Here is a 57,671-nt window from a genome sequence, read left to right on the forward strand (position 1 = left end):
CGAAACGCCGACGCCGTGCAATCCGCCGGACACCTTGTAGGAGTTCTGGTCGAATTTGCCGCCGGCATGAAGCTGCGTCATGATCACCTCGGCCGCCGAGACGCCCTCTTCCCGGTGAATGTCCGTCGGAATGCCACGGCCGTTGTCGGTCACGGTGCAGGAGCCATCGGGATTGAGCGTAACCGTGACGATGTCGGCATGGCCGGCCAGTGCCTCGTCGATCGCGTTGTCGACGACCTCATAGACCATGTGGTGCAGACCGGAGCCATCATCGGTATCGCCGATATACATGCCCGGCCGCTTGCGCACGGCGTCGAGGCCCTTCAACACCTTGATGGAATCGGCACCATATTCGGCGATCGCGCCGGCTTCGGTCTCAGAGATATCGGTCATTCGGCTTCAGGTCTTTCCAGGTTTTCGGACGTCGTGATTCGTTGCGAATCACAGCGCGGATGCCTCGCGGACTATAGGAAATTTGTCCACGGGTTCCAAATCCCGGGCGTCGCGAGCGCGGCCGGGGCGAGGCTTCATCCCCTGTCATTATCAGGAAATGTGGCTTTTTCCAAAATATCTTCCATCGCCTCGATCGCTTCGCCCGAAAGGCCGCGAATCCGCTCGCTCAGGCGGTTGGCAAAGGCGGTGTGGCCGGGCGGCAGACCCGAAGTGTCGAGCACGACCTTCGGATCGGAGAGCCGCGCGATGCTGAAGAGCTCGTCGGCCTCGTCCCAGATCACATTGAAGTAGCCGGCGACGCGCTGCAGGAAATCGAAACTCGGGGCGCCGCGCTTGCCGTGTTCTAGGGCCGAAAGATAGGCCGGCGAAACGCCGATTGCCGCCGCCATCTCCTTCTGCGAGACCCCCTTGCGGCGGCGCAGGTCGCGCATGGCCTCGCCGAAGGGCGTCATGGCGCACGCCCCCTGGTGCGCGCCAGGCGGACATAGAGCGCCCCCTCGCCCCCATGATTTCGTGCCGCCGGCTCGTAGGACGAGATCAGCGGGCGAAACTCGGGAAGGGCGAACCAGAGCGGCACCGCTCGCTTCAACGCGCCGTCGCTGCCGAACGACGTTCCCTTGCCGGTGATGACAAGGACATGGCGCAAGCCGCGCTCGTGCGCCTTCAGGAGAAACTGCAGCAGGAACCCATGCGCCTCGCTCTGGATCATCCCGTGCAGGTCGATACGCGCCTCGAGCGCCAGCCGCCCCTTCGCCAGCTTCCGCTTCACCGGTCTCTCGATCGGATGGTGGCGGTGCTCGGCCTTGCCGCTCAGGGCAAATCCCTGCTCAGGCTTCGCCGATGCGGACAAGCCGGCGTCGGCCGGCTGGGGAGAGGACGGCGCCGGCGGCGGCTCGATCTCGCCGAGCAGGTCCTCGAGGTCCTGCAGCCGCCCCGGCATCGGCTTGGTCGAGCGCGCGACCTTGCCCCACAGGATGCGATCCTCCGGCGACAGCTTTTTCTCCCTAGCCATGGCGATATCTGGCGGCGGCCGCGCGGGGCACGAGGATGAAGAAATCGGCAGCGGCGCGCACCGAGCCGGCAAGTGCGCCGGCCGCCTCGCCGGAGCCGGTGAAGATGTCGCCGCGGGCCGGTCCGACGATCGCCGAGCCGGTATCGAGCGCCAGCATCAGCCGTGCAAGAGGACGGCCGCCATCGAGATGGGTAAGCGTCTCGCTGGCAATGTAGAAGGGAACCCCGAAGGTATGGATGAGACGGTCCACCGCGAGCGACCGGCCCGGCTCGAGCGGCACCTTGGCGGCGGCGACCGGTCCGAGGCTTTCGTCCTCGACCGACGCTTCACGGAAGAAGATGAAAGAACGATTGTGCCACAGGACCTCGTCGACCTTCGCCGGATGGGCCGCGAGCCAGTCGCGAATGCTCGCCATCGAGACGGTCGCCGGGTCGATTTCGCCGCGCTCGATCAACAGTTTGCCGATCGCAGAAAAGCGGTGCCCGGTCTTTGCCGCATAGGTAATGCGGCGGCGCGTTCCGTCCGGATAGATGAGCCGCGCAGCACCCTGGACATGAATAAAGAAGACGTCGACCTTCGAGCGGGCATAGGCGATCTCGAGGCCGCGGCCGGCGAGTAGTCCCTCGTCGATCGCCCGTCGATCGGAATATTCCTCAATCCTGCCATCGCGAAGCCGGCCAAAAACGAAATAAGGATCCATTCCCTCGGGCCGATTCGCGTCATCAATATCGATGAGATCGGCGGGCCGCCGGTAGAAGGGAAAGCGGAACTCCGCGTCTGCGGTGGCGCGAACCTCGACTTCCGGTTCGTAGAAGGCAGTAACGAAGCCTTTCCCTCCGTCGTCGGGACGGATGCGGAACGGCACGAAGCGGTCCTCGAAGAAAGCGCGCGCCGCGGCAGCTCCCGAAAAACCGGCACCGGCCGCCTCGTAGGCGGGCAGCAGGTCGGCGACCGTTACTCCGAGAGAGCCTGTCCTGTACGGCTTGACCGCCGTCACATGATGATGACAGCGGCGAAGCGCATCGATGACGGGAGTCGGGTCGTCCTGCTGCCACCCCGGCAATTCCGAAAAGGACACCGGTTCGAGATCAAAGGCCATTATCGCCCCTTGCGGTCAATTTTCCGATTCGGTGGCGATCAGCTTCCAGTTCGGATCGCGCGAGCGGATGTCGCGCGCAAAGGTCCAGAGGTCATTCACTTCGGCAACCGAATCGGCGTCGCCGTCGATCAGCTTGCCCTGCTTGTCGTAGGTGGCGGAGATGAGCTGGCTGACGATGCGAACGGTGACGTTCTCTTCAGTGTCCTTGAGCTCCGCATGGACGATCTCGGCCTTTTCGATGCCGACGAAGGTCGACTTGACCACCTCTCCCTTGGCCTCCCGTTCGGCGATCGCCGCTTCGAAGCCTTCATACACCTCGCGGGACAGAAGACTTTTCAGTGTCTTGCGGTCGCCGTCGGCGAAGGCCATGACGATCATCTCGTAGGCCATCTTCGCGCCGTTGAGGAATTCGGCGGGCTGGAAGCTCGGGTCTGCGTCGCTGAGCGCCCGCAGTTGCGCGTTCAGCGGCGTGCCGGGCTTGGAAAAACCATCAATGGCGGCGTAACGGGACTCGTCCTCCGCGCTGCTCTCGCGGCGAGGGAGCTGCACGACCTTGCCATTGTCCCTTGCCTCCGGACCCTGCGCCTCGCGCGGCGAATAGGGGTCGAAAGGCGGTCGTTCATTTCCTGTCCTGCGGCCAAGGACGCTGCGCAATTGCAAGAAGATGACCACAGCCGCGATCAGGAAAAAAAACGTGATGAAGTCGAAAGAGCCCATTTCTACCCGGAACCGCTGTTAGAATTTCTCTTGGTGTTCCATATAGTCCGCAAGGATAAACCATTCAAATGGCGATGTCGCACCCATAAACCGGAGACCGGTCAATTGCACTCATCTTCTTGCGAGCACGATCGATGCGGTCGCTGATCATTCCCCTCGTCATCCTCGGCCTGCCGATCGCAGAGATTGCCGGCTTCGTGGTCGTCGGCCGCGAACTCGGCCTGGCGATGACGCTGCTGCTCGTCCTAGTGAGCGGAGTTGCCGGCGTCCTGCTCTTACGCATCCAGGGTCTCGGCACTTTGCGCCGCGTGCAGGAGGCGGCCCGGGCCGGAAAGGACCCGGGCCCGGATCTTCTCGGCGGTGCACTCATCTTCGTTGCAGCAATCCTGCTGATCGTCCCGGGCTTCATCACCGACAGCGCTGGTGTCATTCTCTTCCTGCCGCCGGTCAGGCGCGCCATCTCCTCCTTCCTGCAGACGCGGCTGACGATCCTGACGACCGGAAGCGGCTTCTACTCCGGCGGCCGCGGCAGCGACCGGCCGCGCGGCCCGACGATCATCGACCTCGACACGGACGAGTTCTCCAGAAGGAACGACGACGAAAACGGTCCCTCGCCACCTGGCAACCGGATTTCCGGGTAGGTCAGGGCGATAGTGAATCCGGTCGGCGAAGGGGGCCGTAACGCCTTTCAGTCCGGGGAACCGGTCCCGGCTTCGAGGGTTGTAAGCCCAGGTCCGAAGTGCTAGATGGCCTCACCAATTCGAAGTCCGAGGAAACTCTTATGACGACTGATACCGCATCCAACGGCAATGGCGAGGCCCAGCAGAGCCCGTCGCTCAACATCCTGGCCCAGTACGTCAAGGACCTCTCCTTCGAGAACCCCGGCGCCCCGCGTTCGCTGCAGGCCCGCGATCGCGCGCCCTCGATCAACATCAATGTCAACGTCAATGCCAATCCGCTCGCGGAGAACGATTTCGACGTCGTTCTCTCGCTGAACGCCCAGGCTCAGGACGGCGACAAGGTGCTGTTCAACGTCGAGCTCGCCTATGGCGGCGTTTTCCGCGTATCTGGCTTCCCGCAGGAGCACATGCTGCCGCTGCTCTTCATCGAGTGCCCGCGCCTGCTCTTCCCCTTTGCCCGCCAGATCGTCGCCGACGCGACCCGCAACGGCGGCTTCCCGCCGCTGATGATCGACCCGATCGATTTTGCGCAGATGTTCGCTCAGCGCATGGCGGAGGAGAAAGTCCGCGCCCAGGTTGCCAACAGCAACACGACGACGAACTGACGCATCCTCGAATAAGTGCAAAAAACCCGGCTCAGAAGGCCGGGTTTTTGTTGCGGGCTTTCAGCCGCTGTACTTTACCCAAATCGCCTTCGCACCGATCTTGGAAACGAGCGCCGCATGGGCCGCGATCTCGGCTTCCGTCAGGCGCGGCGTCAGCACCCGCTCCCTTTGCATGACGATGATCGGACCGTCGTCCGCCCGTACGGCAAGACCGTTGATCTCGCTCGTCACCAGCCCCAGCGCCGCCTGGCGGCCGCCAATCATTTCGATATAGACTTCGGCGAGCAGCTCGGAGTCGAGAAGGGCGCCGTGCTTGGCGCGATGCGAGTTGTCGATGCCATAGCGGCGGCACAGCGCATCGAGCGAATTCGGGCCCATCGGGTGCTTGCGCCGTGCCATGGCCAGCGTATCGGTCACCCGATCGTTCGCGATCGGCGGCAGCCCCAAACGGTCGAACTCGGCATTGATGAAGCCGATATCGAAGGTCGCATTGTGTGCGACCCAGCGCGCATCTCCGAAGAAGTCGACAATCTGCTCGACCACGTCGGCAAAGGATGGCTTGTCCTTCAGGAAGTCGTCGGTGATGCCGTGCACGGCGAGCGCATCGGGATGCACCTTGCGGTCGCCCGGATTGATATAGAGATGGATTGTCCGTCCGGTCGGAAACTGGTTCTCGAGCTCGACGCCGCCGATCTCGATCACCCGGTCCTCACGGCTGTCGAGGCCGGTCGTTTCCGTATCGAAAATGATCTCACGCATGAATTTTCCTAAGACGGGCTACTCGGCGAATCAGTTGATCCGTTCGTGCGACCGATTTTAATGTCGTTGCTTTTCCAGTTGAAGATGCTCATGGCCGCGGGTCAGGGGCTGTCCACGGTCAAACGATCGACAATGGCGCGGACCTGCTCCCGGGTAACGTCGAAACTGTCGCTCGTGTCGATGACGTAATCCGCCCGGGCGCGCTTTTCACTGTCGGGCACCTGCCGCGCGAGAATCATCGCGAATTTCTCGGCGGTCATGCCCGGGCGCTTCATGACACGCTCTCGCTGGGTCTCCGCATCGCAGCTGACGACGACGACCCGGTCGAGGCGCTTCTCGGCCTTGGTCTCGAAAAGCAGCGGGATATCGAGAAGCACGAAAGCCGCTCCCGCCGCACTGTGCCTTGCCACGAACGCATCTTCCCTCGCCCGGACAAGCGGGTGAACGATCCGCTCCAGTTCGCCGAGGCGCTCCGGTTGTGCCAGCAACTGCCGGGAAAGCTCCGCCCGATCGACGATGCCGTCCTTGGCGACGCCCGGAAAGGCTGCTTCGACCGGCGCCACCGCTTCCCCGCGATAGAGATCGTGAACCACCTCGTCCGCGTCGTTCACCGGGACGCCGAGCTCCCGGAACATCTGAGCCGCCGTCGTTTTTCCCATGCCGATGGAGCCGGTGAGCCCGACGGTGATCATGCGTGCACGTCCATATCTTCGATAATAATTTGCCGAAGCGTTTCATCGACTTTCGGTTTCCGGCCGAACCATTTCTCGAAACCCGGCACGGCCTGGTGCAGGAGCATGCCAAGGCCGTCGACGATCCGGAAGCCCTGCTCTTCGGCCTGGCGAAGGAGCGGCGTTTTCAACGGCACATAGACGATGTCGGTGACCACCGCGCCGGCTGCGAGCGGCGAGAAATCGATCGACGGCGCCGGCTCGCCGTCCATGCCGAGCGAGGTCGTATTCACGAACAGACCGGCATCGGCCATGACCTCGGAAAGGGCGGCGATCGGATGGGCCTCGACGGCCTCGCCAAACCGGTCAGCCAGTTCCTGGGCCCTGGCGGCCGTGCGGTTCACCACATGGATCGTCCTGACGCCGCGATCGCGGACCGCCTGGATCACGGCGCGGCTGGCGCCGCCGGCGCCGAGAATGACGGCCGTGGAGGTACGATCCCAGCCGCTTGCCCGCTCGTCGAGATTGGCGACGAAACCGCGCCCGTCGGTATTGGTCGCGTAGATTTGTCGGTCTTCGAGCCAGAGGGTATTGGCGGCGCCGAGCTCGGCACTCAGCTCGTCCGGCCGGTCGGAGAGCTCGAAAGCCATCTCCTTGTGGGGGATGGTGACATTGCCGCCGCAGAAGCCAGTGCTGCCCTCCCGCAGATTGCGCATGAAATCAGGGAAGGCCGCCGGGGTCACCTCGTGGGCCCGGTAGCTTCCGGCAATGCCGAACTGTTTCAGCCAATAGCCGTGGATCAGCGGCGAGCGAGAATGCTTGATGGGATAGCCAGTGACGAAGGCGTGATTAAAAAATGTTTCACGTGAATCACGCATCGATCGATCCCAATTCGCGGAGTTTTTCAAGAAGCGGCAGCATCGGCAGACCTAGGATCGTGAAGTAATCGCCGTCGATCTTCTCGAAGAGCTGGATCCCCTCACCTTCGAGCTGATAGGCGCCGACGCTCGAAAGCGCCTTCTCCCCGACCCTTCTCAGATGCCGTTCGGCAAAGGCGCGTTCCAGCGGCCTGACCGTCATACGCGCGGTCGACACATGCCGCCAGAGGACCTCACCGTCACGGACGAGGACGATGGCGCTGTTCAGGCTGTGCGTCCTGCCGGAGAGCGAGAGGAGATGTTCAGTCGCCTCCGCCATATCTTTCGGCTTGTGATAGACGCGGGTGCCAAGCGACATCGTCTGGTCGCTGCCGATCACCAGCGCGCCTGCGAAATGGCGCGACACATCCTTCGCCTTGGCTTCCGCTAGTGTAAGCGCCACCTCGGAAGGCGAGGCACCCGCCTCTTCCAGCGGTCGTTCCAGGGCGCGCTCGTCCACCTGGGCTGCGCGGGCCGCAAATGTCAGCCCGGCGTTTTCCAGGAGAGCGCGCCGAAAGGGGCTGGCAGAGGCGAGCACGAGCGAGGATGTCATCTTCTCAATCCGCAGTTCCGAGATCACGATGGTCGCTGGACCGGTCGCATGCGATCATCATGATCGATTCCGCATGAACCGGAACCGAACGGCGCGACCGAACGGCTGCTGTGCGACCTTCCGGTTCCTGGGCTCCGCTCTATCTGAGCCGGGGGCGAAGGGCAACGATCGCCGCGGCGGTTTCCTCGATCGAACGGCGGGTCACGTCGATCAGCGGCCAGTTGTTGCGGGCGCAGAGCGTGCGGGCATATTTCAGCTCCTCGGAGATCGCCGCCCGATCCGTATAGTCCTCGCCATGAAAGCTCTGGGTCGTACCGAGCAGGCGATGCTGGCGGACCTGGGAGAGCCGGTCGGCGCTGGCGATCAGCCCCACCACCAGCGGCTTCGTCGCCTTGAGCAGGCCCTCCGGCAAGGGCACGCCGGGGACAATCGGAATGTTGGCGGTCTTAATGCCGCGATTGGCGAGATAGATGCTCGTCGGCGTCTTGGAGGTCCGGCTCACGCCGACGAGCACGACATCCGCCTCGTTGAAATCGGCCGGCATCTGCCCGTCGTCGTGATCCATGGTGAAGTTCAGCGCCTCGATCCGGGCGAAATAATCGGCATCCATGACATGCTGTGCGCCCGAACGGCGCCGCGACGGCGAACCGAGATAGGATTGGAACAGCTCGATAATCGGGTCGAGGACGGAGACGCAGGGAACGCCGATCTCGCGGCAGCGCTGGTCGATCATGCCGGCTAGTTCCCGATCGACGATCGTATAAAGCACGATGCCCGGTGCGCCGTCGATCGCATCGAGAACCTGCATCAACTGCTTCCTGTTGCGGATCAGCGGATAGACATGCTCGAGCGCGTGCGAGGACTGGAATTGCGCCGCGGCGGCGCGGCCGGCGGCTATCAGCGTCTCGCCCGTCGAATCGGAGACGAGATGCAGGTGGAAGTAATTTTTTCGGTTCTCCACGCAATTCTCCGGAGGCTGTTGATAGGCCGGGACACCCGCGGCCAAAATCGCGGCCGCCGCTTAGGCCCGTGGAAAAGGGTCGCGTTATTCACATCCGAAGCCCGGACGAAAAACGCCCGGGCGCAGTTGTGGACAAGACTCAAGCCGACGACAAATTGTCACGCGGATCGACTCCTTGTCCACAGGAATCGCAAATCCGAACCCCTGGGCAAGATGCTGACTTTCCTGTCTTTTCTCAACTTTTCCCGATCCGTTGGCAATCCAGCCGAACTTTCTCCAATGATACGCGTGGCGATCGGCGGCGGTTGGATGAACTGAGGATTGATTTTAATCCTTGATAGCCACCGACTCTAAGAAATAGAAACAATTTCAAATAGGTTGATTTTAGATTGGGAAATGGCGAGTGGCCGAGACACGTCGCAAAGTTCTTGAGGTGTTGAACGGGAAATGCCTTACGCCTCCGCCCGTCTGGCTGATGCGCCAGGCCGGTCGCTATCTGCCGGAATACCGGGCGACACGCGCGAAAGCCGGGAGCTTCCTCGATCTCTGTTATTCGCCGGATCTCGCCGTCGAGGTGACGCTGCAACCGATCCGGCGCTATGCCTTCGACGCTGCGATCCTCTTCTCCGATATTCTCGTCATTCCCGACGCGCTGCACCGAAACGTCCGTTTCGAAGAGGGCCATGGACCGCGGATGGATCCGATCGACACCGACGGCATAGCAAGCCTCAAGGCCGATCAGGTTTTGAACCATCTGGCTCCCGTCTTTGAAACCGTCTCTCGGCTCCGGCGGGAATTGCCTCAGGAGACGACGCTGCTCGGCTTCTGCGGGGCCCCGTGGACGGTTGCGACCTATATGATCGCCGGCCGCGGCACGCCGGACCAGGCGCCGGCGCGGCTCTTTGCCTACCGTGATCCGAAGGCCTTCGAGCAGCTTCTGGCGTTCCTTGCCGATATCTCGGCCGACTATCTCGTCGAGCAGATCGATGCCGGCGCCGATGCGGTGCAGGTCTTCGATTCCTGGGCAGGCGTGCTCGGCGAGGACGAGTTCGCCCGCTTTGCCGTGGAGCCGGTGCGGCGGATGATATCATCGGTGCGGGCCCGCCGGCCTTCGGCGAAAATCATCGCCTTTGCAAAGGGTGCGGGCCTGCTGCTCAAGGACTATCGCCGCTTGACCGGGGCGGACGCGATCGGCCTCGACTGGACGGTGCCGCTGTCCTTTGCCGCAGAATTGCAGAGGGACGGACCGGTCCAGGGCAATCTCGATCCGATGCGGGTCGTTGCCGGCGGGTCGGCCATGGAAAACGGCATCGACCGCATTCTCGATGCGCTCGGCAACGGGCCGTTGATCTTCAATCTCGGCCACGGCATCACGCCGGAGGCGGACCCGGAGAACGTCGCGGCCCTGGTGGCGCGCGTTCGTGGGATCAGGGGATGATCGAGCGGCAAACCGATAGCGCGCCCGGAAGGCGGGCGCGGCTACGCGCGATCGCCGCCCTTTTGATCTTCGTCGCGCTGCTGGCGGCGCTCTTCATCGGGCAGCCGGACGATCTGTATCTCTGGATCAAGGCGTTCCACATCATCGCAGTGATCTCCTGGATGGCGGCGCTGCTCTATATGCCGCGGCTCTTCATCTATCACACCGACGCCGTGCCGGGGTCGGCGCAGTCCGAGACCTTCAAGACGATGGAGCGGCGGCTTCTGAAGGTCATCATGAACCCGGCGATGATGATCGCCTGGCTGCTCGGCCTCTATCTCGCCTGGAGCGTCTACGGGTTTAGCGGCGGCTGGCTTCACGCGAAGCTTTTCTGCGTCTTTCTGCTGACGCTGGTGCATATGCATTTTAGCCGGGCGGTCTCCGACTTTGAGCGAGACGTGAATCGAAGGACCGCGCGCTACTGGAGGCTGATGAACGAGGCTCCGACGCTGTTGATGATCGTCATCGTTATCCTCGCCGTCGTGAAACCATTCTGAATTCAAACGATTCGCAGCTGCAATAGTTGCCGCTAAATTGCTGCGCCCCCTTGCGGCGTTCCACGTGAATCGCTATTTTCGCGCATCTCCTTCATCCCCAAGGCCTGTGACGAAGTTTAGAGCCTGCCCCCTTTCCCCTCGCAGCTCCCTTACGAAAATCACGCCTCTCCCATTCCCCTACAAGACATGGACTCTTCATGGCTGAAATGAAGCTTCAAGACCTCAAGAACAAGACGCCGACGGATCTCCTGGCCTTTGCCGAAGAGCTCGAGGTCGAGAACGCCAGCACCATGCGCAAGCAGGAGCTGATGTTCGCCATCCTCAAAAATCTGGCCACGCAAGAAATAGAAATCATCGGGGAAGGCGTTGTCGAGGTCCTTCAGGACGGCTTTGGCTTTCTTAGGTCGGCAAATGCAAATTACCTGCCCGGTCCGGACGACATCTACATTTCGCCGTCGCAGATTCGCCGCTTCTCGTTGAAGACGGGCGATACGGTCGAGGGGCCGATCCGCGGACCGAAGGAAGGCGAGCGCTACTTCGCGCTGCTCAAGGTCAACACGATCAATTTCGACGATCCGGAGAAGATCCGCCATAAGGTCCACTTCGACAACCTGACGCCGCTCTACCCGAATGAGCGCTTCAAGATGGAACTGGAAGTACCGACCTCCAAGGACCTGTCTGCCCGGGTCATCGACTTGGTGGCGCCGCTCGGCAAGGGCCAGCGCGGCCTGATCGTCGCGCCGCCGCGTACCGGTAAGACGGTTCTCCTGCAGAACATCGCCCATTCGATCACCGCCAATCACCCGGAATGCTATCTGATCGTTCTCCTGATCGACGAGCGGCCGGAAGAAGTGACCGACATGCAGCGCTCGGTGAAGGGCGAAGTCGTCTCCTCGACGTTCGACGAACCGGCGACGCGCCACGTGCAGGTGGCCGAGATGGTGATCGAAAAGGCCAAGCGCCTCGTTGAGCACGGCCGCGATGTGGTCATTCTGCTCGATTCGATTACGCGCCTCGGACGTGCCTACAACACCGTCGTTCCGTCATCAGGCAAGGTGCTCACCGGCGGTGTCGACGCCAATGCGCTGCAGCGGCCAAAGCGCTTCTTCGGCGCGGCCCGCAACATCGAGGAAGGCGGCTCGCTGACGATTATCGCGACGGCGCTGATCGACACCGGCAGCCGCATGGACGAAGTCATCTTTGAAGAGTTCAAGGGCACAGGCAACTCGGAAATCGTCCTTGACCGCAAGGTTGCCGACAAGCGTATCTTCCCGGCCATGGATATCCTGAAGTCCGGCACGCGCAAGGAAGACCTGCTGGTGCCGCGCCAGGACCTGCAGAAGATCTTTGTGTTGCGCCGCATTCTCGCGCCGATGGGCACGACCGACGCGATCGAGTTCCTGATCGACAAGCTCAAGCAGACGAAGACCAACGGCGACTTCTTCGATTCGATGAACACCTGATCGGGTCTGCGGCGACTCTTGTGGCAAGGCGGGACTCGCGAGTCCCGCCTTTTTCTATGAGGGGCAGCGAGCCGATCTGACGTTGGCAACCCAAGATGACCTACGGCTTCCGTGCACGGCGGTGATTCACGTGAAACAATGCCGACGTTGCGCCGGACTCCGAGGGCCCACCATACTTGCATTCCGGTGCCCAGACATGCATAAGTCTGCGCCGTTCCCTGTGCCGACAGCTGCGTCTGTTTCGGGCGCAAGGAGAGAGAGTTAGCTCCTCGATACAGACGGAAGACGCCGCCGGCGCACAGGTTTGACCTGTGTGCTCACCAAATCGAACAAGCCGATGCAGCTCACGGACACTATCTACGCGCTCTCCAGCGGCGCCCTGCCCGCCGGGATTGCTGTCATTCGCATCAGCGGACCGGCGACGGCCGGTGCGATCGTGCAGCTTTGCGGCGCTCTGCCAAAACCGCGCTCCGCCTCGCTCCGAACGATTCGGAATCGAAACGGTGAGATGCTCGATAGCGGGCTGTTGATCTATTTTCCCGGACCGTCGTCGTTCACGGGGGAGGATTGCTGCGAGCTGCAGCTCCATGGCGGGCGAGCCGTCGTGCACGCCGTTCTCGAGGCGCTTGCCGAGCTCGAGGGATTGCGGCACGCCGAGGCCGGCGAGTTCTCGCGGCGCGCTTTCCAGAACGCCAAGTTGGACCTGGTCGAGGTCGAGGGATTGGCCGACCTAATTTCAGCCGAAACCGAAATGCAGCGTCGCCTGGCGATCGAACAGGCGAGCGGCGGTCAATCGGCTCTTTACCACGGCTGGGCGCGACGCCTGACCCATGCACGCGCGATGATCGAGGCGGAACTCGACTTTGCCGATGAAGAGGATGTCCCGGGCTCCGTCAGCGACACGATCTGGAGGGATCTCGAGAAGCTTCAGGCAGAGATCGACGCCCATACAGGAAAGGCCGGGCTGGCCGAGATCATTCGCGATGGCCTTAAGATCGTCATTGCCGGCGCGCCGAATGCCGGCAAGTCGAGCCTGCTCAATACCCTCGCGAAGCGGGACATTGCCATCGTGACGGAGATCGCCGGCACGACTCGTGACGTCATCTCGGTCGACCTTTCCTTAGCCGGATTCTCGGTGAAACTATTCGACACGGCCGGGCTGCGGGAGACGGACGAGATCGTCGAGCGTGAAGGCATCCGCCGGGCAAGGGAAGTTATCGGACACGCCGATTTGATCCTCCTGCTATCGGAAAAACCGGACGGCTTTGTTTTGAACGAGCCGATTGCTGATGAAGCTCCGATCATTCGGGTTGCTACAAAGTTCGACCGAAACGCAACGATTTGGCGGGCGGGTCAGGCGGATGTGTTTCTGTCGACGAAGACCGGCGACGGCATCGGCGAGTTGCTGAAAAAAATCACGGCGCACCTGCCGGATCTCGCCGGGCGGACGTCACTTGCAATCCCGTCAAGAAAGCGTCATGTGGATTGCCTGAAACAGGCCAGCGTCGCGCTGGCGCGCGCCTTGGTCACCGAGGGCGCAGATCTCCAGGCTGAGCAGCTGCGCGTCGCCGGCGACGCACTTGGACGGATTACTGGTCGGGTGGATGTCGAGAACCTGCTCGACGTGATATTCTCGGAGTTCTGCATCGGCAAGTGAGATGGCGTGCGATCGAAGCGGGTCGCAAGCTCGTTTCACGTGAAACCTTCTTGATACGGCGATTAACAATCAACACCCGAGCGCGGGAGTGTCTATGACGAGCTATGATGTCATCGTAATTGGCGGAGGTCATGCCGGCTGCGAAGCCGCTTCGGCGGCGGCGCGGCTTGGCGCGCAGACGGCTCTGGTTACCCACAAAATCGAGACAATCGGGGTGATGTCCTGTAACCCGGCGATCGGCGGCCTCGGCAAGGGGCACTTGGTTCGGGAGATCGACGCCCTCGACGGGCTGATGGGACGCGTCGCCGATGCCGCCGGCATCCAGTTCCGGCTCCTCAATCGGCGCAAGGGGCCTGCGGTCCGGGGACCGCGCACACAGGCGGATCGTCGGCTCTATCGCGAAGCGATGCAGCGGGAGATCGGCGCTATTGAAAATCTCACGGTCATCGAAGGTGACGCCTTTGACCTTCTGACCGGTGGCGACGCCGTCACCGGCGTGGTCATGAAGGATGGCAGGGCCCTTAGGGCCGCCTCGGTGGTACTGACCACGGGGACTTTCCTCAAGGGACTGATTCATATCGGCGATCGCAAGGTTCCGGCTGGCCGCGTCGGCGAAGAGCCGTCGCTCGGCTTGTCGGAGACGCTCTCCCGCTCCGGCCTGACGCTCGGACGGTTGAAGACCGGCACGCCCGCGCGGCTGGACGGCCGGACGATCGACTGGGACCGCGTTGGCCGGCAGGGGCCGGACGAGCAGCCGGTGCCCTTCTCCTTCATGACCGACACGATCATCAATCGCCAAATCGATTGCGGCGTAACCCGGACGACCGACGCCACCCACAAAATCATTGCCGACAACATTCACCGCTCGGCGATGTATTCCGGTCAGATCGAGGGAGTCGGCCCGCGCTACTGCCCGTCGATAGAAGATAAGATCGTCCGCTTCGGCGAACGGGACGGTCACCAGATCTTCCTCGAACCCGAAGGACTGGACGATGACACCGTCTATCCCAACGGCATATCTACATCGTTGCCGGAGGAAGTCCAGGAAGCCTTCATCCGCACCATTCCTGGCCTCGAGGATGTGGCGATTCTTCAGCCCGGCTACGCCATCGAGTATGATCACGTGGATCCGCGCGAGCTCAAGTTGTCGTTGGCGGTTCGAAAAATGCCCGGGCTGTTCCTGGCTGGTCAAATCAATGGAACGACCGGCTATGAAGAGGCTGGAGCGCAGGGCCTGGTCGCCGGCCTCAACGCCGCGCTGGCAGCGACGGGCCGGGAGCCCTTCATCTTCAGCCGGACAGACTCCTATATTGGCGTGATGGTCGACGATTTGACCTCGCGCGGAATTAGCGAGCCCTATCGGATGTTCACCTCGCGGGCGGAGTATCGCCTGTCACTTAGGGCCGACAATGCCGACATGCGTTTGACCCCGGTCGGCATCGAGCTCGGTTGCGTTGGGGAGGCGCGCCGGGCCCGCTTTGCATCGTGGAGGGGTGCCTATGAGAACGGCCGCACGCTCCTGCAATCGCTGTCGATCACACCGACCGAGGGCAAGCGGTTTGGCCTCAAGCTCAACCAGGACGGCCAGCGGCGTTCAGCCTTCGAAATCCTTTCCTACCCGGATCAGAGGATCGATGGGCTGAAACCGCTGTGGCCGCAGCTCGAAGGAATTGATCGGCGCGTCATCGAAGCGCTGGAGATCGATGCTGCTTATGCCGTCTATATGGAGCGCCAGGCGGCAGACATCGCCGGTGTTCGGCGAGAAGAGAGCGCATCGATTCCGGACGACTTTGACTATAGCGACTTGCCGGGGCTCTCCAACGAGCTGAAGCAAAAACTGGCGCAGCAGCGGCCGTGCAATTTGGCGCAGGCGATGAAGGTCGATGGGATGACCCCCGCGGCCGTGTCGCTGCTGCTGTCCTGGTTGCGGCGGCAGGAGCGCGGTGCGTTGGCTGCGGGGCGTGCGGCGCAATGAAAGCGAGTCCTGCCGAGCGCATGAAAGCGCTGCGTGTTTCACGTGAAACGCACGAAAAGCTGGAGCATTTCGCCGGGCTTTTTCAGAAGTGGGCGAAGTCGATCAACCTTGTGGCACCGTCTACGCTTGAGGATCTGTGGCAGCGCCATATACTAGACAGTCTGCAGATCTTTCAGCTGTCTCCTTCGCCCAAGGTCTGGGTAGATCTTGGCAGCGGCGGCGGTTTCCCAGGCGTTATCACTGCCATCTGTCTCTCCGAATTTTCAGATGGATGGGTCCATCTCGTCGAAAGCAACAACAAGAAGGCTGCATTTTTGCGCGTTGCTCTCAACGAAACGGGGGCCCGCGGATCGGTTCATCCGATTCGAATCGAGCAAACCCCTTCCGCTATCCCGCGCTGTGACGCGATTTCGGCCCGTGCGCTCGCCGATTTGTCGCAATTGCTTGACTATTGCGCGCCGTGGATGCTTCAGAACGACGCGAAAACCGTCGCCTTCTTTCATAAAGGCCGGGATTATCAAACGGAAGTTGATAAAGCGGTTAGCCGCTTTCAATTCGATCTGGTAAAACATGCAAGTGTCGTCGAGCCGGATTCGGTTGTGCTCGAGATTGCAAATCTTTCACGTCGGACGAAGTGATAGGCGAGCGAAGCATGTTTGGCCCAAGAAATCGGATCATCACCATTGCCAATCAGAAAGGCGGCGTCGGCAAGACGACCACCGCAATCAACCTGGCGACAGCGCTGGCGGCGATCGGCGAAAGGGTCCTGATCGTCGATCTCGATCCTCAGGGGAACGCCAGCACCGGACTGGGCATCCAGCGGCGCGATAGGCATTTGTCATCCTACGAGCTGATGATGGGGAGCCACTCGATCGGCGAGATTGCCCAAGAGACAGCGGTGCCGAACTTGGCCATCGTCCCGTCGACCATGGATCTACTCGGCGTCGAAATGGAGATTTCTCGCGAGTCCGATCGGGTTTTCCGCCTGCGCAAGGCGCTCGCCGCGCCCGAGGCACTCACCTATTCCTACGTTCTCGTGGATTGCCCGCCCTCCTTTAACCTGCTGACGATGAATGCCATGGCGGCGGCGCATTCGGTGCTTGTGCCGCTTCAATGCGAGTTCTTCGCGCTTGAGGGTCTGAGCCAGCTGCTGGAGACGGTCGATCAGGTCCGTCGCACCGTCAACCCGAGCCTGGACATCCAGGGAATCGTGCTGACAATGTTCGACTCGCGCAACAATCTCGCCCAGCAGGTCGTCAGCGATGTCAGGACACATCTGGGCGAGAAGGTCTATCACACGTTGATTCCCAGGAACGTCCGTGTTTCTGAGGCTCCATCCTACGGCAAGCCGGCCATTCTCTATGATCTCAAATGCGCCGGTAGTCAGGCCTATCTCCAGCTGGCCTCGGAAGTCATCCAGCGTGAGCGGCAGCGCAGGGCTGCATGATTGTTTCGGTTTCGTAATCATCGGGTGTAGTATGAACGATGACAGCTCCAAGAGACGCCTTGGTCGCGGCTTGGCCGCCTTAATCGGCGAGATGGATCAGCCGTTGCAAAGCGGAACGGCGCCGACGAGCCCGGTCAATGCCGACCGGCGTGTGCCAATTGAATTCGTCTCGCGCAACCCGCGCAACCCGCGTCGGCAATTCGACGAGGCGGAACTGCAGGATCTGGCAAGTTCGATCCGCCAACATGGCATTGTTCAACCAGTCGTCGTCCGCACCGTCGGTCATGAACGCTACGAAATTATTGCGGGCGAGCGCCGTTGGCGCGCCGCTCAGCTTGCCGGCTTCACCGAGATTCCGGTGATCGTGCGCGACGTCGACGATCGGACGGCGCTGGAAATTGCAATCGTCGAAAACGTCCAGCGCTCCGATCTCAACCCGCTGGAAGAGGCGCTCGGTTACGAACAGCTGATTGCCGAGCACGGCTACACCCAGAACGACCTCGGCGACATCATCGGCAAGAGCCGCAGCCACGTCGCCAACAGCCTGCGGCTGCTAAAATTGCCGGAGCCGGTGCGCGACATGCTTTCCGACGGCAGCCTCTCTGCGGGCCACGCCCGCGCCCTGGTGCCGACCTCCGATCCGGTGGCGCTGGCGCGCTCGATCGTTGCCAAGGGGCTCTCGGTACGCGACGCGGAGCGCCTCGCGCAGAACGACATCAAGGCCCAGAACGATCCCAACTTCGCCAAGGGGCGGCATCGCGAGGAAAAGGACGCCGACACGCTGGCGCTGGAACGGACGCTTTCGGACAGCCTGGGGCTGGAAGTTACCGTCAGCCACAAGGCCTCCGGCGGACACCTTCGGATCGCCTACAAGACGCTCGATCAGCTCGAGGAGATCTGCCGGCTGCTTGAACGGCGCTGAAGATCGCGCTCCTGTCGCCGGAGAGCAGTTGACCAGCGAGTGCCTACGCCGGACCATTCTCGTCCGAGCGGCACAATTTCCTGCAGTGACGTGGCGGCAACTCCGTTGCGCTCTATTGAAGAAAGCGCTCGGTTCGCATGGAGCTGAGTCTACAACCGCGGCGGTGGCCTTCAGCGCCGTGCCGATTGAATAGCTATTGCCAGCAGGTTTTGCAGCACGAGGCTTTCCTCGAGGCTCTGCCGGGCACGGCTCTGATAGATGGTCGCCTGCAGGCGGCCGAGTTCGCGCCGGATCGCAGGCGCGGTCCAATGTTTCAGCGCCGCCTCGACGATCGGCTTGCGCCGGAAATGCAGGCCGCGGCCGAGGCTTGCGACCACCTGGCTTGCCTGTTGCCGGTTCGCGTCCATTTCGGCGCGCATTACGTCCAGTTGCTGAAACTGCCGGAGGCAGGCCTGCAGCACCAGGAAGGGCGGCGTTTTCGACGTGGTGATCTTTTTCATGGCGTGCAGCAGCGCATCGATGTCACCCTGGAGCACCGCATCCACCGCGTCATCGACAGAAATGGCGCTGGCATCACCGACGATGGCGAGGACATCCTCCTCGTCGACAATATCCTTGCCGCGGCAGTAGAGCGCGAGCTTGCGCAGCTCGTTGCGCGAGGCGATACGATCGCCGCCGAGCGCTTCAACAAGATGCTCGCGCGCCGCCGGGCTTATGCGCAAACCCGCCTCGGCGAGTTCCTTGTCGATCAGGGCGTGCAGGCCGCGCGCATCATCGCTGTAGCAGGCGACCGAGGCGACGGCCCGCGAGGATTCGCCGATCTTCCTGAGCGCTGCCCCCTTCTTGAGATCGCCGGCCTCGATGATGAGCGTGCTGCCGGCGGGGGGGCTGTCGGCGAGGACTTGCAGCGCCTCGGCGACCGCCTTCTCGCCCGAGGCGCCGCGGATCCAGACGAGTTTCTCGCCGCCGAAGAGACCGATGGCATTGACCTCGTCCAGTATCCGGCCGGCCCCCTGCTGCAGCTCCGACGCGTCAAGCTTCACGAGGGCAAACGGATCGTCGAGAGTAACGCCGGAGCGGCCGGCAAGCTGCCCGGCGCGCTCCGAGACAAGGCCGCGATCGGGGCCGTAGAGCAGGAAAAGGCGGTAGTTCGACGCGCCTCTGTTCAAAAAGCTGTCGAATTCGTGCGACTTGACCTCGCTCATCCGACTAACCGGTCCTCAGCGGCCAAGGGCGGCGGCGATATCGGCCCTGATGAGTTCCGCCAGTTCCTTTGCGGCGCGGCTTTCGGCGTCACGCACGGCGCGCACCTTGGCAAATTCCTGTTCCGGGAAGTCGGCGAGCGCAACCGCCGAGCGATAGCCGGCCTTCACCGTCTCGCCTGTCGCCGTCCGCGTCAGATTGTAGTCCGCCTTGACGACGATGCGGCCGGCGGCTGCGCGGTCCTCGGCATCGTCGTAAAGCACGCCCATCGTCCGGTGCGAGACGTTGAGGGCGAGATGGTATTGCGGGTTGACGGGCTCGCCCCGACCGCCGGCGGCCAGGAAGATCAAGGCATTGCGCACTTCCTGTTCGACGCGGTCGTCGGCTTCCGAGATCTCGACGGAGCCAAGGGCCGCGGACGTGGCGCCGGTCGGGCCGTCCGAATAGAGCGGACGCACCTGGCAACCGGCCAGTACCGCTAGCAGCAAGGTGCCGGCAAGCACGCCAAAGGAGCGGGAACGAAGGCCAGCTTTCTCAGACAACGACATTGACGATCCTTTGGGGCACGACGATGATTTTTTTCGGTTTGCCGCCGTTGAGCGCCGCCTGGACGGCGTCAAGCGCGAGGACGGCGCTTTCGATCGCACTCTGATCTGCGTCGCGCGCGATTGTCAAATCGGCGCGTTTCTTGCCGTTGATCTGCACCGGCAAGGTGATTTCGTTCTCAACGACGAGTGCCGGGTCGAAGGCCGGCCATGGGCGTTCGGCGATCAGCCCTTCACCGCCGATCTCGCGCCAGCACTCTTCCGCCAGATGCGGCATCATCGGTGCAATCAGGTCGATGAGGATCGTCGTTGCATCCTTGACCGCAGCGGTAACGGACCCGTCGGCCTTGCCGGCGGCGACTTGCGTCAGCGGTGCGGCAAGAGCGTTGACGAGTTCGTAGATGCGGGCGACAGCCTTGTTGAAGGCAAGCTTGTCGTAGTCGGCTTCGACGGCGCGGAGCGTACGATGGGCGGTCTGAGAAATCGCCAACCCCTCGCCTTCCTTAGCCGGCAAAGCATTTACGCCGCGCAGGCCTTCCGCGGCTTCTCCCACCAGCCGCCAGACGCGCTGTACGAAGCGGTGAGCGCCTTCGACGCCCGCCTCGGACCAGATCACGTCGCGGTCCGGCGGCGAATCGGAGAGCACGAAGAAGCGTGCCGTGTCGGCGCCGTAGGAAGCGATGATGTCGTCGGGATCGACGACGTTCTTCTTGGATTTCGACATCTTCTCGATCGAGCCGATGGCGACTTCCTCCCCCGTCTCGATCAAGACCGCACGGCGGCGGCCGTCGATTTCCTCGATGCGGATTTCGGCCGGCGTGACCCACTCCCGCTGCGCACCCTCGCCGCGGCTATAGGTCTCGTGCACGACCATGCCTTGTGTGAACAGACCCTTGAACGGTTCGTCCAGCGCCACGTGGTCGGTCGCCTTCATCGCCCGGGTGAAGAAGCGCGAATAGAGCAGGTGCAGGATGGCGTGCTCGATGCCGCCGATATACTGGTCGACCGGCAGCCAGTGATTGGCGACCTTCGGATCGGTCGGCTTGTCCTCCCAGGGCGCGGTGAAGCGCGTGAAGTACCAGGAGGAATCGACGAAAGTGTCCATCGTGTCAGTTTCCCGACGGGCATCCTTGCCGCATTCAGGGCAGGCGACATGCCGCCAGGTCGGGTGCCGGTCGAGCGGGTTGCCCGGCTTGTCGAAGGTGACGTCCGGCGGCAGGGTGACCGGCAGATCCGCCTTCGGCACCGGAACGACGCCGCAAGCCTCGCAATGGATGACCGGGATCGGGCAGCCCCAATAACGCTGCCGGGAGATACCCCAGTCGCGCAGGCGGAAATTCACCTTGCGCTCCGCACGCGGCGCGCCGTTCAGCGTCTCATTTTCGAGCTTCGAGGCGACCGCCTCGAAGGCCTCTTCCGTGGAGAGACCATTCAGGAAGCGCGAATTGATCATCACGCCGTCACCGACATAGGCTTCGTCGCCGATCGTGAAGGAAGCGGCATCGGCATCCTTCGGCATCACCACCGGCACGACCGGCAGGCCGTAGGCGCGGGCGAAGTCCAGGTCGCGCTGGTCGCCGGAAGGGCAGCCGAAGATGGCGCCCGTGCCATAGTCCATCAGCACGAAATTGGCGACATAGACGGGCAGTTCCCAGTTCGGATCGAACGGGTGGCGGGCGCGAATGCCGGTGTCGATGCCCTTTTTCTCGGCCGTTTCGAGGGCGGCGAGCGAGGTGCCGGCGCGCCGGCATTCCTCGCAGAAGGCGTCGACCGCCGCATCCCTGGCGGCGGCTTCCCTGGCAAGCGGGTGGTCGGCCGAAATCGCCAGGAAGGAGGCGCCGAAGAGCGTGTCGGGCCGCGTCGTGTAGACGGTCAGTTCGCTGCTCTCGCGGGGAACGGTCTCAGGATCGAGTTCCCACCGGAGCAACAGCCCCTCGGAGCGACCGATCCAGTTCTTCTGCATCAGCCGCACCTTTTCCGGCCACTGATCCAGCGTGTCGAGCGAGTCGAGCAGGTCCTGGCTGAAATCGGTGATACGGAAGAACCATTGGGTCAGCTCGCGCTGCTCGACCAGCGCGCCGGAGCGCCAGCCGCGACCGTCGATCACCTGCTCGTTGGCGAGCACGGTGTTGTCGATCGGATCCCAGTTGACCTTCGACTGCTTGCGGTAGACCAGACCTTTTTCCAGGAAGTCGAGGAACAGATATTGCTGGCGCTGGTAATAGGCCGGATCGCAGGTGGCGAATTCGCGGCTCCAGTCGAGCGACAGGCCCATGACCTTGAGCTGCGCCTTCATCGCCGCGATGTTCTGATAGGTCCAGCCGGCCGGATGCACGCCGCGCTCCATGGCGGCGTTCTCGGCGGGCATGCCGAAGGCGTCCCACCCCATCGGATGCAGCACGTTGAAGCCGCGGGCGCGCTTGTAGCGGGCGACGACGTCGCCCATCGTGTAGTTGCGCACATGCCCCATATGGATCCGCCCGGACGGATAGGGGAACATCTCGAGCACGTAGTATTTTTCACGCGGATCGTCGTTCCTCGTCTCGAAGACCTTGCGCGCATCCCATTCCTGCTGCCAGCGCGGTTCGGCGTCACGCGGATTATATCGTTCGGTAGCCATGTCTCTGTCGATGTTCCGGAAAATCTGCGGGGCTAAGGCGCCCTTGTGATAGTTGGCCTGACCTTCATCATGAAACCGCCTGACCGTCAAGTTTTGAAGGCCGGGCGCGCCGTACTTTGGCGGAATTGGCCGACCTCGGCTTGGCCGGGCTTGGCAAGCACGGCAAGTTTCAATAATTCGGCTTGCAAGCCTCGAATGGCAAGGAGCACAAGCATGGACGTAGAGGAACGACTGAACGATGTCTTGAGCCGGATTCGCATGAGCGAAAAGGCGGCGAAACGGGCTGAAGGCGTCGTCATGCTCGTCGCCGTCTCGAAGACCTTCGAGGCGGACGCGATCCGGCCGGCGATTGCCGCAGGGCAGCGTGTGTTCGGCGAGAACCGCGTCCAGGAAGCGCAGGGCAAGTGGCCGGAGTTGAAGGCCGAGACGCCCGATATCGAGCTCCACCTGATCGGTCCGCTGCAATCCAACAAGGCGGCCGACGCCGTCGCCCTTTTCGATGTGATCGAGACGATCGATCGCGAGAAGATCGCCCGCGCCGTCGCCGCCGAGATGGAGCGACAGGGCCGCAGACCCCGGCTTTATGTGCAGGTCAATACCGGGCTTGAACCGCAGAAGGCTGGAATAGCGCCGGAGGACACAGTTGCCTTCGTCGACCTCTGCCGCGCGGAGCTCGGTCTCGACGTAGAAGGGCTGATGTGCATCCCGCCCATCGACGAAAATCCGGGTCCGCATTTCGCCTTGCTTGCCAAGCTCGCCGCCAGATGCGGCCTTACCCGCCTGTCCATGGGCATGTCCGGCGATTTCGAAACGGCCATCAGCTTCGGCGCCACCAGCGTGCGGGTCGGATCGGCGATTTTCGGTAGGCGCTGATTTTCTTGAATCTTGAGGTGAAGCTCGGAACCCGCTGTTCCGCTCCATTACTCTTTCGTCGGGCTTCATCTTTCGCTCCACAGGCCTATCCTTCAGGACCGAGGAGCCGGGCCAATCCGTCCGGAAGTCAGTGGAGGAGAACGGAAATGGCGAGCCGCTATTCCGACGTGTATGCCGCATGGAAAGCCGATCCGAGTGGGTTCTGGTCCGAGGCCGCAGAGGCAATCGACTGGTTCGAAAGGCCCCGCCGCATCTTCGGCGCCGAACTCGGAACGTACGGTCACTGGTTTCCGGATGGCGTAACCAACACCTGCTACAACTGTCTCGACCGCCACGTGAAGGCCGGTCGTGCCGAACAGACGGCCTTCATCTATGACAGTCCTGTCACCGGGCGGATTGAGAAGATCTCCTATGCGGCGCTGCTCGCCGACGTCAAGGCGATGGCCGCTGTCTATGGCAAGCTCGGCATCGTCAAGGGCGACCGGATCATCATCTATATGCCGATGATCCCGGAGGCCGCGATCGCCATGCTGGCGGCGGCGCGGATCGGCGCCGTGCACTCGGTCGTCTTCGGCGGTTTCGCCGCCAACGAACTCGCCGTGCGAATCGACGATTGCCAGGCCAAGCTCGTCGTGTCGGCAAGCTGCGGGCTGGAACCCGGCCGCACCGTCTCCTACAAGCCGCTGCTCGATCAGGCGATCGAGATCGCCAGCAACAAGCCCGCCCATTGCCTGATCTTCCAGCGCGAGATGCTTGCCGCCGATATGGTACCCGGCCGCGATATCGATTTCGCCGCCGCCCTTGCAGCGGCGAAGCGGGCCGGCGAGGAAGCGCCCTGTGCGGCGGTCGCATCCACCGATCCGCTCTATGTCCTCTACACGTCCGGAACCACCGGCCAGCCGAAGGGCGTGGTGCGCGACAATGGCGGCCACATGGTCGCCCTCAAATGGTCGATGGAAAACTTCTTCGGCGTCCTGCCCGGCGAGGTGTTCTGGGCGGCGTCCGACATCGGCTGGGTGGTCGGGCACTCCTATATCGTCTACGGACCGCTCCTCAATGGCAGCACCTCGGTGCTTTTCGAAGGCAAGCCGGTGGGGACGCCCGATCCAGCCACCTATTGGCGGATCATTGCCGAACACGGCGTAGCGGTCATGTTCACCGCCCCGACGGCGCTCAGAGCGATCCGCAAGGAGGATCCGGAAGCCTCCCACGCTGCCCGTCATGACCTGTCGCGCTTCCGGGCGCTTTATCTTGCGGGAGAGCGAGCCGATCCGGACACGATCCGCTGGGCCGAGCGGGCGCTCGGCGTTCCGGTCATAGATCACTGGTGGCAGACGGAGACCGGCTGGCCGGTTGCCGGCAATCCGCTCGGCCTCGGCCTGCTGCCGGTGAAATACGGATCGCCCGCTGTTCCCCTCCCCGGCTATGACGTGCAGGTCCTTGACGATGCCGGCCATCCGGTCAGGGCCGGCACGCTCGGCAATGTAGTCGTCAAGCTGCCGCTCCCGCCCGGATGCCTGCCGACCCTCTGGAAGGCCGACGACCGCTTTCGGTCCGCCTATCTCGAGGAATATCCCGGCTACTACAAGACGGCCGACGCCGGCTACATCGACGAGGAGGGCTATGTCTTCATCATGGCCCGTACCGATGACATCATCAATGTCGCCGGTCACCGGCTTTCGACAGGCGCCATGGAGGAGGTCTGCGCCAGCCATCCGGATGTTGCCGAATGTGCGGTGATCGGCATCGCCGATCCGATGAAGGGGCAGGTTCCGGCCGGCTTCCTAGTGATCAACGCGAATGTTTCCCGTGAGACGGCGGAGATCGAGAAGGAAGTGATCGCCCTCGTCCGCGAGCGCATCGGCCCGGTCGCCGCCTTCCGAACCGCGATTTGCGTCAAGCGGCTGCCGAAGACCCGGTCGGGCAAGATCCTGCGCGCGACGATCCAGAAGATCGCCGACCGGCAGCCCTGGAAGATGCCGGCCACGATCGACGACCCCGCGATTCTCGAAGAGATCACCGAAGCGCTGCATGCCAAGGGAATCGGCGTCTGACGCGGGACATCAGCCGGCCTGCAGTTCGACTACGCCTTTGAACCAGGCGCAGAAGATGGGTGCGGCCTTCTGGCGCGCAGTCCTGCAGATCAGGAAATAGCTCTCCTCTTCGAGGATGGACGTCTCGGAAAGTACGATCAGGTCGCCATTGGCGATCTCGCGCCGGCATACCTCGACCGGACAGAGGGCAACGCCGTGGCCGGCGATGGCGGCCGTCGCGAGCAGATTGAAATCCTGAAAGACCGGGCCTTTCGCTGGTCCCGGCGGAGTTATGCCGGCTCGGGCGAACCATTGCTGCCAATGGGCGGTCGTCTCGTCGTGCAGGAGATGCGCCGCTGCGATCTGCTGTGCATTGTCGAGTCCACCCCTCCGTTCAAGATAGCGCGGACTGGCCACCGGCCGGTTGACGCGGGAAAAAAGCCGCTCGCAAGTGACGCTATCCGACGTATCGGCGCCCAACGTAATCAGCACATCGCAGCCGGTTTCGCGCAGGCGTTGCGCAGCCGTGGCATAGATCACCTTGACGGTAATGTCGGGATGGGCGGCCAGGAAACCGCCGAGCGCCGGGATCAGCCAGCGCGTCGCGATCGAGGGAATGCAGGCGACGGTGATTCCCGATTTCGTTCTGAGCTTCAAGGCTTCCGCTTCGGCGGCAATCCGTTCGAAGCTGGCCGAGAGGGCTTCCGCGAGCCGTTCGGCTTCGGTCGCGAGCCGGACGCCGCGCTTTTCACGCAGGAACAGCGGGCGGCCGAACCACTCTTCCAACTGCCGCATCTGATGGCTCACGGCGGCATGGGTGACATGCAACTCGTCGGCGGCCCGCGAGAAGCTCGCAAGTCGGGCGGCGGCTTCGAAGACGCGAAGTGCGCCTAGGGGAGGCAGCATATGTAAATTCTCCTCAACTATCCGATGAGGAATCGTCGTTTGTACGAACCGGTACTCCGGGGAATAAAGGACTTCAAGGTGACCGACGAGAGCCGGTTCTCCCTGATTTGTCAAACGCTCTTACACATTGGAGAACAGCATGTTCGTACGCAGCCTGCAAGATGTCGAAACCACCGATCACTTCGTTGAGTGGGGAAGCGGTACCAGCCACCGCCTGCTGACGGAAAGGGACGGGATGGGATTTACCGTCTGCCACACGGTGGTGCGGGCGAAAACCGTGTCGCTGCTCCAATACCGCAACCATCTCGAAGCCTGCTATTGCATCGCCGGAGAGGGTGAGGTGGAGGACATGGAAGGCAATGTCTTTCCCATCCGACAGGGCGACATCTATGTGCTCGACAAACATGACAGGCACTATCTGCGTGGCGGTAGCGACAAGGACCTGATCCTCGTCAGCATCTTCAATCCGCCGCTCAAGGGCACCGAACGCCACAACCTCGATGATTCGACCGGCTCGGCTTATTAAGTGGGCAAATTACGCCCTTACGCTTGCAATTAAAGCCAACAAAAAACCCGGACCTGCGGCCCGGGTTCTGCATTTCATCACCGGTGACGAGGCGATCAGTAGTTGTCGTCTTCGTCTTCGTCCTTACGGTCCGACTTCAGAGACTTCAGCTTGGCGAAGACGGCGTCGGCGTCGATTTCCTTCTCTTCCTCGCGATCGAAGCTGTAGTCGATCTTCTCGGTTTCCCGTGCCGACTCGAGCGTGGCGCCCAACTCGGCTGCCGTCGGCAACGGGCGGCCCTTGGCGGCGCGCTCGACTTCCAGGTCGAGATCGATCTGCGAGCAGAGGCCGAGGGTGACCGGATCCATCGGCGTCAAGTTGGCCGAGTTCCAATGGGTGCGCTCGCGAATCTGTTCGATCGTCGACTTTGTCGTGCCGACGAGGCGTGAGATCTGTGCGTCCTTCAGTTCCGGATGGTTGCGGACCAGCCAGAGAATGGCGTTCGGACGGTCCTGCCGCTTCGAAACCGGGGTGTAGCGCGGGCCCTTGCGCTTCGAATCCGGCACGCGGACCTTCGGCTCGGAGAGCTTGAGCTTATGGTTCGGATTTCCCTCGCCGCGGGCGATCTCGTCGCGCGAAAGCTGACCGGTGGCAATCGGATCGAGGCCCTTGATGCCCTGCGCCGATTCACCGTCGGCTATCGCTTTGACTTCGAGCGGGTGCAGCTTGCAGAACTGCGCGATCTGGTCGAACGACAGCGCGGTGTTGTCAACGAGCCAGACGGCCGTTGCCTTGGGCATAAGCAATTGCTGAGCCATGGATATAGTCCTTTCGTCCGTCCGCGCCGGTGTCGCGGGCCGTGGAGTCTACCACTGATTTCCGGGAATTGAGCGTTCTATATCGTTGTTGTCTCGAAATTGCAATTCTTCACTTCCGAATGTGCTTTTGTCTAATTGCGGCCAAGCTTTGACCTGCTATGAATCGTCCGAACGGGCGGTGGGAGTGCCGCCGCGAGCGGTGGAATCCCGCTCCGACTTCGAAAAACGATCCTGCTGGCGGTCTGGGCAGACCCGGCCCCAAGCATCGTGATCCAGCAGCAATGCGCAGGGAGGAAAACATGGACGTCAAGACCCATCCGGTCCTGGAAGCGGCCAAGAATCGCACGCTCATCGACAACGCGACCTATCTGAAATGGTATGAGCAGAGCATTGCCGATCCGGAGACGTTCTGGGGCGAGCATGGCAAGCGGATCGACTGGTTCCAGCCCTATACCAAGGTCAAGAATACGTCCTTCGAGGGCGACGTTTCGATCAAGTGGTTCGAAGACGGCCTCACCAACGTCTCCTACAATTGCATCGATCGCCATCTGAAGACGCATGGCGACAAGACGGCGATCATCTGGGAAGGCGACAATCCATACCTCGACAAGAAGATCACCTATAACGAGCTTTACGACAGGGTTTGCCGTCTTGCCAACGTGCTGAAGAAGCATGGCGTCCAAAAAGGCGACCGCGTCACCATCTACATGCCCATGATCCCGGAAGCGGCCTTTGCGATGCTCGCCTGCACCCGCATCGGCGCCATCCACTCGGTCGTTTTCGGCGGCTTCTCGCCGGAGGCGCTCGCCGGCCGCATCGTCGACTGCGAATCGACCTTCGTCATCACCTGCGACGAGGGCTTGCGCGGCGGCAAGCCGGTGCCGCTCAAGGAAAACACCGACAAGGCGATCGACATCGCTGCCCGCCAGCATGTGATGGTCAACAAGGTGCTGGTGGTGCGCCGCACTGGCGGCAAGGTCGGCTGGGCGCCTGGCCGCGATCTCTGGTACCACCAGGAAACCGCAACCGCCGAGCCACATTGCCCGCCGGAGAAGATGAGCGCCGAAGAGCCGCTGTTCATCCTCTATACGTCCGGCTCCACCGGCAAGCCCAAGGGGGTGCTGCACACGACCGGCGGCTATCTCGTCTATGCCTCGATGACCCACCAATATGTCTTCGATTATCACGACGGCGATATCTACTGGTGCACGGCCGATGTCGGCTGGGTAACCGGCCATTCCTATATCGTCTACGGGCCGCTCGCCAACGCCGCGACGACGCTGATGTTCGAGGGCGTGCCGAACTTCCCGGATGCCGGCCGCTTCTGGGAGGTCGTCGACAAGCACAAGGTCAACATCTTCTATACGGCACCGACGGCGATCCGCTCGCTGATGGGCGCCGGCGACGATTTCGTCAAACGCTCGTCGCGCTCGTCGTTGCGCCTGCTCGGAACCGTCGGCGAACCGATCAATCCGGAAGCCTGGGAATGGTACTACCATGTTGTCGGCGAGGAGCGTTCGCCGATCGTCGACACCTGGTGGCAGACGGAGACCGGCGGCATCCTGATCACGCCGCTGCCGGGCGCCACCGATCTGAAGCCCGGCTCGGCGACACGGCCCTTCTTCGGCGTCAAGCCGCAGATCGTCGACAATGAGGGCAAGGTGATCGACGGACCGGCGGACGGCAATCTCTGCATCATCGACAGCTGGCCGGGGCAGATGCGCACCGTCTATGGCGACCACGAGCGCTTCATCCAGACCTATTTCTCGACCTACAAGGGCAAATACTTCACCGGCGACGGCTGCCGCCGCGACGAGGACGGCTATTACTGGATCACCGGCCGCGTCGATGACGTCTTGAACGTCTCCGGCCACCGCCTCGGCACGGCCGAGGTCGAATCGGCGCTCGTCTCGCATCACCTCGTCTCGGAAGCCGCGGTTGTCGGCTATCCGCACCCGATCAAGGGCCAGGGCATCTATTGCTACGTGTCGCTGATGGCGGGCGAGGCCGGCAGCGACGAACTGCGCCAGGAACTGGTCAAGCATGTCCGCTCGGAGATCGGGCCGATCGCCACGCCGGACAAGATTCAGTTCGCGCCCGGCCTGCCGAAAACGCGCTCGGGCAAGATCATGCGCCGGATTCTCCGCAAGATCGCCGAGGACGATTTCGGCTCGCTCGGCGATACCTCGACGCTCGCCGACCCGGCGGTTGTCGACGACCTGATCGCCAATCGGCAGAACCGGGCGTGAGGTGAGTTTAAGGTTGATTGAGCCTTTTGCCCCTCACCCTACCCTCTTCCCGCTCGCGAGGAGAGGGGACTAAGGCCGTGCCCCATCCTCCTTCTCCCCGCTTGCGGGGAGAAGGTCGCGGCAGCGGGATGAGGGGCGTTACGCCACTGCACCAGCCGAATTCCCAGCGTAATGTGCCGCAGGGTCGAGCGAGTTGTGCTCGGGAAAGCATCATCGATTCGCTGTCGAAACGATAATCGCCTTAGAAATCGATCGCCCGGCCCTTGATTTCCCAATCGCCGAAACGGGACGGATCCAGCCCGCCGCGGCCGCCGATTTCTGCCGGCGCTTCCTTTTTCTCCTCGGTGCGGCGTCGCTCGTCCGCTTCCTGGAGCGCGCGGAGGGCCGCGGGTGACAGCGGCCGCTTGGGCCGATCGGGTGAATTGTCGTTGTCGTTCTGCATGTGCGAGTCGGATCAGCCTTAGGATATTGAAGAACGGGGGCCTCGTCCCCATCATATAAGTCGCTTCCGTCGAAGCGGGAACCCTGATTCACGTGAAACGTTTGAGCAGTTCGGGGCAGCCTGCTCCGAGGTGAACGAAAACGACCTGAGTGCCTGGAGTCTGATCCATGAACCTCGTGCGCACCGCAATGCTGCTTGCCTTCATGACCGTCCTGTTCATGGCTGTCGGCTATGTCATTGGCGGCAGGGGCGGCATGATGATCGCCCTGGTCATGGCCGCGGGCATGAACTTCTTCTCCTACTGGAATTCCGACCGCATGGTGCTCAGGATGTATCGGGCCCAGGAGGTCGACGAGCGCAGTGCGCCGGAATATTACGGCATCGTGCGCGACCTGGCGCAGAATGCCGGTCTGCCGATGCCGCGCGTCTACGTCATCGATAGCCCGCAGCCGAACGCCTTCGCCACCGGCCGCAACCCGCAGAATGCCGCGGTCGCCGCCTCCACCGGCCTGCTGCAGTCGCTCTCCTATGAGGAGGTGGCCGGCGTCATGGCGCATGAGCTCGCGCATATCCAATACCGCGACACTTTGACGATGACCCTGACGGCGACGCTCGCCGGTGCCATTTCGATGCTCGGCAATTTCGCCTTCTTCTTCGGCGGCAACCGCGAGAACAACAATCCTCTCGGGTTTATCGGTGTCCTGATCGCGATGATCGTCGCTCCGCTAGCGGCCATGCTGGTGCAGATGGCGATCAGCCGCACGCGCGAATACTCCGCCGACCGGCGCGGCGCCGAGATCTGCGGCAATCCTCTCTGGCTCGCCTCGGCGCTCCGGAAGATCGCCGGCGCTGCCCATGTCATTCACAACCAAGACGCGGAGCGCAATCCGGCGACGGCGCACATGTTCATCATTAATCCGCTTTCGGGCGAGCGCATGGACAACCTCTTCTCGACGCATCCGAACACCGAAAACCGCGTCGCCGCGCTCGAGCGGATGGCAGGCGAGATGTCGGCGGGCTCGACGCCGCCGGCTCGCCCTGATAATGCGGTGCGCAAATCGCGCTCTGTCCCGAGAACCGGCTGGGGTCGCGGTGGTTCCGAACCGCCGAAAGGCCCCTGGTCCTGATGCCCGAAGACAGACAAAACGATTCACATCCGAAACGAGCCCGCCGAAGCAAGCCGTTCCAGAAGCCCGGTCAGCGGCCCGATGCTGCCGGCGCCGTTTTTAAGCCGGGGCTGAAAAGCCGCCAGGCGGCCGCCAAGATCCTGGCGGCGGTGATCGACCGCAAGACGCCGCTCGACGGCATGCTCGACCAGGAGCACGGCAATCCGGCCTATCGCGAGCTCAACGATGCCGACCGGGCGCTGGTGCGCGCCATCCTCAATTCGGCGCTCCGGCACCTGCCGCGGGTCCGCGCTGCGATCGACTCGCTGATCCAGACCCCCCTGCCGGATGGCGCCCGCGCGCTCGAACACGTGCTGACGGTCGCAGCAGCGCAGATCCTTTATCTCGACATCCCGGATCATTCCGCCGTCGACCTTGCCGTCGAGCAGGCGCAGGCCGATCCGCGGAATCGCCGCTTCGCCAGCCTCGTCAACGCGGTGCTCCGGCGGCTTTCGCGCGAGAAGGAGGCGATCCTCGAGACGGTGAATGCCGTGCCGGCCATTCCGGCCTGGTTCTATGAGCGCCTGGTCGCTCATTACGGCCAAGCCCAGGCGGAAGGCATCTCGGAAGCGCAACTCGTTCCAGCGGCGATCGACCTGACGGTAAAGTCCGACGCCGCCGGGTGGGCCGGGCGCCTTGGCGGCATGGTGCTGCCGACCGGCTCCGTTCGGCTCGGTGAGTTTTCCGGGGCGATCCCGTCCTTGCAGGGCTTTGCGGAAGGCACGTGGTGGGTGCAGGATGCCGCCGCCTCGATCCCGGCGCGCCTCTTCGACGATCTTTCCGGCAAGACGGTGGTTGATCTCTGCGCGGCACCAGGCGGCAAGACGGCCCAACTCGTTCTTGCCGGGGCGCAGGTGACGGCGCTCGACCAGTCGTCCAGCCGGTTGCGGCGGCTGAAGGCCAATCTCGAACGGCTCGGCCTCGAAGCCCGGACGAAAGAGATCGACATGGCGAATTTCCGCCCGGAGGAGCTCTTCGATGCCGCCCTTCTCGATGCCCCTTGCTCGTCTACCGGCACCACCCGGCGTCACCCGGACGTGCTCTGGACGAAAGGGCCCGAGGATGTGGAAAAGCTCGCCCGCCTCCAGGAGCGGCTGCTGCGGCATGCGTTGAGGCTCGTTAAGCCCGGCAGCATCGTGGTCTTTTCCAATTGCTCGCTGGACCCGCGCGAAGGCGAAGAGGTCGTTGAACGCGTTCTAGGCGACGGACTTTGCGAGCGCGTGCCGATCGCCCCGTCCGATTGGCCGGGGCTCGAGGCGGCGATCACCGCGCTCGGCGAGTTCCGCACGACACCGGCGATGCTGCCGCTCGAGCCCCCCTTTTCCGGCGGGCTCGACGGCTTCTACGCGGCTGTGCTGCGCCGATCCCTGGGCAGCGACGATTGACGCTTCAGAACCGTCTGCCTATCAATGGCGGCAAATTGATAGAAATTTAATCTTCCTTCCGGCACCATTCCGGCCCATGAAAGCGATTCTGGCGCAATCCCGACAGGTGCTCATCAAGCGCTTCGAAGGTTCCGTCGCGGCCATCAACAAACCTGCAGGCGCCGATGCTGTTTTCCGCTAGACGAAGGCTGCTTTACCTGTATCTGCGCGAAGGCTGGCGCCGCCTTGCGCGGCGGATTTCGCTTGGGCGGCTGGCGGCCCTGCGTTTTTCCAGGTCAACCCCGGACAGGCTTATCGTCGCGCCGACCGATCTCAGAGCCATCGACCCCTTTGTAGCGGAGGAAATCCTTCAGGGCCGCTATCCGCTCGCCGGCCGGGTGCTCGACACCGAAGGTGAATCGCCGTTCGAGATCGATCTGCCGTCGCACGAATTTGCCAATCGGCTGCATGCCTTCGACTGGCTGCGCCACATGCGCGCCGTCCGCGATGAAGCGGGCTTTGCGAGGCTCCGTCAGATCGTCGACGACTGGATGGGCACGCATGGCCGCAACATCGGCGGCATCTCCTGGGAAGCGGATGTGATCGCGCAGCGGGTCATCGCCTGGCTGTCGCATTCGCCGGTGGTGCTGCGCAACGCAGAGCATGGCTTCTATCGCCGCTTCCTGAAAAGCCTCACCTATCAGGTCCGCTATCTTCGCCACGTCGCCGGAACGGTACCGGAGGGCGAGGCGCGGCTCAGGGTTCGCATCGCGCTGGCAATGGCGTCCGTGTCAATGCCGGTCTCGCCTTCGGTGCTGCGCCGGGCGGCGCGCGGTCTGGACCTCGAACTCGACCGGCAGATCCTCGCGGATGGCGGCCACTTCTCCCGCAATCCCCGCGCCGGACTCGAACTGCTGCTCGACCTGCTGCCGTTGCGCCAGACCTATGTCAATCTCGGTCACGACGTGCCGTCGCGGCTGATTTCCGGCATCGACCGGATGTACCCGGCGCTTCGGTTCTTCCGGCATCAGAGCGGCGAACTGGCGCTCTTCAACGGCGCAACCTCGGTGCCGGCACACGAGCTTGCTTCGGTGCTGCGCTACGACGAGACCGCGGGCGAGCCGTTCCGGTCGCTGCCGCACATCAGTTTCGAGCGGCTCTCGCTCGGCGAGACGGTGGTCATCGTAGACACGGGCCGACCCCTGTCGGTCGATCTGTCGCGCAGCGCCCATGCCGGCTGCCTCTCCTTCGAGATGTCGTCGGGGCGAAACCGCCTCATCGTCAATTCCGGCGCGCCGAAGTTCGCCGGCGAACGATTCCGGCAGATGGCCCGCGCCACCGCCGCCCACTCGACGGTGACGGTGAACGACACCTCCTCCTCGCGCTTTTCGCAATCGCGCTTTCTCGGCGCAATCATGGTGAGCGGCGTATCGCAGGTCGAGACGGAGCGAAACGACGAGCCGGGCCGAATCGAATCCGTCAAGGCGAGCCATGACGGCTATCTCGCCGCCTTCGGCCTCATCCACGAGCGCGACGTCGGCATTCTGAACGGCGGCCGGCTGATCCGCGGGCGCGACCGGCTTTCGCGGGAAAACGGCAGCGATCCGGAGGCGTCCGACAGCGCGATGGCTGTCGCCCGTTTTCACATCCATCCGGCGATCGGGCTGCGGCAAAGCAGCAAGAGCGAGATCTATCTGAGCGCGCCGGACGGCGAGGCCTGGCTCTTTGCCTGCCGGGATGGAGACCTGGCGATCGAGGAGGACGTCTTCTTCGCCGATCCGTCCGGCGTGCGCGCCTCGTCGCAGATCACCGTGACCTTCGCGGTTGCGGCGCAGCCGGAAATCCAGTGGACGCTGACCCGCGAGGGGTAGGACCAAGCCTATTTTCGACCTCCGCGGCTGCGAAGGTTCCTTCCGTCGGCAAGCTGTGCTAACGGGCAGCCATTCCAATCGCCGGCACCCCTCTTTCCAAGCGTCCGGCGCTGCCAAAGGAGCATGGTTGATGGCTGTCGCCTCCAAGAAAATCCCGGCTCCGGACGAGGTCCGGATCCAAACCGCCCTCCTCTCCGTCTCCGACAAGGCGGGTATCGTCGACCTCGCCCGCGCCCTCAATGAAAAGGGCGTAAGGCTGGTCTCGACCGGCGGCACGCACAAGGCGCTGGCGGGGGCCGGCCTTCCGGTCAGCGACGTTTCCGAATTGACCGGCTTTCCGGAAGTCATGGATGGCCGCGTCAAGACGCTTCATCCCGGCGTCCACGGCGGCCTGCTCGCCATCCGCGACGACGCGGACCACAAGGCGGCGATGGACGCGCATGGGATAACCGCGATCGATCTCGTCGTCATCAATCTCTATCCGTTCGAGGAAGTCCGCGCCGAGGGTGGCGACTATCCGACCACGGTTGAGAATATCGACATCGGCGGACCGGCGATGATCCGCGCATCGGCCAAGAACCATGCCTATGTGACGATCGTCACCGACCCGTCCGACTATTCGGCGCTGCTCGAGGAAATCGCCGACGGCACGACGCGCTACGCCTTCCGGCAGAAAATGGCCGCCAAGGCCTATGCCAGGACGGCTGCCTATGACGCGGCGATCTCAAACTGGTTCGCCGAGGCGCTCGATTTCGCCATGCCGCGCCATCGGGTCATCGGCGGCGTGCTCAAGGAAGAGATGCGCTACGGCGAGAACCCGCATCAGAAGGCGGGCTTCTACGTCACTGGCGAGAAGCGGCCGGGGGTCGCGACCGCGACGCTGCTGCAGGGCAAGCAGCTTTCCTACAACAACATCAACGACACGGACGCCGCCTTCGAGCTGGTGGCGGAGTTCCTGCCGGAAAAGGCGCCGGCCTGTGCGATCATCAAGCATGCCAATCCCTGTGGCGTCGCCACCGCGCCGTCGCTCGCCGAAGCCTATCGCCGGGCGCTCGCCTGCGATTCGACTTCGGCCTTTGGCGGCATCATCGCGCTCAACCAGCAGCTCGACGCCGAAACGGCCGAAGAGATCGTCAAGCTTTTCACCGAGGTGATCATCGCGCCGTCGGTCAGCGACGAGGCCAAGGCGATCATCGCCCGCAAGCCGAACCTCAGGCTGCTGGCGGCAGGCGGCTTGCCGGATCCGCGCACGCCCGGGCTGACCGCCAAGACGGTCGCCGGCGGGTTGCTCGTTCAGACGCGCGACAACGGCATGGTCGAGGATCTCGAACTCAAGGTCGTCACCAGGCGCGCGCCGTCGGCGCAGGAGCTCGACGACATGAAGTTCGCCTTCAAGGTGGCGAAGCACGTCAAGTCGAACGCCGTCGTCTATGCGAAGGACGGCCAGACGGCCGGGATCGGCGCCGGCCAGATGAGCCGCGTCGATTCGGCTCGCATCGCCGCCATCAAGGCCGAGGAAGCGGCCAAGGCGCTCGGCCTTGCGGCGCCGCTGACGCGCGGTTCGGCGGTCGCTTCGGAGGCCTTTCTGCCTTTCGCCGACGGTCTGCTGTCGGCGATCGCCGCCGGCGCCACCGCCGTCATCCAGCCGGGTGGCTCGATGCGCGACGACGAGGTCATTGCCGCCGCCAATGAGCACAATGTCGCGATGGTGTTTACCGGGATGCGGCACTTCCGGCATTAAGCAGTTAGGCGCGTTCCGTCATGTCAGTGGCGCACACCTGTGGGTGCTGAGTCTCTTCTCGTTCGTCATCCTCGGGCTTGACCCGAGGATCTAGGCGCAGGCCATGAAGCACCAGCAGCGCGGCGCCGAGCTGCAGCGCTCACTGAACTTTGGCGGCCCATGAATGGATCCTCGGGTCAAGCCCGAGGATGACGATGGAGTGGGATGCGGGCGGCATAAAGCCGCTCGCGCCTCACCTCGTCGCAGCCCGAAAGGTCAGCGCATACCTCTTCCCGAGCGCAACGCCAATCTCGCCCGTGCGCCCGTTTATCCCGGCCGGCGGGCCGGATAGGGCGTGCGCAACAGCAGCATGAGGCCGACGGCGAGGAAGGCGACCAGCGCCATCATGCCGATTCGCGCCGAACCGGTCGCTACGGTGATCGTCGCAACCGAGGCAGGCGCCAGGAACGAGGTGGCGCGGCCGGACAGCGCGTAGAGCCCGAAATAGCGCCCGGCCTCGTCGGGTGAGACGCTGCGGGCGAGATAGGATCGCGACGAGGCCTGGACCGGACCGAAGGCGATGCCGACCAGCAGGCCGTAGAGGATATAGGCCTTCTCGGCGGCGGTGCCGAATAAGCCGCTCGAGTCCGCCGTCGGCAGCGGGACCAGCCCGAACAGTGTGAAACTGGGACCCGTCGAGACGATGCCGAGCGTCGCAATGGTCAGGCAAACGAGGCTGGCGACGACGATGGTCTTCGAGCCGAGCCGCGTGTCCAGCCGGCTCGCATAGAGGCAGCCGCCGATCGCGACGACGTTGAGGATGATGCCATAGAGGCCGAGTTCCATCGTCTGCCAGCCGAACATGCCGGCGGCGAAGGTGCCGCCGAGCGCCAGCAGACCGTTGACGCCATCCTGGAAAATCATGCGGGCGATCAGGAAGCGCAGGATCCCTGCCCTCTCTTTCAGTTCCCCGAGCGTGCCCTTGAGTTCCGTGAGGCCGCGAGCCGTCGCCTCCTTCAGAGACGTCGTCGCCTTGCCCGCATCCGGGGTGAAGAGGAACATCGGCAGGATGAAGACGAGGTACCAGAGCGCCGAGATCGGGCCGGTGATGCGGGCGTCCTCGCCCTTGGCCGGGTCGAGCCCGAAAAGCGGATCGAGCCCGAGCGCCGTCTTGCCGGTAGCCGGATTCCCGGCGAGCAGCGCAACGACGCCGATCAGCACGATCATGCCCCCGAGATAGCCCATTCCCCACGCGATGTTGGAGATTCTACCGACGTGCTTCTCGCTGACCAGGAGGGGCATCATCGAATCGTTGAAGACGATCGAAAACTCGGCGGCGACCGTTGCGAGCGCCAGGAAGAGCGCCGGGTAGATCAGCGGCGAACCAGGCACCGCGAACCAGAGCATGGCGAGCGAGGCGATCTTGATGGCGGCAAAAAAGCCGATCCACGGCTTGCGGGGTCCGGTCGCATCGGCGATGGCACCGAGGACCGGCGACAGCACGGCGATGACGATACCGGAGACCGTCAGCGTATAGCCCCAGATCGCCTGGCCGGCGGTGTGATCCGTCGTTAGCCGGGAAACGAAATAGGGCGCAAAGATGAAGGTGGTGATGACGGTGAAGAAAGGTTGGGCGGCCCAGTCGAACAGCATCCAGCCGGCAATGCCGAGGCGCGTGGTTTTCGGCTGTTGCTGCGCCTGTGCGGCTGCGATGTCCAATCTCCCCTCCCGGAACCGACCCCCTGCGCCCTTCAGCGGAGCGCAGGGTCAAAGCGTTGAAAACACGCTCGAACCGGGAACGGAATCAATCCTCCTGGCCGGCGGCCCCGACGGACTGTGTCATTTCGCCCTGCCGCGTGCAAGATCGCTGAGGAGACCTGCGGCGACCGTGATCTTGGCCAGCGTCGTCTCGCCCTTTTCGGTCAGCAGCTTCAACTGGTCGCCGGCGCGCGACACGCGCTCACGATCCTGTTCCTGCCAGGCGAGAACCGGATTGCGTTCCTTCTTCTGTTCAACGAGGGCGGCGACGGTGATGTCGCGCCGTGCGGTGGCGATGTCGGCAACGGCCCGTGTCAGCGCCATCGCCTCGAACTGTTCGGTGGCCGGTACCCGGTCGGCCGCCGCCAGCAACCGGTTGACCCGGAACGTCTCGGTCACGGCGAAGTAGCCCTGAGCCGTGCGGTTGAGCGGCTCGCCGGTCACCGTGGCGATCTGCATGATCTCGGGGACCAGGGTCATCAGCGACAGTTCGGTGATCTCTTCGGCAAGCTTGGCCGGCACGCCGCTTTCGATGAAGCCCGCCGCCTTCAGGCGCGCCTCCTCGGCGCTTCCGCTCGAAATCGCCGCACGCATCGTGCCGCGCAGCTTCTGCAGCCCCTCGCGCAGCCGCTGAACGGCGTCGGCAACGGGGCCTTCGGACGCTCGGGTGCGCAAAGCCCGCTCGGCGACCAGCGCGAAGATGCGGCCGACCTCCTGGTAGAGCCGGTTCTGCACCTGGCCGCTGACCCTGTTGTCGAGCGCATCGATCTCGCTATAGATCCGCGGCAGGTCGAAGCCGTCGAGCGCCAGCACTGCGGCCTTGACGACATCGGCGGAAAGGAAGCCGGTCGCATCCGTGAGCGTCGAGACGAAAGCGGGGCCGCCGCGATTGATCGTCTCGTTGGCGAGCACCGTCGCTATGATCTCGCGGCGCAGCCGGTGACCGTGGATGTCCCCGGCATAGGGCTTGCGCATCTTCGCCGGGAAGTAGCGCTCGAGGGTCGCGGTGAAATAGGGGTCGTCCGGCAGCTCGCTCTGGATCAGCTCTTCGAACAGCACCAGCTTCGCATAGGAGAGCAGCACGCCGATTTCCGGGCGGGTCAGCGGCTTGCCCGCCTGGTAGCGTTCGGCCATCGCCAGTTCCGTCGGCAGGGTTTCCACCTTGCGGTTGAGGTGCCCGTCGGTCTCGAGCCGCGCCATCAGCCGCGCCAGCGGCGTGCGGTTGCCGAGGCCCTGCAATTCGGTGAGCGAGATCGCCAACGACTGCTGATAGTTGTTGCGCAGCACGAGATGCCCGACCTCTTCGGTCATCGCGGCGAGCAGCGTGTTGCGCTTCGGCCGGGTCAGCCGGCCGTCGCGCATCGCCGAGGCGAGTGCGATCTTGATATTGACCTCAACGTCGGAGGAATTGACGCCGGCCGAATTGTCGATCGCATCGGAATTGCAGCGCCCGCCGGCAAGCGAGAAGCCGATGCGTCCCCTCTGGGTAACGCCGAGATTGGCGCCTTCGCCGATGACCCGCGCACGCACCTCTTCCGCCGTGACGCGGATCGGATCGTTGGCGCGGTCGCCGACCTCGGCGTCCGTTTCGTTGCTGCCGCGCACATAGGTGCCGATGCCGCCGAACCACAACAGGTCGACCTGGCTCTTCAGGATGGCGTTCATGATCTCGAACGGCGTCGCCTTCTGCTTGTCTATGCCAATCGCCGCCATTGCCTCCGGCGTCAGAGTCACCAGCTTCTCGGCGCGCGAGATGATCATTGCTCCCGGCGAGAGCGTCTTGCGGTCATAGTCCTGCCAGCTCGAACGCGGCAGCGCGAACATGCGCTTGCGCTCGGCAAAGGAGAGATCGGTATCCGGATTCGGGTCGATGAAGATGTCGCGGTGGTCGAAGGCGGCAATCAGCCGGATCTTCTCCGAAAGCAACATGCCGTTGCCGAAGACGTCTCCCGACATGTCGCCGACGCCGGCGACCGTGAAGGGCGTCGTCTGGATGTCGATGTCCATCTCGCGGAAATGCCGCTTGACGGCTTCCCAGGCGCCGCGCGCCGTGATGCCCATCTTCTTGTGGTCGTAACCGGCCGAGCCGCCCGAAGCGAAGGCGTCGTCGAGCCAGAAGCCGGCCTCCTGCGCCAGCCCGTTCGCCGTGTCCGAGAAGGTCGCGGTACCCTTGTCGGCCGCGACGACGAAATAGGGGTCGTCGCCGTCTAGCCGAAGCGTGTCCTTCGGCGGCACGACCTCTTGGCCGACGATGTTGTCGGTCACCGAGAGCAGCGTGCGAATATAGGTCTTGTAGGCTTCGGTTCCGGCCTTGAAGACCTCGTCGCGGCTGCCGCCAATGGGGAGCTGCTTCGGATAGAAGCCGCCCTTGGCGCCGACCGGAACGATGACGGCGTTCTTGACCTGCTGCGCCTTGACGAGGCCGAGCACCTCGGTCCGATAGTCCTGAGCCCGGTCGGACCAGCGCAGCCCGCCACGCGCCACCTTGCCGAAGCGCAGGTGCACGCCTTCGACTTCGGTGCCGTAGACGAAGATTTCGCGGAAGGGTCGCGGTTCCGGCAGGCCTTCGAGCTGTTTCGGATCAAGCTTGAAGGCGAGCACGGCGCGCGGCCTGCCCTCGGCATCCTGCTGGAAATAATTGGTCCGGAGCGTCGACTGGATGACGTTGACGTAGCGGCGCAGGATCCGGTCCTCGTCGAGGCTCGGCACGGCAGCGAGCGCTTCCTCGATCGTCGCAAGCAGCACGCTCTCTTTCTTCGAGCGCGCCTTGGCGTCCACCGTCGGATCGAGCCGCGTCGAGAACAGCCGGAAGATATCGGCGGCGATCGCCGGATATTTGTTCAGCGTATCGGCGATGTAGCCTTGCGAATAGGTAATTCCCGCCTGGCGCAAATAGCGCGAATAGGCGCGCAGCACCGTCACTTCACGGGCGGTGAGCCCGGCGAGCAGCACCAGCCGGTTGAAGTTGTCATCCTCGATCGTGCCGTTCCAGGCCGCAAGGAAGGCTTCCTCCAGGGCGGCGCCGGTCTTGGCTAGATTGACCGAGTGGCCGTCGCGGTGAATGAGCTCCATGTCGTGCAGCACGACCTCGCGCGGCTCCTGCCCGGGGGCGCGCACGCCGATATCGTGGGTCTGCTCGCTGATGACGCGGAAGCCGAGATTTTCGAGGAGCGGCACGCGGCGGGACAGTGAGACCGGCGTCTCGGCGTGGAAGATCTTTAGTTCCAGCGCGTCGGGGCTCTCCCGGTCCCGGTGATAGAAGGAGATGCGGATCGGATCGTCCGCCTTGCAGGCGGCTATCCCGGTGAGATCCGCATAGGCCTCGGCCGGCGTAAAGGCGGCCTGATAGGCTTCGCCGACCACGAGCTCGACACCGTCCTTGCGGGCGAACAGGTTGAAGCGGTCGGTCCAGCGGGTGACGATGGCGCGGACGGCTTCCTCGAGCTTCGCCTGCGGGACGCGCGGCGTCCTGCCGCCCGAGCGCCCGATGATGAAATGGACGCGCGCCAGGCCTCCTTCCGGGAAGGCGGGGTAATAGGCGGAGACGCGGCCGTCATAGGCGGTCTTCAGGTAGTCGCCGATCTTTTCGCGGACAGCCGAATCATATTGCTCGCGCGGCACGAAGACGATGACCGAGACGAAGCGGTCGAAGTGGTCGATGCGCGGCAGCACGCGCACCCGCGGCCGGTCGCCAAGCTCGTTGATCTGCTCCGAGAAGGCGGCGAGCAGGCCGATGTCGATCTGGAAGAGATCGTCGCGCGGATAGGCTTCGAGCGTATTGGCCAGCATCTTGCCGGAGTGACTCTGCGGATCGTAGCCGAAGTGATCGATGATCTTCTCGATCTTGTGCCGCAACAGCGGAATTTCCGCCGCCTGCCTCGTATAGGCGGTCGAGGTGAAGAGGCCGACGATGCGCAGCTCGCCAACGACGTTGCCATCGGCGTCGAAGCGCTTGACGCCTATATAATCCATATAGGCCCGGCGGTGGACGACCGACTTCACATTGGCCTTGGTAACGATCAGGAAGTCGGGACCTTCGAGGAAGGCCAGGATCTCCGGCGTCGTCAGAACCGCATCCTTGCCCTGCCTGAGAACGCGGACCTCGGGATTGGAGAGGATGCCGAGGCCGCGCCCCTTGCCGCGCTCGACGCTCGCTTTCTCGCCCTTTCCGGAATAGGTGTATTCGCGCATTCCGAGGAAGGTGAAATTATTGTCCCTTAGCCAGCGAAGGAAGGCGAGGGCCTCGTCGCGGTCGCTCTTCTTGCGGGAGGCGCTGTAATCTTCCAGTTCCCGCATGGCCTGATCGAGGAGAGCGGTCATCGCCGGCCAGTCGTGTACCGCCTGATGAACCTGCTCCAGCACGTCGCTGATGCGCTTGCTCAGCGACCGCTCCTCGAGCGGCGTCAGTTTGCTCAGATGGATCTGGATGTGGCTGACGCGGTGGGCGGGGTCGCTTCCCTCGTCCGGGTCGAACAATTTGGCGGGCTGGCCCGGCTCCCTAACCAGAATGGGGTGGATCGCCAGGTGGATGTCGCGATGGGTGCTCGTCACCTCGCCCATGACGGAGTCGTAGAGGAAAGGCATGTTGCGTTCGGTGACGGCGATGATCGAAACTTCCGTTCCACCCGGCGCCACGCCCGGCACCGTCTCGACCGACACCTGCGGTCTGCCGCCGTCCCAGCGGGCCAGTTCCTTGCGCGCATGGGCGGCGGTCAGCGCCAGCATGTCCGGCGAATAGAGATCAAGGTCGTCGTTGCTCGCGCCGCTGAAGAGGATTTCCGGCGGCAGAGTTTCGGCACCGATCTTGGTCACTGCCGCACGGGCCGCATCGATGTGACGGTCCCGTTTCGGATTATGCTTCACGCCCATGAACTCGCTCCCCCAAAAATGATAGTTGACCCTATCAGAACCATGGTCAATGGCGATGGTTTTTTAAACGAATTTGGGCGAAATCGAGCCGGTTTTTGAAGAAATTCACGCCGAATCGACCTAAATCCATTTAAATCCGGGGTGATTTCGCAAAAATTTCCAGAAAAACGATGAAAACGAACAAAACCCCGCAAGGCTTCAAAATCGTCCCGAGCGACTGCCTGTTGACAAGGCGGCGACAGTCGGGCGATCACGCTTCGAATCGAAGGATGGTCTTGCCCCGATGTCCGAAATGCACGCCGCGCCAGGCGCCGTCATCGTCATCTCCAGCCACGTGGTTCGCGGCACCGTCGGCAATCGCGCCGCCGTGTTCGCACTGGAGACGCTCGGGCATCGTGTGTGGGCGCTGCCGACCATCATTCTTCCCTGGCATCCCGGTCATGGCCGTTCGACGCGGGTGGTGATGCCGGACGCGGATTTTCGGTCCGTCATCGACGATCTCGCCAGCGCCCGCTGGGCGGGCGAGGTGCGCGCCGTCCTCTCCGGCTACCTGGGTTCGCCTGCTCAGGCCGAGGGCGTCGCCCGGCTGGTGACGGTGCTCAGGGGCCGCAATCCAGACCTTTTCTACGCCTGCGACCCGGTGATCGGCGATGTGAACGGCCTTTACGTGCCGGTCGAGATTGCCGCCGCCATCCGCGACCGGCTGCTGCCGCTGGCGACGCTCGCGACGCCGAACCGATTCGAGCTTGCCTGGCTTGCGGGCGCAGCACTCGAGACCAATGCGACGATTCTCGACGCAGCACTTGGTCTTGGGCCGCCGCAGGTGCTGGTGACTTCGGCGATCCCCATGATGAGCGGCGGCACCGGCAATCTCTATCTCTCCGGCCGCCATGCGCTGCTTGCTGAGCATCGGCTGATCGACGACCCGCCGAACGGCACCGGAGACCTGCTTTCGGCCGTTTTCCTGGCCCGACTTCTTCAGGGGCTTTCCGAGGAGCGGGCGCTGCAGATGGCCACCGCCAGCGTGTTCGAGATCATCGCGCGCAGCCGCAAGCGCGGCGCCGACGAATTGACGCTCGAGCAGGATGCTTCGAGCCTGGCGACGCCGATGGCGATGGTGCAGATGCGCCGGCTGTTGCATCCGAGCCAGGTGCGGCCGAAATAAAGAAACTGCTCATAATGGATTGATCTGACGATCGCAGCGAGGTAACCGACGGATATGCAGCGTTTCCCGGAACATCTTCTGAACGGCTATCGCAACTTCATGAGCGGCCGGTTCAGCGAACATCAGCAACGCTACAAGACACTAGCAGAAACGGGGCAGAAGCCGCGGACGATGCTCATCGCCTGCTGCGATTCGCGTGCGGCCCCCGAAACGATCTTCGACTGCGGCCCGGGCGAGCTCTTCGTCATCCGCAACGTTGCCAATCTGATGCCGCCCTATGAGCCGGACGGGCACTATCACTCAACCTCGGCGGCCCTGGAATTCGCGGTCCAGTCGCTGCGTGTCAGCGATATCGTCGTCATGGGTCACGGCCGCTGCGGCGGCATCAAGGCGGCCCTCGATCCGGATGCGGAACCGCTCTCGCCCGGCGATTTCATCGGCCGCTGGATGAATCTCTTGAAGCCCGCCGCGGAGCAGATCCAGAGCAACGAGGTGATGACGCCGGCCGAACGCCAGCGCGCGCTCGAGCGCGTATCGATCCGCAATTCGATCGCCAATCTCCGGACTTTTCCTTGCGTGCAGGTCCTCGAGGCGAAGGGAAAACTGCAGCTTCACGGCGCCTGGTTCGACATTTCGACCGGCGAGCTCTGGGTGATGGACGCGAAGACCGGCGATTTCACCCGCCCGGGAACGTGACGCGACACTGACAGACATATGGGTTCGCCCATCATCCGGTCTGCCGCCAGTCCCTTCCCGCAGGCGGGGAGAAGGGACTGGCGGAACGGCCGATGCCTGTTCAGAAATCTGCTTGAGCGATCCGCAGAACAGCACCGCGATCCTTCAGGAAAGGGGCGCAGAGGTTGCAGCAAAGTCCCTTCTCCCCGCAAGCGGGGAGAAGGTGCCGGCAGGCGGATGAGGGCAATTCAAGCGTGGCTGTTTCTGATCAGTCGCCGTCGATCTCGGCGCCGATGATGGCGATCGCCTGCTGGTAGACGCTTGCGGCGTTCCAGCCCTGGATCGCCGCGTAGTTCACCTGGCCCGGCTGGTAGCCGCCACCCGGCTGCCAGCCGTGGCCGCGCAGGAAGTTTGCGGTCGAGGCCAGCGCGTCGGCTTTCGAGCGCACCATGTCGATATGGCCGTTGCCGTCGCCATCCACGCCGAATTTCAAGACGTTCAGCGGCAGGAACTGCGTCTGACCGATTTCGCCATGGGCAGCGCCGCGGGCGGTGGGGCTCAGATCGCCCCGTTCGACGAGCTGAAGCGCGGCATAGAGCTGGTCGGTGAAATAGGCGGAGCGGCGGCAATCATAGGCGAGCGTCGAGACGGCGGAGAGCGTGTGCTCCTTGCCCATGAAGGAGCCGAAGCCGGTCTCCATGCCCCAGATGGCGATCAGCGGGCCGGCCGGCACGCCGTAGCGCTGCTGGATGCTTTCGAAAAGCGCGGCGTTCTGGGCGCGCATTTTCCGGCCGCGCGAGATGATCGCCTGGCCGCCGCGCTTCTGCATGAACTGGTCGAGCGACAGCTTGAAGCTTTTCTGGCCGCGGTCGGCACGGATCGTCGCCCGGCTGTAGGAAACATTGGCGAGAGCCTGATCGAGCACCGATGGCCTGATGCCGTTGCCGGCCGCCTCGCGCTTGAACTCGGCGACCCAGGCGGAAAAGCCCCCGGCGCCGTTGCCGCATTGCGCCGCAGAAGCGGCCGCGGGAAGAAATGCCGTTGAGATGAGGGCTGCAAGCCCCGTTACTGCGCACCTTGCCATGTGCATGGTATACCCCGTCAAAGCCCGAATGGTTGACTTGAAAGCCCGCCCCGCCCGGGCTCTCTCGTTTGCTCTCGTCCCCCGGCGATGTTTCACGTGAATCCACCGCCCCGAAGTCAATGCGAAACCCCGCAAGGTCGCTGTCGCCGAGCGGGGTTTCGGGTTAATAAGCGATCGCCGGCTCTTCAGGCCGCCTGCTTGCGCGGCTTGATCAGGCCGCGATTGACAAGCAGTTCGGCAATCTGAACCGCATTCAGCGCCGCACCCTTGCGCAGGTTGTCGGAGACCACCCACATGTTGAGACCGTTTTCGACGGTCGCGTCCTCGCGGATGCGCGAAATATAGGTCGCGTCTTCGCCGGCGCATTCATAGGGCGTTACGTAGCCGCCGTTCTCATGCTTGTCGACGACGAGACAGCCCGGCGCCTCGCGCAGGATCTCGCGCGCCTCGTCGGCGGTGATCTCGTTCTCGAATTCGATGTTGACCGATTCGGAATGGCCAATGAATACCGGCACGCGCACCGCCGTGCAGGTCACCTTGATCTTCGGGTCGAGCATCTTCTTGGTCTCGGCGAGAACCTTCCACTCTTCCTTGGTGTAGCCGTCTTCCATGAAGACGTCGATGTGCGGAATGACGTTGAAGGCGATGCGCTTGGTGAACTTCTTGCTCTCGATCGGATCGGCGACGAAGACGGCGCGCGTCTGGTTGAAGAGCTCGTCCATGCCGTCCTTGCCGGCGCCGGAGACCGACTGGTAGGTGGAGACGACGACGCGCTTGATCTTCGCGTGGTCGTGCAGCGGCTTCAGGGCGACGACGAGCTGCGCCGTCGAGCAATTCGGATTGGCGATGATGTTCTTCTTGGTGAATCCGGCAACCGCGTCGGCGTTCACTTCCGGCACGATCAGCGGCACTTCGGCGTCGTAGCGCCAGGCCGACGAATTGTCGATGACGACGCAGCCCTGCTGGCCGATCTTCGGCGAGTACTTGAGCGATACCGCGCCGCCGGCCGACATCAGGCAAATATCCGTGTCGGAGAAGTCATAGGTTTCGAGGTTGGAGACCTTCAGCGTCTTGTCACCGTAGGACACTTCAGTTCCGATGGAGCGCGAGGAGGCGAGCGCCACAACCTCGTCCGCAGGAAATCCCCGTTCGGAGAGGATGTTCAGCATCTCCCGGCCCACATTGCCGGTGGCGCCTGCGACTGCAATCTTGAAACCCATGTTCTAAGCTCTCTTTCTGTCTCTCCTCATCTGGTGGAGGCGGAGCCGCGCGGATCGTCCGCGAGGGTCCTGTCCCCGGCCGTGCCGGGGAGAGAGCGGAGGGCCAGAGACGTCAGACGGTTTTCGTCGTCGTTTTGGCCGTTGTTTTGCTTGCGAGCGAGAAAGCGCACGCCTGCCCGGCATGGGCCGGCACGTGCAGCGCAGCGATGGACGAATTGTTCGGTCGCATCTCGTTTCCTCGTTCGCCGCTGCTCTTACCGGCTTTTCCACAAGAGTCAAGCCGCCGGAGCCTCTGCGCCCTCGAATTGCTCGGCCGGCCAACCGATCCCGACCGTCATGGTCCCTCTCCCCGTCGTCACGCCGCGTGCGGGCGAGGGTTAGGGTGAGGGGCAAATCCGCGCCCGATCGCCACATTAGACGAAAGTCATAGGACGAAAGCATCCCTGCCTGGGGAAGGGCTTTTCTGACATCCTCTCGACTCAGGCGCACCGCGTTCCGGACCTCGGGGAGGAGCCGGATCGATCGAACGGGCGCTCAAGGAATGCCTTTTGAAGTGGAGGATCATCAAATGGCAAATGTCGCAACAGCGGACGGCGTCAAGAAAGCCGGCCCTATGACCGCCGAGGAGAAGAAGGTCATCTTCGCCTCGTCGCTCGGTACCGTCTTCGAATGGTATGATTTCTATCTTTATGGATCGCTCGCCGTCTATATCGGCGCGACCTTCTTCAGCCAGTATCCGGAGACGACCCGCAACATCTTCGCGCTGCTTGCCTTTGCCGCAGGCTTCCTGGTGCGCCCCTTCGGCGCGCTCGTCTTCGGCCGGATCGGGGACCTTGTCGGCCGCAAGTATACGTTCCTCGTCACGATCCTGATCATGGGTCTGTCGACCTTCCTGGTCGGCGTTCTGCCCGGTGCCGCTTCGATCGGTATAGCCGCGCCGATCATCCTGATCGTCCTGCGCCTGCTGCAGGGTCTGGCGCTCGGTGGTGAGTATGGCGGCGCCGCAACCTATGTCGCCGAACATGCGCCGCATGGCCGTCGCGGCTATTTCACCTCGTGGATTCAGACGACGGCGACGCTCGGCCTGTTCCTGTCGCTGGTGGTGATCCTGTTCGTGCAGTTCATACTCGGCAAGGAGGCCTTCGCCGCGTGGGGCTGGCGCATACCCTTCCTGCTGTCCTGCGTGCTTCTTGGCGTCTCCGTCTGGATTCGGCTGAAGATGAACGAATCGCCGGCCTTCAAGAAGATGAAGGAAGAGGGCAAGGGTTCGAAGGCGCCGCTGACGGAGGCCTTCGGCCAGTGGCGGAATGCCAAGGTCGCGCTGCTGGCGCTCTTCGGTGCCGTCGTCGGTCAGGCCGTCGTCTGGTATTCCGGCCAGTTCTACGCCTTGTTTTTCCTGCAGAGCATCCTGAAGATCGACGGCCAGTCGGCGAACCTGATGGTTGCCGCCTCGCTCGTGCTCGGCACCGGCTTCTTCGTCTTCTTCGGCTGGCTTTCCGACAAGATCGGCCGCAAGCCGATCATCATGGCCGGCCTGCTGCTCGCCATGCTGACCTACTTCCCGCTGTTCAAAACCTTGACCTGGGCCGGAAACCCGGCTTTGGCCGAGGCACAGCAGAGTGTTCGCGCTACCGTCGCCGCCGCACCCGGGGACTGCAAATTCCAGTTCAACCCGACCGGCACGGCGAAGTTCACGACTTCGTGCGACATCGCAACGGCCTTCCTGACGAAGAACTCGGTGCCTTACGACGTGGTGACCACGGCGGCCGCGGGGACGCCGGCGACCGTGAAGGTCGGCGAGACGACGATCACCAGCTATGACGCGGTCGCCGCCGGCGACAAGGCGAAAGCCGAGGATGCTGCGTTCAGCAAGCAGGTCAACATGGCGCTGCAAGCCTCCGGCTACCCGCTGGTGCGTGGTGCCGCAAAGGTGCCAGAATCGAAGCTCGACGCTTTCGTCGCGGCCAATCCGGAGCTCGCCCTGGACGCGGCTGCGATCCGCGCCGGCGACAAGACCATGGTTCCGGCCGACAAGCTGACTGCCGACAAACTGCTGACCAAGGAAGAAGTCGGCAGCGCGACCGAAATGGCGGTCTATTCGATCGACAAAGGAGGCGCATTCACGATGGTGGCCGATCCGGCTCGCGTCAACTGGACGGTGATCATTGCCGTGCTGACCGTCCTCGTCATCTATGTGACGATGGTCTACGGACCGATCGCCGCTCTGCTCGTCGAACTCTTCCCGACCCGCATCCGCTACACCGGCATGTCGCTGCCCTATCACATCGGCAACGGCTGGTTCGGCGGCCTGCTTCCGGCAACGGCCTTCGCCATGAGCGCGGCAAAGGGCGATATCTACTATGGTCTCTGGTACCCGATCGTCTTCGCCGGCATCACCCTGGTGATCGGCCTGCTGTTCCTGCCGGAAACCAAGGACCGCAATATCGACGCGATGGACTGAGCCGCAAGGGTAGGCGGCTTTTCCTCGATTTCCAACAAGCTCTCCTGACTCCGGCGCGGCCTCCGCGCCGGCTTTTTATTTGAACCGGGAACGCGCGGTCTTCGGTGCCGGCCAGCCGCCGGCGTCGAGCCGGAAGAGCCAGTCCCGGCGGGCGAAGAGAAAGGCGACCATCATTGCGGTCCAGAGGCCGAGCAGCAGGCCGGCCGCCACATCGCTCGGATAGTGGGCGCCGACGACGACGCGCGACACGCCGATCAGCAGCGCCAAGATCAGAAAGAGCGGCCGCAGCCTCGGCGTCAGCATGGCGAAGGCACCGAAGAAGGCGCCGGCGGCCGTCGAGTGGCCCGATGGAAAACTCTCGAAAGCGCCGCTGCCGGTAAAGGGCGTCAGGCTGTAGGCCCCGTATTCGGCGAAGAGCTCCGGGCGGGCGCGGCCGATCAGCAGCTTCAACCCGTGCACCAGCACGCTTGCCGTGCCGATCGTCAGCAGGAAGTAGGCCCCGAGGCGGCGTGCCGTGCGGGCCCGCTGCCGGACGGTGTTGCGTCGCGACGATCGCCTGACGATGAAGGCGATCAGGAGCAGGGTCGCGGAGGTATAGATCATCCAGGCGAAGGTGCCGAAATCGGTGATTGCCCGGTTGAAGCCGATGATTTCTTGCGGCAGGCCCTGCGCCCATTGCGACAGGTGCGGATCGAAGGGAACGAGGGCCACGACGAGAATGATCGTCGTCAGCAGGATCCAGCCGGAGGAGGCAAGCGGTTGGTTCATGTCGTGTTTCCCGGATCGGTTCCCTGCATGTGAAGTCGAGCGCGGAAAAATCAAGGGATTCAAATCAAAACACCTCCGGACCGTGTCCGGAGGTGTTTTCGTATAGGTAGGCGAGCGTAACGGCCGATCAGGCCGAGAGCGCCTTGAACTCGGCGAGAATGGCGTCGCCCATTTCGACGGTGCCGACCTTCCGGCAGCCATCCGCCATGATGTCGCCGGTGCGGATGCCCTTGTCGAGCACGTTGGCGATTGCCTTTTCGAGATTATCGGCTTCCTTCACGAGGTTGAAGGAGTAGCGCAGGCACATGGCGAAGGAGGCGATCATCGCGATCGGGTTGGCGATGCCCTGGCCGGCAATGTCCGGCGCCGAGCCATGCACCGGCTCGTAGAGCGCCTTGCGCTTGCCGGTCTTGGCGTCCGGTGCCCCGAGCGAGGCCGAAGGCAGCATGCCGAGCGAACCGGTCAGCATCGCAGCGACGTCCGACAGCATGTCGCCGAACAGGTTGTCCGTGACGATCACGTCGAACTGCTTCGGTTGCCGCACCAGCTGCATGCCACCTGCGTCGGCCAGCATGTGCTCGAGCTGAACGTCGAAATACTTTGCCTTGTGCGTCTCGGTAACAACCTGGTTCCAGAGCACGCCCGACTTCATGACGTTGCGCTTTTCCATCGAGCAGACGCGGTTGTTGCGGGTGCGCGCCAGCTCGAAGGCGACGCCGGCGATGCGCTCGATCTCGTAGGTGTCGTAAACCTGGGTGTCGATGCCGCGCTTCTGGCCGTTGCCGAGATCGATGATTTCCTTCGGCTCGCCGAAATAGACGCCGCCGGTCAGCTCACGGACGATCAGGATGTCGAGGCCTTCGACCAGCTCCGGCTTCAGCGAGGACGCGTTGGCAAGCGCCGGATAGCAGATGGCCGGGCGCAGGTTCGCAAAGAGTTCCAGATCCTTGCGCAGGCGGAGAAGTCCGGCTTCCGGGCGCACTTCATAGGGAACCGCGTCCCATTTCGGTCCGCCGACGGCGCCGAAAAGCACCGCGTCGGCGGCAAGGGCCTTGGCCATGTCCTCTTCCGAGATCGCCGCGCCGTGGGCGTCATAGGCGGATCCACCCACGAGCCCCTCCTCCGTGACGAAACCGGCGTCCTGCTCGGAGTTCATGTAAGCGATGATTTTACGGACTTCCGCCATGGCTTCCGGGCCGATGCCGTCGCCGGGCAGAAGGAAGAGATTGCGCACAGTCATGGATAGTCCTTCTCGAGGGGAAAACTCGGGCGGTTCTTAACGCAACTTCGTATCGAGGGAAATCGCGTTGGCGAAAGATTTGTGCGCGTCTACCGGTTCCCTCGGAAACAGACCTCGCCCGCCGGAACGCGGGAAAATGATAATATGGACCGATCACCGGTTCGCCCCAACGACGAGGAAAAACCCATGCGCAGGTTCATTCGGGCTGTCGCAGAGCTGGTTTAGGCCACGATCGATATTCTCACCTTCCGCAAACCTCTGCACCGTCACTGATGCCGCCAGACGTTCGCCGCCGCTGCCGTTTCCGCTTGACGGAATCGGCGCCGGGCGCTCGAATGACCGAATTCCACAACCGGGGTTTCCAAGATGTCCGAGACGCTTCTAGTCGGTGCCTTCCTTGCGGCCCTTTCCTACACCCTGGTCCCCGGCCCCGCCTTCCTGGCGCTGCTTGGCATCGGCGCCGGCCAGGGCCGCAAGGCCGGCGCGCTGTTCATGGGCGGCCACCTCGCCGGCGATATCCTCTGGTCGACGCTGGCGCTCATCGCCATCGTCGGTGCCCGCTCGATCGGTACGGCGCTCTTTGACATTCTCGGGCTCATCTGCGGCGCCTATCTCGCCTGGATTGGCTGGACGGCGCTGAAGGCCCGGCCGAAGGGCGACAATCGCGCCCTGATGACGGTCGAGCGGCCGCTCCGACGCGGGCTGATCTTCGGGCTCACCAATCCCAAGGGTTATCCGGTGGCGCTCGCGACCTTCACGGCGCTCCTCGCCGGCTCCGCCAACGCCTTGGAATTCGACGCCCTGCCGATGCTGCTCGCCGTGTCGCTGATCGGTTTCCTGCTCGCCGATGTGATTCTGGTCGCCATTATCGGCGCCTCGGTCGTCCGGCGCTTCTACCGGCGCCACGAGCTCACCATCGTCCGGCTATCCGGGCTGCTCTTCATCGGCTTCGCCGTGCAGGCGATCTGGCACGCGGCGCCCGGTCTTTTCGGCATGCGCAGGGCTTGAACAGCCCGCGTCCGCCAACCACTTCACATCTGCCGGTGCGTCAAGCCCACGCCCGGTGCGATCCGCATGCGAAAGGAATCTCATGACCGCCGACGCTTCGCTCAATCCCGCCCTCACACACTGGACAGGCCATGAGGGCCTGCCGCGCTTCGCGGCGATAAACGACGAGGACTTCGCGCCCGCCTTCGATGCGGCCTTCGCGAGCCACGAGGCGGAGATCGAGGCGATCGCCAACAATCCCGAGCCGCCGAGCTTCGACAATACTGTCGTCGCTCTGGAGATCGCCGGCGACGAGCTGTCGCGCGTTTCGGCACTGTTCTGGACCAAGGCCGGTGCCCACACCAACGAGGTGATCCAGGCGCTGGAGCGCGACATTGCACCGAAGATGTCGCGCCACTATTCGAAGATCGGCACGAATCCGGTGCTCTTCAGCCGCATCGACACGCTGTGGGAGAAGCGGCAGGAACTCGGACTCGATCTCGAGGCGACGCGTGTTCTCGAACGGCACTGGAAGGGTTTCGTCAAGTCCGGCGCCAAGCTCGACAAGGCGGAGCAGGAGCGACTCGCGACAATCAACGAAACGCTTGCCGGCCTCGGCGCGAAATTCGGCCAGAACGTGCTGGCCGATGAGAAGAACTGGTCGCTCATGCTCACGAGCGATGAGGAACTGGCCGGGCTGCCGGATTTCCTCAAGGACGCGATGGCCGAAGCGGCACGCGACCGGGGCGAGGACGGCAAGTATGCGGTGACGCTGTCGCGCTCTATCGTCGAGCCGTTCCTGACCTTCTCGGAAAACCGCGAGCTTCGCGAGCAGGCTTTCCGGGCCTGGACGGCGCGCGGCGAAAATGGCGGCGAGACCGACAATCGCGGCATCATCGCCGAGACGCTTTCGCTACGGGCGGAAAAGGCGAAGCTGCTCGGCTATCCGAACTACGCCGCACTCAAGCTCGACGACACCATGGCGAAGACGCCGGAAGCGGTGAACGGCCTGTTGCTGCGGGTCTGGGAAAAGGCGGTGGCCCGCGCCCGGGAGGAAGAGGCGGATCTTGCCAGGCTGATCGCTGCTGAAGGCCGCAATCACGACGTGATGCCCTGGGACTGGCGCCACTATGCCGAAAAGCTGAGAGCGGAAAAGTTCAGCTTCTCGGAAAGCGAGCTGAAGCCCTATCTGCAGCTTGAAAGGATTATCGGCGCCTGCTTCGACGTCGCCCATCGTCTCTTCGGCATTACGGTGACGGAAAAGAGCGGCATCGCCGCCTACCATCCGGACGTCCGCGTCTTCGAGATCCGCGACGCTTCGGGCAAGCTCGCGGCGCTCTTCCTCGGCGACTACTTCGCCCGCTCCTCCAAGCGCTCCGGCGCCTGGATGAGCTCCTTCCAGTCGCAGCACAAGCTGAAATTGAAGAACGGTGCGGTCGGCGAAATCCCGATCGTCTACAATGTCTGCAACTTCGCCAAGCCCGCCGACGGCAAGCCGGCACTGCTTTCCATCGACGACGCCCGCACCCTCTTCCACGAGTTCGGCCACGCGCTGCACGGCATGCTGTCGAACGTCACCTACCCCTCGGTGTCTGGCACCGGCGTTTCGCGCGACTTCGTCGAACTGCCGTCACAGCTTTACGAGCATTGGCTGACGGTGCCGGAGATTCTTAGGAAATACGCCGTGCACTACCGCACCGGCGAACCGATGCCGAACGCCCTCCTCGACAAGGTGCTGGCGGCGCGGACCTTCAATTCCGGCTTTGCCACCGTCGAGTTCACCGCGTCGGCGCTCGTCGACATGGCCTATCATACGGCGGAAAACATCGGCGATCCGATGGCGCTCGAGGCGGCGACGCTCGAAAGGATCGATCTGCCGGCATCGATCGTCATGCGGCATCGCAGCCCGCATTTCCTGCATGTCTTCTCCGGAGACGGCTACTCGGCCGGCTACTATTCCTACATGTGGTCGGAGGTGCTCGACGCCGACGCCTTCGCCGCCTTCGAGGAGACCGGCGACCCCTTCGATCCGGCAATGGCGGCCAAGCTCAAGGGCCACATCTATTCCGTCGGCGGGGCGATCGATCCGGAAGACGCCTACAGGGCCTTTCGCGGCAAGCTGCCGAGCCCGGATGCGATGCTGGCGAAGAAGGGGCTTGCGGCATAGGTGTTCCCCGACGCCTTTCGTGCCTCGTGGCTCGCCCCCTCCCCAACCCCTCCCCACAGGTGGGAGGGGCTTTGGCGCCCGCTGCGGCCGATTGCCATTTTCCAACGTAGCATCTGCCGTACCGTAAAGAGGATCGCAGAGGCCGCGGCAACTTAAGCCCACCTGTGGGGAGGGGCTGGGGAGGGGCCATGTTGCGCCGTGGTCATTCACATCAGCGAATCAAGATCGCCCGGAAATCATTGACATTGGTGCCGGTAGGACCCGGCGCGAAGAGGTCGCCGCTGGCGGCGAAGGCCGACCAGGCGTCGTGGCGGGCGAGATGGGCGCGGGGATCGGCGCCTGCCGCCCGCATGCGGCCGACACTCGTCCCGTCGGCAAAGGCGCCGGCATTGTCTTCAGAACCATCGATGCCGTCCGTGTCTGCGGCGAGCGCATCGATCCCCGCGACGCCATCTATGTCGAGCGCCAGCGACAAGAGGAACTCGCTGTTGCGGCCGCCCTTGCCGTAGTCCTTGCCGGAAATCGTCACCGTCGTCTCGCCGCCGGAAAGCAGCACGACGGGTTTGGCGAAAGGTCGGGCGCGCAACGCCACTTCGCGGGCGAGTGCGGCATGCATGCGGCCGATATCGCGCGCCTCGCCCTCGATCGCATCCGACAGGATCATCGCCTCGATGCCGCTCTGCCGCGCCCGCGCCGCCGCAGCTTCCAGCGACACGCTCGCCGAAGCGATCACATGGACCTCGTTGCCGGCAAAGGCAGGATCGTCGGGGCTCGGTGCGCGCGCCGCATCCGAGCGAAGATGGGCGACGACCCGCTCCGGCAGCGCCATGGCGTAGCGCGCGACGATCTCGCGTGCCTCTTCCAGGCTCGACCGGTCCGGCACGGTCGGCCCGGAGGCGACGAAGGCGGGATTGTCACCCGGGACGTCCGATACGACCAGACTGACGACGCGCGCCGGCGAGGCGGCGAGGGCCAGGCGCCCACCCTTGACCCGCGACACGTGCTTGCGCACCACGTTCATCGCCGAGATCGGTGCCCCGGAAGCAAGCAGCGCCCGGTTGACGGCAATCTCGTCCTCGAGCGTCAGCCCATTCGGCGGCGCCGGCAGCAGCGCGGAGCCGCCGCCGGAGACAAGCGCAATCACCAGGTCGTCGGCGGTCAGTCCCTCGACCCGTTCGAGGAGTCCCGCGGAGGCGATGAGCCCCGCCTCGTCCGGCACGGGATGGGCCGATTGCAGCACCTTGATGCGGGCGCAATTTTCGATCGGCCCATGGCGAGCGACCACCACCCCTTCGAACGGGCCGTCCCAGAGCCGCTCAAAGGCGGCGGCCATTTGGCTTGCCGCCTTGCCGGCACCGATCACGATCGTTCGCCCCTTCGGCCGCTTCGGCAGATGGGCGCGAATGGCGGCTTCAGGGTCGGCCGCCACGACGGCAGCCTCGAAGACGGAGGTCAGAAAGGAGCGCGGCTCGATCGATGCCATGAATCAGTCCGGGATCTCGAGGTCAAAGACGAACACACCTTGGACGCCGCCCTCCGCCGTCGCAATGATTTTTGCGCCGATTCTGCGATGATCTGCGCCGTCGCGATCGGTGACGGCTCGGCGATTGCCCCTCTCCTCGGGTTTAACCCGAGGACTAGCCCGCTCCCCGCGCGCGGGGAGAGCGGACAAAGAGGGCGCGGCATACCCCTTCTCCCCGCTTGCGGGGAGAAGGTCGCGGAAGCGTGATGAGGGGCAAACGTCGGCCTTGCTTACCTCGGGGCGAAGGCGGATCAAAACGCAGTGGCGGATCATGCTTGCCTCGCGTCAGCGAATTGCCGCGCGAGCCCGCGGCCGCGTGTCGTTGCGCTCGTGCTCGAACACGGCCTGCGGCAGCGGCGGCAGGCCGCGGATGATGTCGGCCCCCTTCTCGCCCATCATGATCGTCGGCCCGTTGGTGTTGCACGACGGCACCCGCGGCATCACCGAACTGTCGCAGACCCGCAGACCCTCTAGGCCGCGCACCTTCAGCTCCAGATCGACCACAGCCGCCGCATCCGTGCCCATCTTGCAGGTGCCGACCGGATGATGATCGGTCTTGGCATTGGCGCAGCCATAGTCGAAGAGCTGCTCGTCCGTCTTGATATCCTTACCCGGCAAACGTTCGGCGAGCACGAAGGGTTCGAGGGCCGGCTGCTGCATGATCTCGCGGGCGATCTGCAGGCCTTCGAGCGACATCTTGCGGTCATGCGGATCCTCCCAGTAGTTGGGGTCGATCAGCGGCGCGGCCGCCGGATCGGCCGAGGAAAGGCGAACGGTGCCGCGCGAGCGCGGATGCAGATAGGCGGAGTTGAGCGTGACGCCGGCGTTCTTCAGCCGCGCCACGCCCGCCTCGATGCCCGAGCCGAGGCCGAGATGGAATTGGATATCCGGCGAGCGGGCATTCGGATCGGCATACCAGAAGCCGCCGGTCTCGAAGAGCGACGAGGCGACCGGACCCGAGCGGAAAAGCACATATTGAAGGCCCGCCCAGAGCGTGCGGTGCAGCTTGGCGACATTGTCATAGGTGTGGTCGCCGGTGCATTCGGCAATCACGAAGAGGTCGAGGTGGTCCTGCAGATTGCCGCCGACGCCGGGCAAGTCATGCCGAACCTCGACGCCGATCGAGCGCAGGTGGTCGGCCGGGCCGATGCCGGACTGCAAGAGCAGCTTCGGCGAGCCGATGGCGCCGGAGGAGACCAGCACCTCCCGTTCGGCGCGGACCGCCTCGCTGCCCTTGGCGGTCACCACTTCGACGCCGACGGCGCGGCTTCCTTCGAGCACGATGCGGGCGACGCGGGCACCGGTGCGCACCGTCAGGTTCTTGCGATCCTTGATCGGCGAGAGATAGGCGAGCGACGCGGAGGAGCGCCGGCGGTTGCGCTGGGTCAGCTGATAAAAGCCGACGCCCGCCTGCTGCTTGCCGTTGAAATCGTGATTGTAGGGAATACCGAGCTCCTGGCCGGCGCGGATATAGGCGTCGCAGATCGGCAGCGACGAGACCGGCATCGAGACACCGAGCGGCCCGCCATAGGAATGGTAGTCGTCGGCGAAGCGCTGATTGTCCTCGGCGCGCTT

47 protein-coding genes (2 of these 47 cut by a window edge) are annotated in these 57,671 nt (G+C 63.5%); 23 read left to right on the top strand and 24 right to left on the bottom strand.

Annotated features, from left to right (window positions below; all coding sequences use genetic code 11):
- The 5 genes from gyrB to CO656_RS12710 all read right to left on the bottom strand — a co-directional run.
- Positions 1-393, bottom strand: partial view of a DNA topoisomerase (ATP-hydrolyzing) subunit B gene (gene gyrB / locus CO656_RS12690; RefSeq protein WP_097526013.1) — the 5' portion only. 2,043 nt of this gene lie to the left of the window's left edge; only the first 393 of its 2,436 coding nucleotides appear in the window; the start codon lies at positions 391-393; its stop codon lies beyond the left edge, outside the window.
- Positions 394-527: 134 nt separating this feature from the next.
- On the bottom strand, positions 528-905 hold the full coding sequence (locus tag CO656_RS12695; protein WP_037418463.1) for a helix-turn-helix transcriptional regulator: 378 nt from the start codon (positions 903-905) through the stop codon (positions 528-530).
- The gene (locus CO656_RS12700; RefSeq protein WP_037418460.1) at positions 902-1,465 is read right to left on the bottom strand and encodes a Smr/MutS family protein; all 564 of its coding nucleotides are present in this window, start codon (positions 1,463-1,465) and stop codon (positions 902-904) included. The genes CO656_RS12695 and CO656_RS12700 overlap by 4 nt, the downstream gene beginning before the upstream one ends.
- The gene (locus CO656_RS12705) at positions 1,458-2,564 is read right to left on the bottom strand and encodes a murein transglycosylase A (RefSeq protein WP_097526014.1); all 1,107 of its coding nucleotides are present in this window, start codon (positions 2,562-2,564) and stop codon (positions 1,458-1,460) included. The genes CO656_RS12700 and CO656_RS12705 overlap by 8 nt, the downstream gene beginning before the upstream one ends.
- Positions 2,565-2,579: 15 nt before the next feature.
- Positions 2,580-3,281 (bottom strand): Tim44/TimA family putative adaptor protein, encoded by a 702-nt coding sequence (locus CO656_RS12710; protein ID WP_097526015.1) that lies wholly within the window; start codon positions 3,279-3,281, stop codon positions 2,580-2,582.
- Positions 3,282-3,415: 134 nt separating this feature from the next.
- On the opposite strand from CO656_RS12710, the gene CO656_RS12715 reads away from it, so the two are divergent.
- The gene (locus CO656_RS12715) at positions 3,416-3,922 is read left to right on the top strand and encodes an FxsA family protein (RefSeq protein WP_097526016.1); all 507 of its coding nucleotides are present in this window, start codon (positions 3,416-3,418) and stop codon (positions 3,920-3,922) included.
- A gap of 140 nt (positions 3,923-4,062) precedes the next feature.
- Positions 4,063-4,566, top strand: coding sequence for a protein-export chaperone SecB (gene secB, locus CO656_RS12720; RefSeq protein ID WP_095678026.1), 504 nt, complete (start codon positions 4,063-4,065; stop codon positions 4,564-4,566).
- Between the two features lie 60 nt (positions 4,567-4,626).
- Here the strand turns inward: secB and dnaQ are convergent, their stop codons facing one another.
- From dnaQ to CO656_RS12745, 5 genes are all read right to left on the bottom strand, one after another.
- Positions 4,627-5,325 (bottom strand): DNA polymerase III subunit epsilon, encoded by a 699-nt coding sequence (gene dnaQ / locus CO656_RS12725; RefSeq protein ID WP_097526017.1) that lies wholly within the window; start codon positions 5,323-5,325, stop codon positions 4,627-4,629.
- Between the two features lie 101 nt (positions 5,326-5,426).
- Entirely contained in the window at positions 5,427-6,017 is a 591-nt protein-coding gene (gene coaE / locus CO656_RS12730) for a dephospho-CoA kinase (RefSeq protein ID WP_097526018.1), read from the bottom strand.
- Entirely contained in the window at positions 6,014-6,874 is an 861-nt protein-coding gene (locus CO656_RS12735; protein WP_037418430.1) for a shikimate dehydrogenase, read from the bottom strand. Before CO656_RS12735 ends, coaE begins: the two co-directional genes overlap by 4 nt.
- Positions 6,867-7,466 (bottom strand): Maf-like protein, encoded by a 600-nt coding sequence (locus CO656_RS12740; RefSeq protein ID WP_037418427.1) that lies wholly within the window; start codon positions 7,464-7,466, stop codon positions 6,867-6,869. The genes CO656_RS12735 and CO656_RS12740 overlap by 8 nt, the downstream gene beginning before the upstream one ends.
- A gap of 139 nt (positions 7,467-7,605) precedes the next feature.
- Entirely contained in the window at positions 7,606-8,427 is an 822-nt protein-coding gene (locus CO656_RS12745) for a pyruvate, water dikinase regulatory protein (protein ID WP_097526019.1), read from the bottom strand.
- 403 nt (positions 8,428-8,830) lie between these two features.
- On the opposite strand from CO656_RS12745, the gene hemE reads away from it, so the two are divergent.
- The 8 genes from hemE to CO656_RS12785 all read left to right on the top strand — a co-directional run bounded on the left by hemE (position 8,831) and on the right by CO656_RS12785 (position 17,865).
- Positions 8,831-9,865 (top strand): uroporphyrinogen decarboxylase, encoded by a 1,035-nt coding sequence (gene hemE, locus CO656_RS12750; RefSeq protein WP_097526020.1) that lies wholly within the window; start codon positions 8,831-8,833, stop codon positions 9,863-9,865.
- A complete protein-coding gene (hemJ, locus tag CO656_RS12755) occupies positions 9,862-10,401 on the top strand; it encodes a protoporphyrinogen oxidase HemJ (RefSeq protein WP_097526021.1) in 540 nt (179 codons plus the stop codon). Before hemE ends, hemJ begins: the two co-directional genes overlap by 4 nt.
- A gap of 197 nt (positions 10,402-10,598) precedes the next feature.
- Positions 10,599-11,864, top strand: coding sequence for a transcription termination factor Rho (gene rho / locus CO656_RS12760; RefSeq protein ID WP_082911953.1), 1,266 nt, complete (start codon positions 10,599-10,601; stop codon positions 11,862-11,864).
- 337 nt (positions 11,865-12,201) lie between these two features.
- Positions 12,202-13,521, top strand: a complete 1,320-nt coding sequence (gene mnmE / locus CO656_RS12765) for a tRNA uridine-5-carboxymethylaminomethyl(34) synthesis GTPase MnmE (RefSeq protein WP_097526209.1) — start codon at positions 12,202-12,204, stop codon at positions 13,519-13,521.
- A gap of 94 nt (positions 13,522-13,615) precedes the next feature.
- A complete protein-coding gene (gene mnmG, locus CO656_RS12770; protein WP_097526022.1) occupies positions 13,616-15,496 on the top strand; it encodes a tRNA uridine-5-carboxymethylaminomethyl(34) synthesis enzyme MnmG in 1,881 nt (626 codons plus the stop codon).
- Entirely contained in the window at positions 15,493-16,134 is a 642-nt protein-coding gene (rsmG, locus tag CO656_RS12775; RefSeq protein ID WP_097526023.1) for a 16S rRNA (guanine(527)-N(7))-methyltransferase RsmG, read from the top strand. Before mnmG ends, rsmG begins: the two co-directional genes overlap by 4 nt.
- A gap of 14 nt (positions 16,135-16,148) precedes the next feature.
- Positions 16,149-16,943: a ParA family protein gene (locus tag CO656_RS12780; RefSeq protein ID WP_097526024.1), complete on the top strand. Its 795-nt coding sequence runs from the start codon at positions 16,149-16,151 to the stop codon at positions 16,941-16,943.
- Between the two features lie 31 nt (positions 16,944-16,974).
- On the top strand, positions 16,975-17,865 hold the full coding sequence (locus CO656_RS12785; protein WP_037418412.1) for a ParB/RepB/Spo0J family partition protein: 891 nt from the start codon (positions 16,975-16,977) through the stop codon (positions 17,863-17,865).
- 170 nt (positions 17,866-18,035) lie between these two features.
- Here the strand turns inward: CO656_RS12785 and holA are convergent, their stop codons facing one another.
- The 3 genes from holA to leuS are packed head-to-tail and all read right to left on the bottom strand — an operon-like array spanning position 18,036 to position 22,233.
- Complete coding sequence (gene holA / locus CO656_RS12790; protein ID WP_097526025.1) at positions 18,036-19,070, bottom strand: DNA polymerase III subunit delta; 1,035 nt, start codon at positions 19,068-19,070, stop codon at positions 18,036-18,038.
- 15 nt (positions 19,071-19,085) lie between these two features.
- Positions 19,086-19,616 carry an LPS assembly lipoprotein LptE gene (gene lptE / locus CO656_RS12795; protein ID WP_037418408.1) on the bottom strand — a complete coding sequence of 177 codons (531 nt, stop codon included), beginning with the start codon at positions 19,614-19,616 and terminating at the stop codon, positions 19,086-19,088.
- The gene (leuS, locus tag CO656_RS12800; RefSeq protein ID WP_097526210.1) at positions 19,603-22,233 is read right to left on the bottom strand and encodes a leucine--tRNA ligase; all 2,631 of its coding nucleotides are present in this window, start codon (positions 22,231-22,233) and stop codon (positions 19,603-19,605) included. Before leuS ends, lptE begins: the two co-directional genes overlap by 14 nt.
- Positions 22,234-22,446: 213 nt before the next feature.
- Here leuS and CO656_RS12805 point away from each other — a divergent pair, with 213 nt between their 5' ends.
- Both CO656_RS12805 and CO656_RS12810 read left to right on the top strand, forming a co-directional pair.
- The gene (locus CO656_RS12805) at positions 22,447-23,106 is read left to right on the top strand and encodes a YggS family pyridoxal phosphate-dependent enzyme (protein ID WP_037418404.1); all 660 of its coding nucleotides are present in this window, start codon (positions 22,447-22,449) and stop codon (positions 23,104-23,106) included.
- Between the two features lie 146 nt (positions 23,107-23,252).
- Positions 23,253-25,160, top strand: coding sequence for an AMP-binding protein (locus CO656_RS12810; RefSeq protein WP_097526026.1), 1,908 nt, complete (start codon positions 23,253-23,255; stop codon positions 25,158-25,160).
- A gap of 9 nt (positions 25,161-25,169) precedes the next feature.
- Here CO656_RS12810 and CO656_RS12815 read toward each other — a convergent pair whose 3' ends face one another.
- Positions 25,170-26,045 (bottom strand): LysR substrate-binding domain-containing protein, encoded by an 876-nt coding sequence (locus tag CO656_RS12815; protein ID WP_097526027.1) that lies wholly within the window; start codon positions 26,043-26,045, stop codon positions 25,170-25,172.
- A 139-nt stretch (positions 26,046-26,184) separates the two neighbouring features.
- On the opposite strand from CO656_RS12815, the gene CO656_RS12820 reads away from it, so the two are divergent.
- Complete coding sequence (locus tag CO656_RS12820; RefSeq protein ID WP_097526029.1) at positions 26,185-26,571, top strand: ectoine synthase; 387 nt, start codon at positions 26,185-26,187, stop codon at positions 26,569-26,571.
- 95 nt (positions 26,572-26,666) lie between these two features.
- Here CO656_RS12820 and CO656_RS12825 read toward each other — a convergent pair whose 3' ends face one another.
- Positions 26,667-27,368 carry a DUF1013 domain-containing protein gene (locus CO656_RS12825; protein ID WP_097526030.1) on the bottom strand — a complete coding sequence of 234 codons (702 nt, stop codon included), beginning with the start codon at positions 27,366-27,368 and terminating at the stop codon, positions 26,667-26,669.
- Between the two features lie 299 nt (positions 27,369-27,667).
- Between CO656_RS12825 and acs the strand changes: the two genes are divergently transcribed.
- The gene (acs, locus tag CO656_RS12830) at positions 27,668-29,617 is read left to right on the top strand and encodes an acetate--CoA ligase (RefSeq protein WP_037418396.1); all 1,950 of its coding nucleotides are present in this window, start codon (positions 27,668-27,670) and stop codon (positions 29,615-29,617) included.
- Positions 29,618-29,858: 241 nt separating this feature from the next.
- Here the strand turns inward: acs and CO656_RS12835 are convergent, their stop codons facing one another.
- Positions 29,859-30,059 (bottom strand): DUF1674 domain-containing protein, encoded by a 201-nt coding sequence (locus CO656_RS12835; protein ID WP_097526032.1) that lies wholly within the window; start codon positions 30,057-30,059, stop codon positions 29,859-29,861.
- A 167-nt stretch (positions 30,060-30,226) separates the two neighbouring features.
- Between CO656_RS12835 and htpX the strand changes: the two genes are divergently transcribed.
- From htpX to purH, 4 genes are all read left to right on the top strand, one after another.
- The gene (gene htpX / locus CO656_RS12840; protein ID WP_037418391.1) at positions 30,227-31,186 is read left to right on the top strand and encodes a zinc metalloprotease HtpX; all 960 of its coding nucleotides are present in this window, start codon (positions 30,227-30,229) and stop codon (positions 31,184-31,186) included.
- Positions 31,186-32,610 (top strand): RsmB/NOP family class I SAM-dependent RNA methyltransferase, encoded by a 1,425-nt coding sequence (locus CO656_RS12845; protein WP_097526034.1) that lies wholly within the window; start codon positions 31,186-31,188, stop codon positions 32,608-32,610. The genes htpX and CO656_RS12845 overlap by 1 nt, the downstream gene beginning before the upstream one ends.
- A gap of 164 nt (positions 32,611-32,774) precedes the next feature.
- Positions 32,775-34,460 (top strand): heparinase II/III family protein, encoded by a 1,686-nt coding sequence (locus tag CO656_RS12850; protein ID WP_037418386.1) that lies wholly within the window; start codon positions 32,775-32,777, stop codon positions 34,458-34,460.
- A 130-nt stretch (positions 34,461-34,590) separates the two neighbouring features.
- Entirely contained in the window at positions 34,591-36,201 is a 1,611-nt protein-coding gene (gene purH / locus CO656_RS12855; RefSeq protein ID WP_097526035.1) for a bifunctional phosphoribosylaminoimidazolecarboxamide formyltransferase/IMP cyclohydrolase, read from the top strand.
- 306 nt (positions 36,202-36,507) lie between these two features.
- Here purH and CO656_RS12860 read toward each other — a convergent pair whose 3' ends face one another.
- Both CO656_RS12860 and CO656_RS12865 read right to left on the bottom strand, forming a co-directional pair.
- Positions 36,508-37,899 (bottom strand): MFS transporter, encoded by a 1,392-nt coding sequence (locus tag CO656_RS12860; RefSeq protein WP_037418382.1) that lies wholly within the window; start codon positions 37,897-37,899, stop codon positions 36,508-36,510.
- 120 nt (positions 37,900-38,019) lie between these two features.
- Complete coding sequence (locus CO656_RS12865) at positions 38,020-42,807, bottom strand: NAD-glutamate dehydrogenase (protein WP_097526036.1); 4,788 nt, start codon at positions 42,805-42,807, stop codon at positions 38,020-38,022.
- A 283-nt stretch (positions 42,808-43,090) separates the two neighbouring features.
- Between CO656_RS12865 and pdxY the strand changes: the two genes are divergently transcribed.
- Together pdxY and CO656_RS12875 are read left to right on the top strand one after the other, a co-directional pair.
- Entirely contained in the window at positions 43,091-43,972 is an 882-nt protein-coding gene (pdxY, locus tag CO656_RS12870) for a pyridoxal kinase PdxY (RefSeq protein WP_097526037.1), read from the top strand.
- A gap of 54 nt (positions 43,973-44,026) precedes the next feature.
- Complete coding sequence (locus tag CO656_RS12875) at positions 44,027-44,668, top strand: carbonic anhydrase (protein WP_097526039.1); 642 nt, start codon at positions 44,027-44,029, stop codon at positions 44,666-44,668.
- A gap of 247 nt (positions 44,669-44,915) precedes the next feature.
- Here the strand turns inward: CO656_RS12875 and CO656_RS12880 are convergent, their stop codons facing one another.
- Both CO656_RS12880 and CO656_RS12885 read right to left on the bottom strand, forming a co-directional pair.
- Positions 44,916-45,737, bottom strand: a complete 822-nt coding sequence (locus CO656_RS12880) for a lytic transglycosylase domain-containing protein (RefSeq protein ID WP_037418366.1) — start codon at positions 45,735-45,737, stop codon at positions 44,916-44,918.
- Positions 45,738-45,916: 179 nt separating this feature from the next.
- Positions 45,917-46,951, bottom strand: a complete 1,035-nt coding sequence (locus CO656_RS12885) for an aspartate-semialdehyde dehydrogenase (protein ID WP_037418364.1) — start codon at positions 46,949-46,951, stop codon at positions 45,917-45,919.
- A gap of 568 nt (positions 46,952-47,519) precedes the next feature.
- Here CO656_RS12885 and CO656_RS12890 point away from each other — a divergent pair.
- On the top strand, positions 47,520-49,412 hold the full coding sequence (locus CO656_RS12890) for an MFS transporter (RefSeq protein ID WP_037390440.1): 1,893 nt from the start codon (positions 47,520-47,522) through the stop codon (positions 49,410-49,412).
- 75 nt (positions 49,413-49,487) lie between these two features.
- Here the strand turns inward: CO656_RS12890 and CO656_RS12895 are convergent, their stop codons facing one another.
- On the bottom strand, positions 49,488-50,180 hold the full coding sequence (locus CO656_RS12895) for a phosphatase PAP2 family protein (RefSeq protein ID WP_097526041.1): 693 nt from the start codon (positions 50,178-50,180) through the stop codon (positions 49,488-49,490).
- A gap of 127 nt (positions 50,181-50,307) precedes the next feature.
- Positions 50,308-51,420, bottom strand: coding sequence for a 3-isopropylmalate dehydrogenase (gene leuB / locus CO656_RS12900; protein WP_097526042.1), 1,113 nt, complete (start codon positions 51,418-51,420; stop codon positions 50,308-50,310).
- A gap of 366 nt (positions 51,421-51,786) precedes the next feature.
- On the opposite strand from leuB, the gene CO656_RS12905 reads away from it, so the two are divergent.
- Together CO656_RS12905 and CO656_RS12910 are read left to right on the top strand one after the other, a co-directional pair.
- Positions 51,787-52,428 carry a LysE family translocator gene (locus CO656_RS12905; RefSeq protein ID WP_097526043.1) on the top strand — a complete coding sequence of 214 codons (642 nt, stop codon included), beginning with the start codon at positions 51,787-51,789 and terminating at the stop codon, positions 52,426-52,428.
- 82 nt (positions 52,429-52,510) lie between these two features.
- Complete coding sequence (locus CO656_RS12910; protein WP_097526045.1) at positions 52,511-54,574, top strand: M3 family metallopeptidase; 2,064 nt, start codon at positions 52,511-52,513, stop codon at positions 54,572-54,574.
- Between the two features lie 211 nt (positions 54,575-54,785).
- Here the strand turns inward: CO656_RS12910 and CO656_RS12915 are convergent, their stop codons facing one another.
- On the bottom strand, positions 54,786-56,057 hold the full coding sequence (locus tag CO656_RS12915; RefSeq protein ID WP_095678024.1) for a glycerate kinase: 1,272 nt from the start codon (positions 56,055-56,057) through the stop codon (positions 54,786-54,788).
- 324 nt (positions 56,058-56,381) lie between these two features.
- Positions 56,382-57,671: the 3' portion of a GMC family oxidoreductase N-terminal domain-containing protein gene (locus CO656_RS12925; RefSeq protein WP_097526049.1), read on the bottom strand. It continues 366 nt past the right edge of the window; only the last 1,290 of its 1,656 coding nucleotides appear in the window; its start codon lies beyond the right edge, outside the window; it ends in the stop codon at positions 56,382-56,384.

It is taken from the genome of Sinorhizobium sp. FG01 (assembly GCF_002531875.1).
GTDB classification, from domain to species: domain Bacteria; phylum Pseudomonadota; class Alphaproteobacteria; order Rhizobiales; family Rhizobiaceae; genus Sinorhizobium; species Sinorhizobium fredii_C.

What these genes read in the sequence shown, in the direction of transcription:
- dnaQ (WP_097526017.1), bottom strand. Translation starts at nt 5,325, where the DNA reads ATGCGTGAGATCATTTTCGATACGGAAACGACCGGCCTCGACAGCCGT.
- CO656_RS12785 (WP_037418412.1), top strand. Translation starts at nt 16,975, where the DNA reads ATGAACGATGACAGCTCCAAGAGACGCCTTGGTCGCGGCTTGGCCGCC.
- CO656_RS12780 (WP_097526024.1), top strand. Translation starts at nt 16,149, where the DNA reads ATGTTTGGCCCAAGAAATCGGATCATCACCATTGCCAATCAGAAAGGC.
- rho (WP_082911953.1), top strand. Translation starts at nt 10,599, where the DNA reads ATGGCTGAAATGAAGCTTCAAGACCTCAAGAACAAGACGCCGACGGAT.
- leuB (WP_097526042.1), bottom strand. Translation starts at nt 51,420, where the DNA reads ATGACTGTGCGCAATCTCTTCCTTCTGCCCGGCGACGGCATCGGCCCG.
- CO656_RS12825 (WP_097526030.1), bottom strand. Translation starts at nt 27,368, where the DNA reads ATGGCTCAGCAATTGCTTATGCCCAAGGCAACGGCCGTCTGGCTCGTT.
- mnmG (WP_097526022.1), top strand. Translation starts at nt 13,616, where the DNA reads ATGACGAGCTATGATGTCATCGTAATTGGCGGAGGTCATGCCGGCTGC.
- CO656_RS12910 (WP_097526045.1), top strand. Translation starts at nt 52,511, where the DNA reads ATGACCGCCGACGCTTCGCTCAATCCCGCCCTCACACACTGGACAGGC.
- holA (WP_097526025.1), bottom strand. Translation starts at nt 19,070, where the DNA reads ATGAGCGAGGTCAAGTCGCACGAATTCGACAGCTTTTTGAACAGAGGC.
- acs (WP_037418396.1), top strand. Translation starts at nt 27,668, where the DNA reads ATGGACGTCAAGACCCATCCGGTCCTGGAAGCGGCCAAGAATCGCACG.
- CO656_RS12715 (WP_097526016.1), top strand. Translation starts at nt 3,416, where the DNA reads ATGCGGTCGCTGATCATTCCCCTCGTCATCCTCGGCCTGCCGATCGCA.
- CO656_RS12890 (WP_037390440.1), top strand. Translation starts at nt 47,520, where the DNA reads ATGGCAAATGTCGCAACAGCGGACGGCGTCAAGAAAGCCGGCCCTATG.
- CO656_RS12865 (WP_097526036.1), bottom strand. Translation starts at nt 42,807, where the DNA reads ATGGGCGTGAAGCATAATCCGAAACGGGACCGTCACATCGATGCGGCC.
- mnmE (WP_097526209.1), top strand. Translation starts at nt 12,202, where the DNA reads ATGCAGCTCACGGACACTATCTACGCGCTCTCCAGCGGCGCCCTGCCC.
- CO656_RS12805 (WP_037418404.1), top strand. Translation starts at nt 22,447, where the DNA reads ATGGACGTAGAGGAACGACTGAACGATGTCTTGAGCCGGATTCGCATG.
- CO656_RS12695 (WP_037418463.1), bottom strand. Translation starts at nt 905, where the DNA reads ATGACGCCCTTCGGCGAGGCCATGCGCGACCTGCGCCGCCGCAAGGGG.
- hemJ (WP_097526021.1), top strand. Translation starts at nt 9,862, where the DNA reads ATGATCGAGCGGCAAACCGATAGCGCGCCCGGAAGGCGGGCGCGGCTA.
- CO656_RS12835 (WP_097526032.1), bottom strand. Translation starts at nt 30,059, where the DNA reads ATGCAGAACGACAACGACAATTCACCCGATCGGCCCAAGCGGCCGCTG.
- CO656_RS12815 (WP_097526027.1), bottom strand. Translation starts at nt 26,045, where the DNA reads ATGCTGCCTCCCCTAGGCGCACTTCGCGTCTTCGAAGCCGCCGCCCGA.
- coaE (WP_097526018.1), bottom strand. Translation starts at nt 6,017, where the DNA reads ATGATCACCGTCGGGCTCACCGGCTCCATCGGCATGGGAAAAACGACG.
- secB (WP_095678026.1), top strand. Translation starts at nt 4,063, where the DNA reads ATGACGACTGATACCGCATCCAACGGCAATGGCGAGGCCCAGCAGAGC.
- CO656_RS12740 (WP_037418427.1), bottom strand. Translation starts at nt 7,466, where the DNA reads ATGACATCCTCGCTCGTGCTCGCCTCTGCCAGCCCCTTTCGGCGCGCT.
- CO656_RS12915 (WP_095678024.1), bottom strand. Translation starts at nt 56,057, where the DNA reads ATGGCATCGATCGAGCCGCGCTCCTTTCTGACCTCCGTCTTCGAGGCT.
- pdxY (WP_097526037.1), top strand. Translation starts at nt 43,091, where the DNA reads ATGTCCGAAATGCACGCCGCGCCAGGCGCCGTCATCGTCATCTCCAGC.
- CO656_RS12705 (WP_097526014.1), bottom strand. Translation starts at nt 2,564, where the DNA reads ATGGCCTTTGATCTCGAACCGGTGTCCTTTTCGGAATTGCCGGGGTGG.
- CO656_RS12905 (WP_097526043.1), top strand. Translation starts at nt 51,787, where the DNA reads ATGTCCGAGACGCTTCTAGTCGGTGCCTTCCTTGCGGCCCTTTCCTAC.
- CO656_RS12845 (WP_097526034.1), top strand. Translation starts at nt 31,186, where the DNA reads ATGCCCGAAGACAGACAAAACGATTCACATCCGAAACGAGCCCGCCGA.
- purH (WP_097526035.1), top strand. Translation starts at nt 34,591, where the DNA reads ATGGCTGTCGCCTCCAAGAAAATCCCGGCTCCGGACGAGGTCCGGATC.
- CO656_RS12875 (WP_097526039.1), top strand. Translation starts at nt 44,027, where the DNA reads ATGCAGCGTTTCCCGGAACATCTTCTGAACGGCTATCGCAACTTCATG.
- CO656_RS12710 (WP_097526015.1), bottom strand. Translation starts at nt 3,281, where the DNA reads ATGGGCTCTTTCGACTTCATCACGTTTTTTTTCCTGATCGCGGCTGTG.
- CO656_RS12700 (WP_037418460.1), bottom strand. Translation starts at nt 1,465, where the DNA reads ATGGCTAGGGAGAAAAAGCTGTCGCCGGAGGATCGCATCCTGTGGGGC.
- CO656_RS12735 (WP_037418430.1), bottom strand. Translation starts at nt 6,874, where the DNA reads ATGCGTGATTCACGTGAAACATTTTTTAATCACGCCTTCGTCACTGGC.
- lptE (WP_037418408.1), bottom strand. Translation starts at nt 19,616, where the DNA reads ATGTCGTTGTCTGAGAAAGCTGGCCTTCGTTCCCGCTCCTTTGGCGTG.
- CO656_RS12880 (WP_037418366.1), bottom strand. Translation starts at nt 45,737, where the DNA reads ATGCACATGGCAAGGTGCGCAGTAACGGGGCTTGCAGCCCTCATCTCA.
- CO656_RS12820 (WP_097526029.1), top strand. Translation starts at nt 26,185, where the DNA reads ATGTTCGTACGCAGCCTGCAAGATGTCGAAACCACCGATCACTTCGTT.
- CO656_RS12895 (WP_097526041.1), bottom strand. Translation starts at nt 50,180, where the DNA reads ATGAACCAACCGCTTGCCTCCTCCGGCTGGATCCTGCTGACGACGATC.
- CO656_RS12810 (WP_097526026.1), top strand. Translation starts at nt 23,253, where the DNA reads ATGGCGAGCCGCTATTCCGACGTGTATGCCGCATGGAAAGCCGATCCG.
- leuS (WP_097526210.1), bottom strand. Translation starts at nt 22,233, where the DNA reads ATGGCTACCGAACGATATAATCCGCGTGACGCCGAACCGCGCTGGCAG.
- CO656_RS12885 (WP_037418364.1), bottom strand. Translation starts at nt 46,951, where the DNA reads ATGGGTTTCAAGATTGCAGTCGCAGGCGCCACCGGCAATGTGGGCCGG.
- htpX (WP_037418391.1), top strand. Translation starts at nt 30,227, where the DNA reads ATGAACCTCGTGCGCACCGCAATGCTGCTTGCCTTCATGACCGTCCTG.
- CO656_RS12850 (WP_037418386.1), top strand. Translation starts at nt 32,775, where the DNA reads ATGCTGTTTTCCGCTAGACGAAGGCTGCTTTACCTGTATCTGCGCGAA.
- rsmG (WP_097526023.1), top strand. Translation starts at nt 15,493, where the DNA reads ATGAAAGCGAGTCCTGCCGAGCGCATGAAAGCGCTGCGTGTTTCACGT.